This is a genomic window from Rhodococcus opacus (genome assembly GCF_012396235.1).
Taxonomy (GTDB): Bacteria; Actinomycetota; Actinomycetes; order Mycobacteriales; family Mycobacteriaceae; genus Rhodococcus_F; species Rhodococcus_F opacus.
Window position 1 is genome coordinate 1 of record NZ_JAAXPA010000018.1, and the last position, 57671, is coordinate 57671.

General features: G+C 68.6%; 50 protein-coding genes and 1 pseudogene. 12 read left to right on the forward strand and 39 right to left on the reverse strand.

Going from position 1 to position 57671, the window contains the following annotated elements; translation table 11 throughout:
• The 4 genes from HGB39_RS22815 to HGB39_RS22830 all read right to left on the reverse strand — a co-directional run.
• Positions 1–560, reverse strand: a 560-nt coding sequence (locus HGB39_RS22815) for a succinate dehydrogenase/fumarate reductase iron-sulfur subunit (RefSeq protein ID WP_168442945.1), incomplete at its 3' end; no start/stop codon positions are given.
• A gap of 1 nt (position 561) precedes the next feature.
• A complete protein-coding gene (locus HGB39_RS22820) occupies positions 562–2496 on the reverse strand; it encodes a fumarate reductase/succinate dehydrogenase flavoprotein subunit (RefSeq protein ID WP_120660706.1) in 1935 nt (644 codons plus the stop codon).
• Positions 2497–2517: 21 nt separating this feature from the next.
• On the reverse strand, positions 2518–3342 hold the full coding sequence (gene sdhC / locus HGB39_RS22825) for a succinate dehydrogenase subunit SdhC (protein WP_005260277.1): 825 nt from the start codon (positions 3340–3342) through the stop codon (positions 2518–2520).
• The gene (locus tag HGB39_RS22830; RefSeq protein ID WP_005247567.1) at positions 3339–3623 is read right to left on the reverse strand and encodes an Rv0250c family protein; all 285 of its coding nucleotides are present in this window, start codon (positions 3621–3623) and stop codon (positions 3339–3341) included. Before HGB39_RS22830 ends, sdhC begins: the two co-directional genes overlap by 4 nt.
• Before the next feature lie 173 nt (positions 3624–3796).
• On the opposite strand from HGB39_RS22830, the gene HGB39_RS22835 reads away from it, so the two are divergent.
• Complete coding sequence (locus HGB39_RS22835) at positions 3797–4183, forward strand: VOC family protein (RefSeq protein WP_005563012.1); 387 nt, start codon at positions 3797–3799, stop codon at positions 4181–4183.
• 25 nt (positions 4184–4208) lie between these two features.
• Positions 4209–4583 (forward strand): VOC family protein, encoded by a 375-nt coding sequence (locus HGB39_RS22840; RefSeq protein ID WP_005260275.1) that lies wholly within the window; start codon positions 4209–4211, stop codon positions 4581–4583.
• A gap of 10 nt (positions 4584–4593) precedes the next feature.
• On the opposite strand, the gene bioD is transcribed toward HGB39_RS22840, so the two are convergent.
• Together bioD and HGB39_RS22850 are read right to left on the reverse strand one after the other, a co-directional pair.
• A complete protein-coding gene (gene bioD / locus HGB39_RS22845; RefSeq protein ID WP_005563011.1) occupies positions 4594–5289 on the reverse strand; it encodes a dethiobiotin synthase in 696 nt (231 codons plus the stop codon).
• Complete coding sequence (locus HGB39_RS22850; RefSeq protein WP_005563010.1) at positions 5286–6428, reverse strand: 8-amino-7-oxononanoate synthase; 1143 nt, start codon at positions 6426–6428, stop codon at positions 5286–5288. Before HGB39_RS22850 ends, bioD begins: the two co-directional genes overlap by 4 nt.
• 77 nt (positions 6429–6505) lie before the next feature.
• On the opposite strand from HGB39_RS22850, the pseudogene HGB39_RS22855 reads away from it, so the two are divergent.
• From HGB39_RS22855 to HGB39_RS22870, 4 genes and pseudogenes are all read left to right on the forward strand, one after another.
• A pseudogene (locus tag HGB39_RS22855) lies at positions 6506–7800 on the forward strand (adenosylmethionine--8-amino-7-oxononanoate transaminase).
• 51 nt (positions 7801–7851) lie between these two features.
• On the forward strand, positions 7852–10107 hold the full coding sequence (gene glgX, locus HGB39_RS22860; RefSeq protein ID WP_005563008.1) for a glycogen debranching protein GlgX: 2256 nt from the start codon (positions 7852–7854) through the stop codon (positions 10105–10107).
• Positions 10108–10120: 13 nt separating this feature from the next.
• Positions 10121–12478, forward strand: coding sequence for a malto-oligosyltrehalose synthase (gene treY, locus HGB39_RS22865; protein WP_005563007.1), 2358 nt, complete (start codon positions 10121–10123; stop codon positions 12476–12478).
• Positions 12479–12532: 54 nt separating this feature from the next.
• The gene (locus HGB39_RS22870; RefSeq protein WP_005563006.1) at positions 12533–13474 is read left to right on the forward strand and encodes an NADP-dependent oxidoreductase; all 942 of its coding nucleotides are present in this window, start codon (positions 12533–12535) and stop codon (positions 13472–13474) included.
• A 10-nt stretch (positions 13475–13484) separates the two neighbouring features.
• On the opposite strand, the gene HGB39_RS22875 is transcribed toward HGB39_RS22870, so the two are convergent.
• The gene (locus HGB39_RS22875; RefSeq protein WP_005563005.1) at positions 13485–14111 is read right to left on the reverse strand and encodes a TetR/AcrR family transcriptional regulator; all 627 of its coding nucleotides are present in this window, start codon (positions 14109–14111) and stop codon (positions 13485–13487) included.
• Between the two features lie 91 nt (positions 14112–14202).
• The gene (locus HGB39_RS22880; RefSeq protein WP_005563004.1) at positions 14203–14391 is read right to left on the reverse strand and encodes a DUF1918 domain-containing protein; all 189 of its coding nucleotides are present in this window, start codon (positions 14389–14391) and stop codon (positions 14203–14205) included.
• Between the two features lie 109 nt (positions 14392–14500).
• On the opposite strand from HGB39_RS22880, the gene HGB39_RS22885 reads away from it, so the two are divergent.
• A complete protein-coding gene (locus HGB39_RS22885; RefSeq protein ID WP_005260252.1) occupies positions 14501–14650 on the forward strand; it encodes a hypothetical protein in 150 nt (49 codons plus the stop codon).
• Between the two features lie 40 nt (positions 14651–14690).
• Positions 14691–16424: a malto-oligosyltrehalose trehalohydrolase gene (gene treZ / locus HGB39_RS22890; protein WP_005563003.1), complete on the forward strand. Its 1734-nt coding sequence runs from the start codon at positions 14691–14693 to the stop codon at positions 16422–16424.
• Here the strand turns inward: treZ and HGB39_RS22895 are convergent.
• Positions 16391–17956 (reverse strand): MFS transporter, encoded by a 1566-nt coding sequence (locus tag HGB39_RS22895; RefSeq protein ID WP_005260249.1) that lies wholly within the window; start codon positions 17954–17956, stop codon positions 16391–16393. The genes treZ and HGB39_RS22895 overlap by 34 nt on opposite strands.
• A gap of 127 nt (positions 17957–18083) precedes the next feature.
• Here HGB39_RS22895 and HGB39_RS22900 point away from each other — a divergent pair, with 127 nt between their 5' ends.
• Positions 18084–18608, forward strand: coding sequence for a TetR/AcrR family transcriptional regulator (locus tag HGB39_RS22900; RefSeq protein WP_005260248.1), 525 nt, complete (start codon positions 18084–18086; stop codon positions 18606–18608).
• A gap of 4 nt (positions 18609–18612) precedes the next feature.
• On the opposite strand, the gene ilvA is transcribed toward HGB39_RS22900, so the two are convergent.
• From ilvA to HGB39_RS22915, 3 genes are read right to left on the reverse strand one after another with little or no spacing between them, the layout of a single operon-like run.
• A complete protein-coding gene (gene ilvA / locus HGB39_RS22905; protein WP_039951284.1) occupies positions 18613–19965 on the reverse strand; it encodes a threonine ammonia-lyase IlvA in 1353 nt (450 codons plus the stop codon).
• Between the two features lie 43 nt (positions 19966–20008).
• Positions 20009–21784 carry a pyruvate dehydrogenase gene (locus HGB39_RS22910; RefSeq protein ID WP_064080911.1) on the reverse strand — a complete coding sequence of 592 codons (1776 nt, stop codon included), beginning with the start codon at positions 21782–21784 and terminating at the stop codon, positions 20009–20011.
• Positions 21785–21838: 54 nt separating this feature from the next.
• Positions 21839–22273, reverse strand: coding sequence for a nitroreductase family deazaflavin-dependent oxidoreductase (locus tag HGB39_RS22915; protein ID WP_005260240.1), 435 nt, complete (start codon positions 22271–22273; stop codon positions 21839–21841).
• A gap of 171 nt (positions 22274–22444) precedes the next feature.
• Here HGB39_RS22915 and HGB39_RS22920 point away from each other — a divergent pair, with 171 nt between their 5' ends.
• Positions 22445–22681 (forward strand): hypothetical protein, encoded by a 237-nt coding sequence (locus HGB39_RS22920; RefSeq protein WP_005260239.1) that lies wholly within the window; start codon positions 22445–22447, stop codon positions 22679–22681.
• A 3-nt stretch (positions 22682–22684) separates the two neighbouring features.
• Here HGB39_RS22920 and dnaE read toward each other — a convergent pair whose 3' ends face one another.
• The 5 genes from dnaE to lspA all read right to left on the reverse strand — a co-directional run bounded on the left by dnaE (position 22685) and on the right by lspA (position 29432).
• Complete coding sequence (dnaE, locus tag HGB39_RS22925; RefSeq protein ID WP_005260238.1) at positions 22685–26221, reverse strand: DNA polymerase III subunit alpha; 3537 nt, start codon at positions 26219–26221, stop codon at positions 22685–22687.
• Between the two features lie 98 nt (positions 26222–26319).
• Positions 26320–27237 carry an EamA family transporter RarD gene (gene rarD, locus HGB39_RS22930; RefSeq protein ID WP_005574447.1) on the reverse strand — a complete coding sequence of 306 codons (918 nt, stop codon included), beginning with the start codon at positions 27235–27237 and terminating at the stop codon, positions 26320–26322.
• Positions 27234–27911 (reverse strand): hypothetical protein, encoded by a 678-nt coding sequence (locus HGB39_RS22935; protein WP_005574448.1) that lies wholly within the window; start codon positions 27909–27911, stop codon positions 27234–27236. Before HGB39_RS22935 ends, rarD begins: the two co-directional genes overlap by 4 nt.
• A gap of 1 nt (position 27912) precedes the next feature.
• Positions 27913–28839 (reverse strand): RluA family pseudouridine synthase, encoded by a 927-nt coding sequence (locus HGB39_RS22940; protein WP_005260233.1) that lies wholly within the window; start codon positions 28837–28839, stop codon positions 27913–27915.
• Positions 28836–29432, reverse strand: a complete 597-nt coding sequence (lspA, locus tag HGB39_RS22945; RefSeq protein WP_169694893.1) for a signal peptidase II — start codon at positions 29430–29432, stop codon at positions 28836–28838. Before lspA ends, HGB39_RS22940 begins: the two co-directional genes overlap by 4 nt.
• Positions 29433–29483: 51 nt before the next feature.
• Between lspA and HGB39_RS22950 the strand changes: the two genes are divergently transcribed.
• Together HGB39_RS22950 and HGB39_RS22955 are read left to right on the forward strand one after the other, a co-directional pair.
• Positions 29484–30437, forward strand: coding sequence for a hypothetical protein (locus HGB39_RS22950; RefSeq protein WP_005260231.1), 954 nt, complete (start codon positions 29484–29486; stop codon positions 30435–30437).
• On the forward strand, positions 30437–31189 hold the full coding sequence (locus HGB39_RS22955; protein WP_043793866.1) for a sensor domain-containing protein: 753 nt from the start codon (positions 30437–30439) through the stop codon (positions 31187–31189). The genes HGB39_RS22950 and HGB39_RS22955 overlap by 1 nt, the downstream gene beginning before the upstream one ends.
• A 101-nt stretch (positions 31190–31290) precedes the next feature.
• Here HGB39_RS22955 and HGB39_RS22960 read toward each other — a convergent pair whose 3' ends face one another.
• From HGB39_RS22960 to mraZ, 22 genes are all read right to left on the reverse strand, one after another.
• Complete coding sequence (locus tag HGB39_RS22960; protein WP_005247603.1) at positions 31291–31791, reverse strand: WKL family lipoprotein; 501 nt, start codon at positions 31789–31791, stop codon at positions 31291–31293.
• Positions 31792–31943: 152 nt separating this feature from the next.
• Positions 31944–33293: a DNA polymerase IV gene (locus tag HGB39_RS22965; protein ID WP_443218437.1), complete on the reverse strand. Its 1350-nt coding sequence runs from the start codon at positions 33291–33293 to the stop codon at positions 31944–31946.
• 31 nt (positions 33294–33324) lie between these two features.
• On the reverse strand, positions 33325–36459 hold the full coding sequence (gene ileS, locus HGB39_RS22970) for an isoleucine--tRNA ligase (RefSeq protein WP_005574454.1): 3135 nt from the start codon (positions 36457–36459) through the stop codon (positions 33325–33327).
• A gap of 261 nt (positions 36460–36720) precedes the next feature.
• Positions 36721–36972, reverse strand: a complete 252-nt coding sequence (locus tag HGB39_RS22975; RefSeq protein ID WP_005574455.1) for a hypothetical protein — start codon at positions 36970–36972, stop codon at positions 36721–36723.
• Positions 36973–37021: 49 nt separating this feature from the next.
• Positions 37022–37867: a DivIVA-like cell division protein Wag31 gene (gene wag31, locus HGB39_RS22980; protein WP_005260217.1), complete on the reverse strand. Its 846-nt coding sequence runs from the start codon at positions 37865–37867 to the stop codon at positions 37022–37024.
• A 102-nt stretch (positions 37868–37969) separates the two neighbouring features.
• Positions 37970–38272, reverse strand: coding sequence for a YggT family protein (locus HGB39_RS22985; RefSeq protein WP_005247609.1), 303 nt, complete (start codon positions 38270–38272; stop codon positions 37970–37972).
• Positions 38273–38405: 133 nt separating this feature from the next.
• On the reverse strand, positions 38406–39083 hold the full coding sequence (locus HGB39_RS22990; protein ID WP_005574458.1) for a cell division protein SepF: 678 nt from the start codon (positions 39081–39083) through the stop codon (positions 38406–38408).
• A gap of 85 nt (positions 39084–39168) precedes the next feature.
• Positions 39169–39903 (reverse strand): YggS family pyridoxal phosphate-dependent enzyme, encoded by a 735-nt coding sequence (locus tag HGB39_RS22995; protein WP_005574460.1) that lies wholly within the window; start codon positions 39901–39903, stop codon positions 39169–39171.
• A 37-nt stretch (positions 39904–39940) separates the two neighbouring features.
• Complete coding sequence (gene pgeF, locus HGB39_RS23000) at positions 39941–40684, reverse strand: peptidoglycan editing factor PgeF (protein ID WP_005574462.1); 744 nt, start codon at positions 40682–40684, stop codon at positions 39941–39943.
• Positions 40681–41880: a cell division protein FtsZ gene (gene ftsZ / locus HGB39_RS23005; protein WP_005247614.1), complete on the reverse strand. Its 1200-nt coding sequence runs from the start codon at positions 41878–41880 to the stop codon at positions 40681–40683. The genes pgeF and ftsZ overlap by 4 nt, the downstream gene beginning before the upstream one ends.
• Positions 41881–42093: 213 nt before the next feature.
• Positions 42094–42981: a cell division protein FtsQ/DivIB gene (locus HGB39_RS23010; protein ID WP_240960505.1), complete on the reverse strand. Its 888-nt coding sequence runs from the start codon at positions 42979–42981 to the stop codon at positions 42094–42096.
• Complete coding sequence (gene murC, locus HGB39_RS23015) at positions 42978–44489, reverse strand: UDP-N-acetylmuramate--L-alanine ligase (protein WP_064080878.1); 1512 nt, start codon at positions 44487–44489, stop codon at positions 42978–42980. Before murC ends, HGB39_RS23010 begins: the two co-directional genes overlap by 4 nt.
• On the reverse strand, positions 44486–45634 hold the full coding sequence (gene murG, locus HGB39_RS23020; RefSeq protein WP_005247177.1) for an undecaprenyldiphospho-muramoylpentapeptide beta-N-acetylglucosaminyltransferase: 1149 nt from the start codon (positions 45632–45634) through the stop codon (positions 44486–44488). Before murG ends, murC begins: the two co-directional genes overlap by 4 nt.
• Entirely contained in the window at positions 45631–47166 is a 1536-nt protein-coding gene (ftsW, locus tag HGB39_RS23025; RefSeq protein WP_064080879.1) for a putative lipid II flippase FtsW, read from the reverse strand. The genes murG and ftsW overlap by 4 nt, the downstream gene beginning before the upstream one ends.
• On the reverse strand, positions 47163–48662 hold the full coding sequence (gene murD / locus HGB39_RS23030; RefSeq protein WP_120660697.1) for a UDP-N-acetylmuramoyl-L-alanine--D-glutamate ligase: 1500 nt from the start codon (positions 48660–48662) through the stop codon (positions 47163–47165). The genes ftsW and murD overlap by 4 nt, the downstream gene beginning before the upstream one ends.
• A 4-nt stretch (positions 48663–48666) precedes the next feature.
• Positions 48667–49746 (reverse strand): phospho-N-acetylmuramoyl-pentapeptide-transferase, encoded by a 1080-nt coding sequence (gene mraY / locus HGB39_RS23035; RefSeq protein WP_005247625.1) that lies wholly within the window; start codon positions 49744–49746, stop codon positions 48667–48669.
• Positions 49743–51257, reverse strand: coding sequence for a UDP-N-acetylmuramoyl-tripeptide--D-alanyl-D-alanine ligase (locus HGB39_RS23040; protein WP_054248934.1), 1515 nt, complete (start codon positions 51255–51257; stop codon positions 49743–49745). The genes mraY and HGB39_RS23040 overlap by 4 nt, the downstream gene beginning before the upstream one ends.
• The gene (locus tag HGB39_RS23045; protein WP_043793274.1) at positions 51254–52867 is read right to left on the reverse strand and encodes a UDP-N-acetylmuramoyl-L-alanyl-D-glutamate--2,6-diaminopimelate ligase; all 1614 of its coding nucleotides are present in this window, start codon (positions 52865–52867) and stop codon (positions 51254–51256) included. Before HGB39_RS23045 ends, HGB39_RS23040 begins: the two co-directional genes overlap by 4 nt.
• Before the next feature lie 169 nt (positions 52868–53036).
• Positions 53037–54887, reverse strand: a complete 1851-nt coding sequence (locus HGB39_RS23050) for a peptidoglycan D,D-transpeptidase FtsI family protein (RefSeq protein WP_037204871.1) — start codon at positions 54885–54887, stop codon at positions 53037–53039.
• Complete coding sequence (ftsL, locus tag HGB39_RS23055; RefSeq protein ID WP_005260195.1) at positions 54884–55558, reverse strand: cell division protein FtsL; 675 nt, start codon at positions 55556–55558, stop codon at positions 54884–54886. The genes HGB39_RS23050 and ftsL overlap by 4 nt, the downstream gene beginning before the upstream one ends.
• The gene (rsmH, locus tag HGB39_RS23060; protein ID WP_005260190.1) at positions 55555–56571 is read right to left on the reverse strand and encodes a 16S rRNA (cytosine(1402)-N(4))-methyltransferase RsmH; all 1017 of its coding nucleotides are present in this window, start codon (positions 56569–56571) and stop codon (positions 55555–55557) included. The genes ftsL and rsmH overlap by 4 nt, the downstream gene beginning before the upstream one ends.
• A 196-nt stretch (positions 56572–56767) precedes the next feature.
• A complete protein-coding gene (gene mraZ / locus HGB39_RS23065) occupies positions 56768–57199 on the reverse strand; it encodes a division/cell wall cluster transcriptional repressor MraZ (RefSeq protein ID WP_005247637.1) in 432 nt (143 codons plus the stop codon).
• Between the last annotated feature and the right edge of the window lie 472 nt (positions 57200–57671).

Below are 57671 nucleotides of genomic sequence, written 5' to 3' on the forward strand. Positions count from 1 at the left end.
GCCGTGTCGAGTGGATGCATCTCCAGTTCGGCGACGCGGATGAAGAAGCGGGGCCCGGAGAACGCCGGCTTGTTGTCGTCGTGATCACGGATGACGTGACAGGTGTTCTGGCAGAGGAAGCACTCGATGCACTTGCGGAATTCCTGCGACCGTTCGACGTCGATCTGCTGCATCCGGTACTCGCCCGGCCCGAGCCCCGGCGGCGGGGTGAACGACGGGATCTCCCGCGCCTTCGCGTAGTTGAACGACACGTCGGTGACGAGATCCCGGATGACCGGGAACGCCCGCAGCGGTGTGACCGTCACCACCTCGTCTTCCGTGAACGTCGACATCCGCGTCATGCACAACAGCCGTGGCTGGCCGTTGATCTCCGCGGAACACGAGCCGCACTTGCCCGCCTTGCAGTTCCATCGCACCGCCAGGTCCGGGGTTTGCGTCGCCTGCAACCGGTGGATGATGTCGAGCACCACCTCACCTTCATTGACGGGAATGGAGTAGTCCTGGAGTGCGCCGCCGTCGGCGTCGCCGCGCCAGACCCGGAACTGCGCGTCGTAACCCATCTCAGGCCTTCCTTCCCGGGTGTTCCGCGAGTTCGGCGTCGGTGTAGTACTTGGCCAGTTCGTCGATGTCGAAGAGCTCCAACAGCTCTGCGCGCATCGGGAGCTGGGGCTCGCGGGTGACGGTGACGTCCGGCACCACCGAATCGGGATGCGCGGACATGTCGCCGACCACGCTGCACACCAGCAGAGTGTTGCGCCACTCGGCCTCCATGCTCGGGTGGTCGTCGCGGGTGTGCCCACCGCGACTTTCCGTGCGCAGCAGAGCCGCCTGCGCGACGCATTCGCTGACCAGCACCATGTTCCGCAGGTCGACGGCGAGGTGCCATCCCGGGTTGAACTGGCGGTGCCCCTCGACCTCCACGCCCCCGATGCGGCCCTTGATCTCCGTGAGTTTCTCCAGGGCACGGACGATCTCGTCTTCCTTCCGGATGATGCCGACGAGGTCGTTCATGGTCTGCTGCAGTTCGGTGTGGAGCGTGTACGGGTTCTCGGTGGTGCCGCCATCCCCGACCGCGGGATCGAACGGCGACAACAACATCCGCGCCGCCGCATCGACGGCGTCCGCGGAGACGACCGGCCGTTCCTGCAGCGACTTCACGTACTCCGCCGCCCCCAGTCCGGCGCGACGCCCGAACACGAGGAGGTCGGACAGCGAGTTGCCGCCGAGCCGGTTGGAGCCGTGCATCCCGCCCGAGCACTCCCCCGCGGCGAACAGACCCGCGACGCTGGAGGACCCGCTGTCGGGGTCGACCTCGATGCCCCCCATCACGTAATGGCAGGTGGGCCCGACCTCCATCTGCTCCTTGGTGATGTCGACGTCCGCGAGTTCCTTGAACTGGTGGTACATCGAGGGCAGCCGCCGGACGATCTCGTCGGCGGGCATGCGCGAGGCGATGTCGAGGTACACGCCGCCGTGCGGGGTCTGCCGCCCGGCCTTGACCTCGGAGTTGATGGCGCGGGCCACCTCGTCGCGGGGCAGCAGATCCGGTGTGCGGCGGTTGTTGTCGGAATCCTTGTACCAGCCGTCGGCCTCTTCCTCGGTCTCCGCGTACTGCCCTTTGAAGACCGGCGGGATGTACGAGAACATGAACCGCTCACCCTCGGAGTTCTTCAGGACCCCGCCGTCGCCGCGGACGCCTTCCGTCACGAGGATGCCCTTGACGCTGGGCGGCCACACCATGCCGGTGGGGTGGAACTGCACGAACTCCATGTTGATGAGGTTGGCGCCTGCGCGCAGGGCGAGGGCGTGACCGTCGCCGGTGTACTCCCACGAGTTCGACGTCACCTTGAACGACTTGCCGATCCCGCCGGTGGCCATCACGACGGCCGGTGCCTCGAACAGAACGAACCGTCCACTCTCGCGCCAGTATCCGAACGCACCCGAGATCCGGTCGCCGTCCTTGGTCAGCTCGGAGATGGTGCACTCGGCGAAGATCTTGATCCGGGCCTCGTAGTCGCCGGTGGCGGCGAAATCTTCCTGTTGCAGCGACACGATCTTCTGCTGCATGGTGCGGATCAGTTCGAGTCCGGTGCGGTCACCGACGTGGGCGAGCCGCGGATACGTGTGACCGCCGAAGTTGCGCTGGCTGATCCGGCCGTCGGGGGTCCGGTCGAACAGGGCGCCGTACGTTTCGAGTTCCCATACCCGGTCGGGAGCCTCGCGGGCGTGCAGTTCGGCCATTCGCCAATTGTTGAGGAACTTGCCGCCCCGCATCGTGTCCTGGAAATGGGTCTGCCACGTGTCCTTCTCGTTGGCGTTTCCCATCGCGGCGGCGCAGCCACCCTCCGCCATGACCGTGTGCGCCTTGCCGAACAGCGACTTGCAGACGACGGCGACGGACAGGCCCTGTTCCCGGGCCTCGATGACCGCTCGCAGTCCGGCGCCGCCGGCACCGATGACCACGACGTCGTACTGGTGCCGTTCGACTTCCGTCATTCCACTCCCTCTTCGGTGAAGTCAGTTGATCAGGCGCAGGTCGGAGATGGTCCCGCTGGCCACGAGCATCACGTAGAAGTCGGTGACGATCAGTGTGGCGAGGGTGGTCCAGGCGAGCTGCATGTGCCGGGTGTTCAGTGTGCTGACCCAGGTCCAGAGCCGGTATCGGATCGGGTGCTTGGAGAAGTGGGTGAGCCTGCCGCCGGTGACATGCCTACAGGAATGGCACGAGACGGTGTACGCCCAGAGCAGGATCACGTTGCAGACCATGATGAGTGTGCCGAGCCCGATTCCGAATCCGCCGTCGGCGCCGTGGAACGCGCGGATCGCGTCGTACGTGTTGATCAGCGAGACGACGAGTGCGACGTAGAAGAAGTAGCGGTGTGCGTTCTGGACGATCAGCGGCAGGCGCGTCTCACCGGTGTAGGTTCGATGGGGCTCCGCGACCGCGCACGCGGGCGGCGAGAACCATACCGACCGGTAATAGGCCTTGCGGTAGTAGTAGCAGGTGAGCCGGAAGCCGAGCAGGAACGGCAGCACCAGGAACCCGAGCGGGATGATCATCGGCAACTCGCCGATGGGTGTCCCGAAGTCGCTCGAACCGGGCACACACGAATCGCTCAGGCACGGCGAGTAGAACGGCGTCAGGTAGTGATAGTCCTCGACGAAGTACGCGGTGCGGACCCACGACCGGACCGATGCGTACACCACGAAGACGGACAGGCCGAGCACCGTCAGCAGCGGGGCGAGCCACCACCGGTCGGTGCGGAGCGTGCGTTCCGCGATCCGGGCACGCGTCGGCGCCCCCACACCGGCACTTTCGGGATTCTTCGGCGGCGCGCTCATCCGCGCTCGTAGTGGAGCCCGCCCAGCCCCTCGTCGTCGACACCGAGCCACATCGACGCGTCGTACGGGGTGTCCGACACCTTGATTCGCTCCACCGGTTCCCGGTGGACGACGTTCGGTGGCGAGGAGTCGAGGTCCCGCGCGTCGATCTCGAGCCGCTCCAGATCGTTGCTCAGTCGCCGCACGGATGCGGCGTCGCCGTACATCGATCGCAACGAACCGACAGCGCGCCGAAGGCGGTCGATGGTGCGATTCAATTCGAGCATTTCGGAGGTCGACATGTGACCCCTCCCAACCCAGCCGGATGTAGCCGTGACACGAATCACACTACCGACATTCGGAGGGGACGGTGCAGCTTTCGGAACCTCGGAAACTCCGTGGCGATGAATTTCGCGGGGCGGCCGAGTCCATATCTGCAGGACCACCGACAACGCACACCCACCGGGAGGACATCATGGCCGACGCCACGATCGGAAGCATCCTGCTCGCCAGCACTCAGCCCGACCGACTACGGGACTGGTACACCGCCGCGTTCTCGCCGAAGGTCGAACGCACCCCCGGCGAGCCGGGCTACGACGTCCTCGACTTCGACGGCTTCTACATCATGCTCGACCGGCGTGACGACGTCGGCGACACGAATCCCGAACCCGGACGCGTACTCCTCAACGTCGAGGTCACCGACGCCCGCGCCGCAGCAGACCGGATCGACGAACTCGGCGCGACGTGGCTGTCCCCGCTCGAGGATCGTGACGGCAGCTGGTTCGGCACCGCCGTGGACCCCGACGGCAACTACGTCCAGATCATCCAGCTCAGCGCGCAGGCGCGGGCCGAGATGTCCTGATCGACAGCACGGAAAGAGAACAGCCATGTTGAGCAATGCGAGAGCATTCAGCGGATTCGCCGTCGACGACATCGCCGCGGCCAAGTCCTTCTACACCGACGCCCTGGGCCTCGAGGTCACCGAAGAGGAGATGGGCCTGCTGGGCCTGCACCTCCCCCAGGGGCCAGTGGTGCTGATCTATCCCAAACCCGACCACACGCCGGCGACGTTCACCATCCTGAACTTCGCCGTCGACGACGTCGAGAAGGCCGTCGACGCGCTCACCGAGCGCGGGATCCGGTTCCTGCGGTACGACGGTTTCGATCAGGACGACAAGGGAATCATGCGCGGCAACGGTCCCGACATCGCCTGGTTCACCGACCCCGCCGGCAACGTGCTGTCGGTGCTCGCCGAATCCTGACCGCCCCAGCTCAGAGCCCCGTGAGCGTCGCCTTCAGCCAGGTGCCGTCGAACCACGTGGACGCGGCCGCGCCGAACGACGCGGAGCCGAGGCGTCCGCTGCCCGCGGGCACCGAGCCGACGACGTCGACCCCGGTCACGGCGGGCAGGTCGTCGAGATTGCACCGCTCGGCGAGCCCGGGCTCGTCCGGCCACGACCCGATCACCGTTCCGGCGCAGGCGAGACCGGCCGACGACAGTGCCCGGATCGTGAGCTCGGTGTGGTTGAGCGTGCCGAGCCCGGCCGCGGCGACCACGACAGCCGGTGCGTCGAGGGCGCGCGCGAGATCGACGAGCGTGAAGCCCTCGGCGCCCAATCGCACCAGCAGGCCGCCCGCACCCTCGACGAGCACCAGATCGTGCCGGTCGTCGAGTGCGCGGACCGTCTCGACGACGTCGGCGCACCGCAGCATCGGCTGCCCGCTGCGCCGGGCCGCGGTGTCGGGGGCGAGTGGTTCGGGGTAGCGGGCCAGCTCCACCACCGCCGTCACGCCGGACAGTCGGGTCACCTCGGCCAGATCGCCCGGTTCTCCCGGGGCGACGCCGGTCTGCGCGGGCTTGCACACCGCCACGGACAGGCCGGCCTCGCGTGCAGCCGCCGCAAGCGCCGCCGTGACCACCGTCTTACCGATATCCGTCGACGTGCCGGTGACCACCAGGATGCTCACGCCGACGCTCCCGCCAGGACGTCGGTCAGCACGGCTTCGATCCGCGCCAGTTCGTCCGCGTCGAGCGTCGCGCGCGCCGTGAGCCGCAGACGCGACGTGCCCTCCGGCACCGACGGGGGCCGGAAGCAGCCGACGTGCAGTCCCTGTTCGCGGCAGGCGGCTGCGGCGTCGACGGCGCGTTGCGGGTCGCCGAGGATCACGGAGACGACGGCGGACTCGGGTGCCCCTGCTCCGGTGAACCGCGCGAGATCCCGCGCACGGTCCAGGACGGACTCGGCGCGGTGCGGTTCCCGCCGCAGAACGGCGAGTGCCGCCCGCGCCGCGCCGACGGCCGCGGGGGCCAGTCCGGTGTCGAAGATGAACGTGCGCGCGGCGTCGACGAGATGCGCACGCACCTTCTCCGACGCCAGCACCGCACCGCCCTGACTGGCCAGCGACTTCGACAGCGTGGCCGTGACGACGATGTCGGGTTCGCCGGCGAGCCCCACCTCGTGCACGAGTCCGCGGCCCCCTGCGCCGCGGACTCCGACGCCGTGCGCCTCGTCCACGACGAGGAACGCCCCGTGGTCGCGGCACACCCGGTGGAGGTCGACGAGGGGTGCGAGATCACCGTCCGCGCTGAACACCGAATCGGTGACGACCAGCGCCCGCTCCTCCGTCCGGGTGGCCAGTGCGCTGCGGACGAAGTCGAGATCGGCGTGCGGTGCGACGGCCACGCGGGCCCGGGACAGGCGGCACGCGTCGACCAGCGACGCGTGGCTGCCCGCGTCGGAGACGATCAGCGATCCGGCGCCGGACAGTGCGGTGACGGCACCGAGATTCGCGGTGTAACCGGAGGAGAACACCAGCCCGGCCTCGGCGCCGACGAACTCGGCGAGTTCCGTCTCGAGCAGTTCGTGTTCGGTGGTCGATCCCGTGACCAGACGCGAGCCGGTGGCCCCCGCACCCCAGCGGCGCAGCGCGGTCATCGCGCCGTGCAGCACCTCCGGGTGCCGTACGAGTCCGAGGTAGTCGTTGGATGCCAGATCGATGAGCGCGTTGCCCGGCGCGCGTGGACGCAACTCGCGGCGCAGTCCCGCGGCGCGCCGCTGGTCCTCGACGTCGTCGAGCCAGGTGGTGAAGGTGCGGTCGGTACTCACCCCCGGCACGATACGCGACTTGAACGGTGTTCAACCCGGGTGGGCCCGGTTTTCTTCGGGTGGCTAGGGTCGAGACCGTGACCTCCCCGAGCCTGTCCGTCGACGACATCACGTCCCTCGATGCCTCGCTGCTCTGGCATCCGTACGGCGCCTTCCCCGCCTCGACCACCCCGCTCGTGGTGGCCGAGGCGAGCGGGACGCGCCTCACTCTCGCCGACGGACGTGAACTCGTCGACGGCATGAGTTCGTGGTGGGCCGCGGTCCACGGCTACCGGCATCCCGTCCTCGACGCGGCGGCGACGGCGCAGCTCGGGCGGATGAGCCACGTGATGTTCGGCGGGCTCACCCACGAACCGGCCGCGCGACTGGCCCAGCTGCTCGTGGAGATCACCCCGGACGGACTCGACAAGGTGTTCCTCGCCGATTCCGGTTCGGTGTCCGTAGAGGTCGCCGTCAAGATGTGCCTGCAGTACTGGCGCAGTCGCGGCAGGCCGGAGCGACACCGGCTGCTCACCTGGCGCGGCGGGTATCACGGCGACACGTCGCCCCGATGAGCGTCTGCGACCCGGACGGCGGCATGCACTCCCTGTGGACGGACGTCCTGGCACGGCAGGTCTTCGCCGGACCCCCGCCCCGCGAGTTCGACCCGCGGTACGTCGCAGAGTTCGAGCGTCTGGTGGCCTCCCACTCCGACGAACTGGCGGCCGTCATCGTGGAACCGGTGGTGCAGGGCGCCGGTGGCATGCGCTTCCACGACCCCCGGTACCTGTCGGAGCTGCGGCGGATCTGCGACGAGCACGGGCTCCTGCTGGTGTTCGACGAGATCGCGACCGGTTTCGGCCGCACCGGCGAGCTGTTCGCCGCGGACCACGCCGGCGCCCGACCCGACATCATGTGCGTCGGCAAGGCCCTCACCGGCGGGTACATGACCCTCGCGGCGACGCTCTGTTCCACCGACGTCGCCGAGACGATCAGCGCCGGGGACGCCGGCGGGCTGATGCACGGTCCCACGTTCATGGCCAACCCGCTCGCCTGTGCCGTCGCGGTGGCGTCGATCGAACTCCTGCTGTCGCGCGACTGGCGAGGCGAGGTCGAGGCCGTGCGCCGCGAACTCGAATCGGGACTCGCACCGGCCCGGGAACTCCCCGGCGTCCGGGACGTCCGGGTGCTCGGCGCGATCGGCGTGATCGAACTCGCCGAACCCGTCGACATGCGTGCCGCCACCGACGCCGCGGTGGCCGCCGGGGTCTGGTTGCGGCCGTTCCGGAACCTGATCTACGCGATGCCGCCGTACGTGTGCACCAGCGAGGACGTGCGGAAGATCACAACCGGAATGCTTGCTGCCGCACGGAGCTCCACCCCGGGCCGATAGCCCGCTCTCGTCGAGCTGAGAGCGACGCGAACGCGGGCTAGTGTTCTCGGTATGGAAGCAAGCGAGTCGACCGGCACCACGCCCATTCCCGTGTGGCCCGGCAGCGCCTACCCCCTGGGCGCCACCTACGACGGGGCCGGGACGAACTTCTCCTTGTTCTCCGAGGTCGCCGAGGCGGTCGACCTGTGCCTGATCGCGAAGGACGGCACGGAGACGCGCGTACGCCTCGACGAGGTCGACGGCTACGTGTGGCACGCGTACCTGCCGACCGTCGTTCCCGGTCAGCGGTACGGGTACCGGATCCACGGTCCCTGGGATCCCGCGGCCGGGCACCGCTGCGACCCCAGCAAGCTCCTCCTCGACCCCTACGGCAAGGCATTCGACGGCGAGTTCGACGGAGACCGGTCCCTGTTCTCCTACGACATCGACGCGCCCGCCGAGCCCGCCCCGGAGGAATCGGAGGATGCCGTCGAGGCCGTCGACTCGGACGACGACATCGAGGCCGAGGACGCCGCCGAGCTCGCAGCGGAGCCCGAGGACATCTCGACGCCGGGACTGCCCGGACACGACTCGCTCGGCCACACGATGACGACGGTGGTGATCAACCCGTTCTTCGACTGGGCTGCCGACCGCGCACCGAAACACCCGTACCACGACACCGTGATCTACGAGGCCCACGTCAAGGGCATGACGGCGACGCATCCCGGTGTGCCTGAAGAGCTTCGCGGCACGTATGCGGGCCTCGCGCATCCGGTGATCATCGACCACCTCGTCGACCTCGGTGTCACCGCGATCGAACTGATGCCGGTGCACCAGTTCATGCACGATCAGACGCTGCTCGACAAGGGGCTGCGGAACTACTGGGGCTACAACACCTTCGGCTTCCTCGCCCCGCACACCGGGTATTCGTCGGCGGAGAAGCCGGGCGCCGCGGTGTCGGAGTTCAAGGCGATGGTCCGCTCGTTCCACGAGGCGGGCATCGAGGTCATCCTCGACGTCGTCTACAACCACACCGCCGAGGGCAACCACCTCGGTCCGACCATCTCGTTCCGCGGCATCGACAACGCCGCCTACTACCGGCTCGTCGACGGCGACGCCGAGCACTACATGGACTACACGGGCACCGGGAACAGTCTCAACGCCCGGCACCCGCACACGCTGCAACTGATCATGGACTCGCTGCGGTACTGGGTCACCGAGATGCACGTCGACGGATTCCGGTTCGACCTCGCGTCCACGCTCGCCCGTGAACTGCACGACGTCGACCGGCTCTCCGCGTTCTTCGACCTCGTCCAGCAGGATCCGATCGTCAGCCAGGTCAAGCTCATCGCCGAACCGTGGGACATCGGCGAGGGCGGGTACCAGGTGGGCAACTTCCCGGGCCTGTGGACGGAGTGGAACGGCAAGTACCGGGACACGGTCCGCGACTACTGGCGCGGCGAACCCGCGACGCTCGGCGAATTCGCGTCCCGGCTCACCGGCTCGTCCGACCTCTACGAGGCGACCGGGCGCCGCCCCGGCGCGAGCATCAACTTCGTCATCGCCCACGACGGGTTCACCCTGCGCGACCTGGTGTCGTACAACGAGAAGCACAACGAGGCCAACGGCGAGGGCAACAACGACGGCGAGAGCCACAACCGGTCCTGGAACTGCGGCGTCGAGGGACCGACGGACGATCCGGAGATCCTCGATCTGCGCGGGCGGCAGAGCCGCAACATCCTGGCCACCCTGCTGCTGAGCCAGGGGACGCCGATGCTGGCGCACGGCGACGAGATGGGCCGCACCCAGCGGGGCAACAACAACGTGTACTGCCAGGACTCGGAACTGTCGTGGATGGACTGGTCGCTGGCGGACTCCAACGCCGACCTGGTCGAGTTCACCAAACGGGTGATCGCACTGCGCATGAAGAATCCGGTGTTCCGTCGTCGCCGGTTCTTCGAGGGCACACCCATCCGCAGCGGTGACCAGACCCGCGACATCGCGTGGCTCACCCCAGCCGGTGAGGAGATGACCCCAGAGGACTGGGACAGCGGTTTCGGGAAGTCGCTGGCGGTATTCCTCAACGGCGAGGGCATTCCCGAACCCAACCACCGCGGCGAGCGCGTGGTCGGCGACTCGTTCCTGCTGTGTTTCAACGCGCACGACGAAGAGATCGAGTTCTCCACGCCGAACTCCGACTACGCCGACGAATGGGCGGTCGTGCTCGACACCGCCGTCCCGACGGGGGCGAAGGAAGCGGTGATCAAGGCCGGGAATTCGCTGCAGGTCGAGGCCCGGTCGCTGGTCGTGCTGCGCCGGACCGCCTGAGCCGGGGACGACGATGTCGATCACGGCCACGTACCGACTGCAACTGCGCGGGGACTGCTTCACCCTGGCGGACGCCGCCGCCGTCGCCGACTACCTGGACGACCTCGGGATCTCCCACGTCTATCTGTCGCCGATCCTGACGGCCACGACCGGATCGACCCACGGTTACGACGTCACCGACGTGACCCGCGTGTCCCCGGCGCTCGGCGGGCGGGAGGCGCTGGCCGCGCTGGCCCAGGAGTTGCGGGGCCGCGGCATGGGCATCGTCGTCGACCTCGTCCCCAACCATGTGGGTGTCGCGAATCCGCGTGAGAACGCGTGGTGGTGGGACGTCCTCACGCACGGTCGCCGCTCCGAGTTCGCCGACTTCTTCGACATCGACTGGAGCGACGACAACGGCGCGGGCGGGCGACTCGCGCTGCCCGTCCTCGGATCGGACGCCGATCTCGAGTCCCTCACCGTCGACCGCTCGGGACCCGAGCCCCTGCTCGCGTTCTACGAGCTCCGGTTCCCGATCGCCCCCGGCACCGACGCGGCCGAACCGGCGTCGGTGCACGACGCGCAGTCCTACCGCCTGGTCCCGTGGGACTCCGGGCTCATCGGGTACCGCCGATTCTTCGCGGTCAGTGAACTGGCCGGTATCCGCCAGGAAGACCCGCGCGTGTTCGAGGCCGCGCACCGCGAACTGCGGAACTGGGTGGCGGACGAGTTGATCGACGGAGTGCGCATCGACCATCCCGACGGGTTGTCCGATCCGGCCGAGTATCTCGACCGGCTGCGCGGGCTGATCGGCGCGGACCGGTGGCTCGTGATCGAGAAGATCCTCGGCCACACCGAACCACTGGACGACCACCTTCCGATCGCGGGCACCACCGGCTACGACGCACTGGCCGAACTCGGCGGCATCTTCGTCGACACGTCAGGAGCTCCCGCGCTCACTGCCCTGTCGGCGTCCCGCACGGGTGACCGGGGTGACGCGACGTGGATTCACGAGCACGAAACCGCGATCAAACGTGACGTCGCCGGAACCATCCTCGACCCCGAGGTCCGGCGCCTCGTCCGTGCGATCCGCGCGGAGACCGGCACCGACTGCGGCGATGCGGACCTGCGTGACGCCGTCGCGGACGTCGTCGCGGCCATGCCCGTGTACCGGTCCGACTACAGTCCGCTGGCCGGGCTGGCGAAGCGCGTGATCGGTGACGTCCTGCGGCGTGAACCGCAACGGTCCGACGCGCTGTCCGCCCTCGCCGCCGCCCTGATCGCCGGCGGTGAGGCGGCCACCCGATTCCAGCAGGTGTGCGGTGCGGTGATGGCGAAGTCCGTGGAGGACTGCCTGTTCTACCGCACCGCCCGGCTGGTGTCACTGCAGGAGGTGGGTGGCAATCCGGCGAACGTCGGCGTCTCCCCCGCCGAATTCCACCTGGCCGCAGCCGAGCGAGCCACCCGGTGGCCGCGGGCGATGACGACGCTCTCGACGCACGACACCAAGCGCGGGGAGGACGTCCGGGCCCGGATCGGCATCCTGTCGCAGGTGCCGGACCTGTGGGCCGAATGCGTCGATCAGTGGGAACGCATCGCACCCAGCCCGGATCCCGTCACCGGACTGTTCCTGTGGCAGAACCTGTTCGGGGTGTGGCCGGTCGACGGCCGCGCTGCGGGCGACGTGCCCGACTTCCGCGACCGCGTCCACGCCTACGCGGAGAAAGCGGTCCGTGAGGCCGGAACCCGGACGTCGTGGCACGACGTGAACGAGGACTTCGAGAGCGACCTCCACCGCTGGCTGGACACGGTGATCGACGGCACGGTCGGGAAGGCGCTCGGTTCACTGTGCACCCAGCTGGCCCCGCACGCCTGGTCGGACTCGCTCGGCCAGAAGCTCCTGCAGCTGTGCGGACCGGGGATCCCGGACGTGTACCAGGGAACCGAGCTGTGGGAGGACTCGCTCGTCGACCCGGACAATCGCCGTCCCGTCGACTACGACGTGCGACGGAGCGTGCTCGCGGGACTCGGCACTCCTCCGCTCGATGCGACGGGCGCGGCGAAGATGCACGTCGTCCGCACGGCTCTGCGCCTGCGCCGGGAACGTCCGGACAGCTTCGTCGGCGGGACCTATGCGCCGGTCTTCGCGTCGGGGACCGCGGCGCAGCATCTGATCGGTTTCGCCCGCGGCCCCCAGGGGTCGTCCGCGGACGTCGTGGCGCTGGCCACCCGGCACACCGTCGGCCTGGAGCAACGCGGCTGGGGCGACACCACCGTTTCCCTCCCGGACGGCACCTGGACCGACCTGCTCACGTCCGCGACGTACACCGGCGGCCGAGTCGACACGTCGACACTGTTCTCCCGCTATCCCGTTGCGCTTCTGGCCCTGTGAGTACTTGTTAACCGCCCGCGGTTAACAAGTACTCACAGGGGTACTGGCTCTTGTATGTCGCGCCGTGTGGTTGCCCGGGCGTACGGAGGGCCGGAGGTCCTCGCGCTCGTCGACGCCGAGGCAGTGAATCCCGCCCCCGGCGAGGTGGTGATCGAGGTTCGCGCCATCGGGGTCAACCCGATCGACTACAAGCTCTACAGCGGCGCGTTCGGCGCCGACCCGGACGCCCTGCCCTTGCGGCTGGGCAGCGAGGCCGCGGGCGTCGTCGCCGAGGTGGGTGACGCCGCGGCGGGACCGGTGGGCCCGATCTCGGTGGGCGACGAGGTGATCGTGTATCCGGTGTCCGAGTCGTACGCGGATCGACTTGTCGTGTCCGGTGATTCGGTGATCCCGAAACCGGCGTCGTTGCCGTGGAACGAGGCTGCCGGACTTCTCGCGGTGGGTGCCACCGCGGTCGACACCCTCGACACGGCGCACGTCGGCGCCGGCGACCTGCTGCTCGTGCACGGAGCGGCCGGTGGCGTGGGGTCGTTCGTCGTGCAGTTGGCGCGTGCCCGCGGCGCCACGATCATCGGCACGGCGCGCCCCGAGCACCACGACTACGTCCGGTCGCTCGGCGCCGCCCCCGTGTCCTACGGCGCCGGTCTGGGCGATCGGGTCCGCGTCCTGGCGCCCGACGGAGTGGACGCCGTCATCCACACCGCGGGCAGTGACGAGTCGATCGACGTCTCCGTGGAACTGGTGCGGGACCGGTCGCGGTTGGTGACGACCGTCCCCGGGCCCCGGCCTGCCGAAGCGGGCTTCCGGATCGTCGGCGCGCGGGGGCCGGACGGGATGGAACCGCGTAAGCGGGCCCGCGTCTTCCTCGTCGACCTCGCGGGCAACGGCGACGTGCGGGTGCGCGTCGCGCGCACGTACGCGCTGTCCGAGGCGGCGCGCGCGCACGCCGATCTTCGGAAGCCGCACGCGGCGGGCAAATTCATCCTGCTGCCGTAGGCGCGCCCCATCAGTGGAGCAGACTCGCCCGGATCGTCGCTTTCACCCAGTTCCGGTACTCGTCGACGTCCCACCCGCACTGCCGGCGCAGCATCGAGTACACCTGCGGCGACACGACCGTGAACAGCACGTCGGCGGCCCGCTGGACGGAGATCTCGGGACGCAGCAGTTCGTGCGCGGCGAGTCCCTCGGCGAGCGTCATCGCATTCTCGGCCGAGGCCCGCGCCCCCTCGTCGGCGAACCGCCGCATGTCGTCGTCCGCTCCCGAGGATTCGATCGACGTCGTCATCAGGGTCCCGGCCCGCTCCATGACGTCGGTGCTGAATCCCACCATCTGGTCGAGGATCCGTTCGACGGGGTCGCCGTCCCGGGGCACGGGCGTGTGGGCCGCGGCGGTATCACCCTCGATGGCGGCGTGAAGTACCTCGTGGAACAGTTCCGCCTTGCCACCGGGGAACGCGGTGAACACCGTGCGGGTCGACACCCCGGCGGCCTCGGCCACGTTCCGCACCGTCGTGCTGACGTATCCGCGGTCGATGAACAGCCGGGCCGCGGCGTCCCGGACGAGGAGACGGGTCCGGCGCGCCGATTCCGCTCGCAGCGGCGAACTGTAGGGCCTCTTGGCCGTTTCGGGCATGGGCTCACGATAGACGCATTCGATACATCAATCGTGCAACCAATGTGGCACAGCGATTCGCCGCGCATCGACCAGGCGAAACGCCCGATACCTACGACTTCGGGTGTTCCACCCAGGCATCGGATCCGGGAAACACGAGCGCCTCGTGGCCGTCGTCGTACCGGACGAGATAGGGCGGTGCGCCGTTCTCTCCGTGTACCTCCACGACCTCGGCGGTCGTCTCGTGCACTCCGACCACCCTGCCCTGAACGTGCAACCGGTCTCCCACTGCTACGTGCATGTCTGCTCCTCGCGACGTTCGAGTCCGTACTCCCAGCTTGCTACTTCCGGAACCGGGGCGAAAGGGCCGACTCGCCGCCATCTCTGCCGGCGTGTGCCATCGTGGGGACATGGCTACGTATCGATACCTCGACAAGGACCGTAACGTACTCGAGGAGCAGGACTTCGGCACCGTGCAGGACGCCGAGGAACACCGGTTGTCCGTTCTCGGCGCCGAGATCATCGAGGAGGTCGAGGACTCCGGCACGCCCGAAAGCTGACTGTCCTGCGCGGCCCGCCGCGTCGAGGCATGCTGATCGGGTGCACACATTCGAGGTATGGGCCCCGATTCCGGAATCCGTTTCTGTGGAGGTCGACGGCCGACGCCACGACATGACCCCGTCACCGGACGGATGGTGGCGAGCCGACGTCGACGCGTCGCCGGATTCCCGGTACGCGTTCGTCCTCGACGACAGCGACACCCCGCTTCCCGATCCCCGGTCACCGCGCCAGCCCGACGGAGTCCACAGTCCGTCGCAGCTCCACACGCTCGACGAGAGCCTCTGGACCGACTCGCGGTGGACCGGGCGGCAGCTCGCCGGCTCCGTCGTCTACGAATTGCACGTCGGCACGTTCACCCCGGAGGGCACGTTCGCGGCTGCCGTCGCCAAGCTCGACCATCTCGTCGCCCTCGGCGTCGATTTCGTGGAACTGATGCCCGTCAACGGGTTCAACGGGACCCACAACTGGGGATACGACGGGGTTCTCTGGTACACGGTGCACGAGGGTTACGGCGGACCGGACGGTCTGCAGACCCTCGTCGACGCGTGCCACGCCCGCGGTCTCGGCGTGGTCCTCGACGCCGTGTACAACCACCTCGGACCGTCGGGAAACTACCTGGACCGGTACGGGCCGTACCTGGCGCAGGGCGCCAACACGTGGGGCCGGAGCATCAATCTGGACGGACCGGACAGCGGCGAGGTCCGCCGCTACATCATCGACAACGCGCTGCGGTGGTTCCGCGAGTTCCACATCGACGCGCTGCGCCTCGACGCGGTCCACGCGCTCGTCGACCACACCGCCACCCACCTTCTCGAGGACCTGGCCATCGAGACCCGCAGGCTGTCCGCGCACCTGAGGCGGCCGCTGACGCTCATCGCCGAGAGCGACCTCAACGATCCGCGCCTGATCACGTCGCGGTCGGCAGGCGGCTGCGGCCTCGACGCCCAGTGGGACGACGACGTGCATCACGCCATCCACGCCGCCGTCTCGGGCGAGAGACAGGGCTACTACGGAGATTTCGGTTCGATGGCCTGCCTCGCCGACACCCTGCGCCAGGGGTGGTTCCACGCGGGCACGTTCTCGACGTTCCGCGGTCGCACCCATGGCAGGCCGCTGGACACCCGCCGGACCCCGGCCAGTTCGCTGGTCACGTACACGTGCACGCACGATCAGATCGGCAACCGGGCGGTCGGCGACCGTCCCGGCACGTATCTCGATTCCGGGCAGCTCGCCGTGAAGGCCGCGCTCGTGCTGTGCTCGCCGTTCACGCCGATGCTGTTCATGGGTGAGGAGTGGGGGGCGAGCACCCCGTTCCAGTTCTTCACCTCCCACCCCGAACCGGAACTCGCGCGGGCGACGGCGGAGGGGCGTAAGGCCGAGTTCGCCGAGCACGGCTGGAGCACGGACGATGTTCCCGACCCGCAGGACCCGGAGACGTTCGAGCGGTCGAAGCTCGACTGGGACGAACTGGTCCGCGAACCGCATGCCCGGCTGCTCGACTGCTATCGCTCGTTGCTGCACCTCCGTCGGGACCGCGCCGAGCTGACGGATCCGTGGCTCGAGAACCTGTCCGTCGACTACGACGAGGCGGAGCAGTGGATCGTGGTGCACCGCGGTGCGCTTCGTCTCGCGTGCAACTTGGGCGCCGAACCGGTGAGCGTCCCGGTCGGCGGCTCCCCCGTGCTGTGGTGGGAGCCGCCGACTCAGGACGAGACTGCGTCGGCGACGGTGCTACCGGGTCACTCGTTCGTGGTGCTCGACAGCTCACCCTGACGGTCGCGCAGCATCCGCAGGACGAGGATGGCGGTCGCGAACAGGATCACGGCCGTCGCGCCGGCGGCGACGTGCATGCCGTCGACGAACGCCGACTGCGCGGACTCCAGGAACACCGACCGGGCCGCCTCGGGCAGGTGCTGGGCCTCCGCGACGGCGGCGCCGAGCGTGCCCTGGGCGGGCTCGACCTGTTCCGGCGGCAGCATCGACGTGTCGAGGCCGTTCCGGAAGATCGCCATGACGACGCTGCCGAGCACCGCGACGCCGAGTGCGATGCCGAGTTCGTATGCGGTCTCGGACACCGCGGAGGCGGCGCCGGCCCGTTCGGGCTCGACGGCGCTGACCACGAGGTCGGACGTCAGGGTCAGTGCGATACCGACACCGGCGCCTGCGAGGCCGAAGCCGATCACGAACATCGTCGGGGCGCCGTCCACACCGAGCGTGAGCATCAGTGCCGCACCCACAGCCGCGATCGCGAGACCGCCGCCGAGCACGTGCGAGGTGGCCCACCGGCGCACCATCCAGGCCGCCGCGAGTGCGGTAATCGCGCTCATCAGCATGCCGGGCAACATCAGCACACCGGATTCGAATGCGCTGTTGCCCAGCACCAACTGCAGGTACTGCGAGCCGAAGAACAGCACACCGGCCAGCGCGAAGATGGACAGCAGATTGGTGAGGACGGCGGTCGAGAACGCCGGCTTGGCGAACAGGCCGATGTCGATCATCGGGTCCTTCATCGCCTTCTGCCTGCGTACGAACACCACACCGGACACGACGCCGACGAGTCCGACGACGAGGAGCACCGGGTCGACACCGTGCACCACGGTCTCCTTGACCGCGTACACCAACGGCAGCATCGTCGTCATCGACAGCGCCGCGCTGAGCAGGTCGAAGCGTCCCGGGGCGGGGTCCTTCGACTCGGGGATCACGAGCGGTCCCACGGCGATCAGAACCAGCATCACGGGGATGTTGATCAGGAACACCGAGCCCCACCAGAAGTGCTCGAGCAGCCAGCCGCCGATCAGCGGGCCCGCCGCGGTGCCGCCACCGGCCATCGCACCCCACACGCCGATGGCGAGGGTCCGCTGGCGCGGGTCGACGAAGATCGTGCGGATCAGACCGAGTGTCGCGGGCATCAGCGTCGCACCCGAGATTCCCTGCAGAACGCGGGCCGCGATCAGCATCTCGGGTGTCGGCGACCACGCCGCGATCAGCGAGGCGATGCCGAATCCGGCGGCGCCGAGGAGCAGCAGGCGACGCCGCCCGATCCGGTCGCCGAGCGTGCCCATCGTGATGAGCAGGCCGGCGAGGACGAACGAGTAGACGTCGATGATCCACAGCAGCTGCGTGCTGCTGGGTTCGAGGTCGGCGCTGATGAACGGCAGTGCGAGGTCGAGCACGGTGCCGTCGACGGCGATCAGGAGGACGGCGAAGGCCAGGACGACCAATCCGAGCCAGTCTCGGCGTGATGCGGAGGACTGACCTGGCGCGCCGTAGGCGTCGTTGATCCCGCGATCCGTGGAGACAGACATTTATCTTCCTGCGACTTTCCGATTCGAGAGACTGACACGGTGATGAACCGTCCAGCCGGTACAGTTCCGTTAAATTACCGTGAACCGTCCGGACGGTAAAGTTATTTCCCGGGTACAGTCCCTCTTCATGGCTGCCGGTACGCGCGATCGAATACTCGACGCCCTCGAGAAGCTGCTGCTCGACGTGGGGATAGCCCAGGTGACCCTCGAAGCGGTCGCTACGGAGGCCGGGGTGTCCAAAGGCGGACTGCTCTACCACTTCCCCAGCAAGGAAGCGCTGCTCGCCGCCATGGTGCGCCGGCTCGGCGAACGGGCGGACGCCCAGCTCGCCGACGCCGTCTCCGGCGGCACCTCGCTGTCCGAGTGGTATCTGCAGGTTCCCGACGCGAGCACCACCGAGGAACTCGCCCTCTATCGTTCGACCATCGCCGCGCTACGGAGCGTCGACGGTCAGCACGACGAGATCCAGAAAGCCGTCACCGAGGTGATGCGCGGCTGGGACGAAGGTCTCCAGAGCGAGATCGACGACCCCGTGCAGGCCGAGATCGTGCGGCTCGTCGGCGACGGGATCTACCTGTCCGCACTGCTCGGGCTCCCCATGCCCGAGCCCGAGCTGTACAACAAGGTGGTCGCGCGGCTGCTGCAGAAGTAGCGGCTCAGGTGAGGTAGCGGTACGCGGGGCTCCCCGGCTCCAGGCGTTCCACCTGCATCCGGGACTGCTCCATCCGCTCGAGCAGGTCGCCGAGCCCCTCGGCCTTCCCCAGCTCGATACCCACCAGGGCGGCACCGGTCTCCCGGTTGTTGCGCTTCACGTACTCGAACAAGGTGATGTCGTCCTCGGGCCCGAGCACCTCGTCCAGGAAGCGGCGCAGCGCGCCCGGCTCCTGCGGGAAATCGACGAGGAAATAGTGCTTCAGGCCGAGATTCACCAGCGAGCGTTCCAGGATCTCGCCGTACCGCGAGACGTCGTTGTTGCCCCCGGAGATCAGGCACACCACCGTGGAACCCGGCTCGAACGTGATGTTGCCGAGGGCAGCCACCGACAGGGCGCCCGCGGGCTCCGCGATGATGCCCTCGTTCTGATACAGCTCGAGCATCGTGGTGCACAACGCACCTTCGTCGAGGTTGGCCATCACGAAGCTCTCGGGATCGAGCCGGATCGTGGTCGACCGGTCGGACTGGCCCAGCGACGTGTGCGTCGCGACCTCGGCGCCGAGGGCGGACACCACGGCGTAGGGAAGGTCGCCGACCCGCTTCACCGACGCGCCGTCGACGAACGGGTCGATCTCCGTCAACGTCACGGGCCCACCGGCCACCAGGGCCGCCGTCATCGACGCCGCCCCCGTCGGCTCCACCCCCACGATGGCCGCATTGGGTGCGTGCGCACGCAGATACGTGGCGATGCCGGCGATGCATCCGCCGCCACCGACCGGGACCAGCACGGAATCGGGGGCCGCACCGAGCTGCGCGAGGATCTCGGCGGCGATGGTGCCCTGTCCGGCCGCGGTACGGGCGTCGTCGAACGGCGCCACCATAGTCGCGCCCGTCCGCCGCACATCGGCCGCGGCCGCAGCGGCAGCGGCGTCGTACGTCTCCCCCGTCAGGATCAGCTCGACGAACTCGCCGCCGTGCGCGCGGATGCGGTCACGCTTCTGCTTGGGGGTGTTCGACGGAACGTAGATGCGGCCCGTGATTTCCATTGTCCGGCAGGCGAATGCGACGCCCTGCGCATGGTTGCCCGCGCTGGCCGTCACCACTCCGGCCGCACGCTCGCCGGCATCGAGCTGGGCCATGAGGTTGTAGGCGCCGCGCAGCTTGTAGGAGCGGACGACCTGCAGGTCTTCGCGCTTGAGGTAGACGTTCGCGCCGGTCAGCGACGACAGGCGCTCGCTCCGCTGCAGCGGGGTCGCGTCGATCACGTGGGAAATTCGCTCGATGGCAGCGTCGATGTCGCCCACTGTCAGGGGCGAGGTGATGTTCTGGGCTGCGGTATCGGGCGATGTGGACACCCGGATATGTTCCCACTCTCCAGCCATGGGATACCAGTCGGGTTCAGCCGCGCGGATCGAACTGGGACGGTCGCGGCACGTTGCGGACATTCGACTTCGCCATCTTCACGGCCTCGCCGACACCGCCGTTCATCACCATCTTCGACAGCGCCAACGCGAAACCGGTGACCTGCCCGCCCGTGATGGTCGGCGGCAGCGACAACGCCAGCGGGTCGGTGACCAGATCGACGAGCGCCGGTCCGTCGTGATCGAACGCCTGCCGCAGACCCGATTCGATGTCGGCCGGATCCTCGATCCGGCGGGCGAAGATGCCCAGTGCCGACGCCACCGCCGAGTAGTCGACGGGCGCGACGTCCACCCCGAAATCCGGCAGCCCGTCCACCAGCATTTCCAGCTTGACCATGCCCAGAGTGGAATTGTTGAACACCACGATCTTGACCGGGAGCCGGTACATCGCGACCGTCACCAGTTCTCCCAGCAGCATCGACAGCCCGCCGTCGCCCGACACGGAGACCACCTGCCTGCCCGGCGCGCACACCTGGGCGCCGATCGCGTGCGGCAGGGCGTTCGCCATCGATCCGTGCAGGGCCGAGGACAGGAAACGCCGCGACCCGTTCGGCGTCAGGTAGCGCGCCGTCCAGACGTTCGACATTCCCGTGTCGGTGGTGAAGATCGCGTCCTCGGCGGCGAGGTCGTCGAGGATCGACGCCGCATATTCCGGGTGGATCGGGATGCGCTGCTTCGCGGGTTTCGTGTACGCACCGACCACTTTGTTCATCAGCGTCCGGTGCTTCTCGAGCATGTCGTCGAGGAATCGGCGATCGTCCTTCCGCCGGATCAACGGGGCTAGGGCACGCAGCGTGCTCGCCACGTCGCCGTGCACGGCCAGGTCGACGTTCGTTCTCCGGCCGATTCGCTGTGCGGCCCAGTCGATCTGCGCGGTGCGGACTCCGTCGGGCAGGAACTGGTTGTACGGGAAGTCGGTTCCGACGAGCAGCAGGAGGTCGGCGCCGTGCATGCCGTCGTGGGCCGCCCCGTATCCCAGCAGTCCCGTCATACCGACGTCGAAGGGGTTGTCGTACTGAATCCATTCCTTCCCGCGGAGCGTGTGGCCGATCGGCGCACCGATCGCGTCGGCCAGGCTCAGCAGCTCCTCGCGAGCCTCCCGCACGCCCTCGCCGGCGAAGATCGCGACCTTTCCCGCCCCGTTCACGGCGTCGGCGAGCGCCTGCACGTCGGCCTGGTCGGGCACGATCGCCGGTACGCCGGTGTGCGGCACCGACGGCGCCTTCCCCTCGGCGGGGCGGTCCGCGATGTCGCCCGGAAGGGTGATCACCGCGACACCGGACAGCGCGGTCGCGTGCGCGATGGCGGACGCCGTCACGCGCGGCGCCTGGGCGGGACTGCCGATCAGCTCCGCGTACCGGGAGCATTCGACGAACAGGCGGTCCGGGTGGGTCTCCTGGAAGAAGCCGAGACCGATCTGCTCGCTCGGGATCTGCGCCGCGATCGCAAGTACGGGCGCCCCCGAGCGGTCCGCGTCGTAGAGACCGTTGATCAGGTGCAGATTTCCCGGACCGCACGAGCCGGCGCACACCGCCAGTTTGCCGGTGACCTGCGCCTCCGCTGCCGCGGCGAACGCGGCGGCCTCCTCGTGACGCACGTGGATCCAGTCGATTCCACCCTTCGCCGCGCCACCCGACCGCCGGACCGCGTCGACGACGGGATTGAGACTGTCGCCCACGATTCCGTAGATCCGCTGGACGCCGGCGTCCTGTAATTGACGTACCAGCTGATCGGCAACGGTTTTCGCTCTCATCGGGCCTCCGGTCGGGGGACGGTCGAACGGCGAAGGACAGCGGCAGTGCGGGCGTCAGGCGGGTTCGAGCACGAACACCGGGATCTCCCGATCGGTATTCTTCTGATACTCGGCGTAGTCCGGGAACGCGGCGACGGCGCGGTCCCACCAAGCGGTCTTCTCCTCGCCCGTCACCTCACGGGCCACCATGTCCTGTGTGGTCGAGCCGTCGCGGAGTTCGACGTGCGGCTCGGCCTTCACGTTGTAGTACCAGACCGGGTTCTTGGGTGCGCCGCCGAGCGAGGCGACGATCGCGTACGTCCCGTCGTGTTCGACACGCATCAACGGCGTCTTGCGGAGTTTGCCGGATTTCGCGCCGCGCGTGGTCAGCAGGACGACGGGCCTGCCGCCCAGCGTCGTGCCCTCGGCTCCATCGGTGGATTCCATCAACTCGGCCTGATCTGCTGCCCACTTGGACGGACTGGGCTCGTATTCACCTGTGAGTGGCATGCGTCCAGTCAACACCTGATCCGCGACAACGCGCCACCGATTCCACCGAACGAGCGCACATGCGAAGAACCGCATCCGATTGTTCGTTGCGCCGAACTCCGGGTTCCGAGTACCCTGATCCCACGCGGGGGACGTCCGCTCCCCCGACCCGCGCCAGTGAGGTGACCTGCGATGACGACACACGACGCATGGGTGCGCCGCGAGGTTCGCCGCCGCGGCCCCGCCCGGACCGTCGACATCGCCGGCGCCGAATGGCCCCTCTACAAGCTCGAAGCGCTGGCCGTCGCTCTGCTGGTCTTCGTCACGATCCTCGTCGTCACCCAGACGCTGCAGGCGGCCGTACTCACCGCCGCCGCGGTGGCCGTCGTGGTGTGGTGGGCGCGGCGCCTCTTCCCGCCGCGCCCCTAGCCGTCACACGGACAGGCAGCTCGGTCCGAGCAGCGCCTTGAGATCGCCCATCAACGCCGACGACGGTTCCACCCGGAGCACGTCGTCGACCTTCCACAACGTGACCTCGGTGCCGCCGATCAACCGCACGTGGACGTCCGACGTGCCCGGATGGCGCGTGAGCACCTGACGCAACGCGCCGATCTTGTCCTTGGTGCACTGACGCAGCGGCAGACTGACCGCCAGCGGCTTCGCGACCCCCACTGCCGAGAGATCCGGCACCGCAAGGTCGTTGGCGATGAGTGAGATCCGATCGTCACGAATCGACACTCGCGCCTTGACGAGCACGACGGAGTCCTCCGTGACATCCATCCCGTAGACCGAGTAGGCCTGCGGGAAGAACAGCACCTCGATACCACCGGTCAGATCCTCGAGCTGCGCGGACGCCCAGGTGAGACCGTTCTTGTTGATCCTCCGGTTCACCGACGCGAGGATCCCGCCGACGGTGACCTGGGTGCCGTCCTTGATGTCGCCTTCGAGGATGGTCGGGATCGCGGTGTCGGACTGCGCCGACAGCACGTGTTCGACGCCGTTGAGCGGGTGCCCGGACACGTACAGTCCCAGCATTTCCCGTTCCAGCGCCAACCGGTGCTTCGAGTCCCACTCTTCCTCGGGGATCTTCACGTTGAACACCGAGGAGATCGACTCGTCGGCGTCGTCGCCGCCGAAGAGGTCGAACTGTCCGATCGCCTCCGCCTTCTTGGTGCCCATCACCGCGTCGATGGCGTCGGCGTGGACGAGCATGAGTCCCTTGCGCGGATGACCCAGCGAGTCGAACCCGCCTGCCTTGATCAGCGATTCGGTGACCTTCTTGGAGCAGGCGGCGGCGTCGATCTTGTTGAGGTAGTCGGAGAAGTCGACGAACTTGGACTTCTCCTTGCGCGCCTTGATGATCGAGCCCACGACGTTGGCGCCGACGTTGCGGACGGCGCCCATGCCGAACCGGATGTCCTCACCGACGGAGGCGAAGTTGACCTCCGATTCGTTGACGTCCGGCGGCAGCACGGTGATACCCATCTTGCGGCAGTCCGCGAGGTAGATGGCGGCCTTGTCCTTGTCGTCACCGACCGAGGTGAGCAGACCGGCCATGTACTCGGCCGGATAGTTGGCCTTGAGGTACCCGGTCCAGAACGACACCAGGCCGTACCCGGCCGCGTGCGACTTGTTGAACGCGTACCCGGCGAACGGGAGGATGGTGTCCCACAGCGCCTTGATGGCGGGCTCGGAGAATTCGTTGGCGAGCATGCCCTCGCGGAAGCCGGCATACGCCTCCTCCAGCACCGAGAGCTTCTTCTTACCCATGGCTCGGCGGAGAATGTCGGCCTGTCCGAGCGAATACCCGGCCACCTTCTGAGCGATCTGCATGATCTGCTCCTGGTAGACGATCAGGCCGTACGTGTCGGCCAGGATCTCCTTCAGGGGCTCCTCGAGCTCCGGGTGGATGGGTTTGACCTCTTGCCGCCCGTTCTTGCGGTCGGCGTAGTCGTTGTGCGCGTTCATGCCCATCGGACCGGGCCGGTACAGAGCGAGCACCGCGACGATGTCTTCGAAGCCGGTGGGCTGCATGCGGCGCAGCAGGTCGCGCATCGCGCTCCCGTCGAGCTGGAACACGCCGAGAGTGTCTCCGCGGGAGAGCAGTTCGTACGTGGCCGGGTCGTCGAGCGCGAGGGTGTCGAGATCGAGGTCGATCCCCCGGTTCGCCTTGATGTTGTCGATGGCGTCACCGATGACGGTGAGGTTCCGCAGTCCGAGGAAGTCCATCTTCAGCAGGCCGATGGCCTCGCACGACGGGTAGTCCCAGCCGGTGATGATGGCACCGTCCTGGGCGCGCTTCCACACGGGAATCGCGTCCATCAGCGGTTCGGACGACATGATCACCGCGCAGGCGTGAACGCCGGCGTTACGGATCAGGCCCTCGAGCCCCTTGGCCGTCTGGTAGATCTTCGCGACGTCCGGGTTGGAGTCGATGAGGGCGCGAACCTCCACCGCTTCCTTGTAGCGCTCGTGGTTCGGGTCGGTGATGCCGGAAACCGAGATGTCCTTGGCCATGATCGGCGGCGGCAGCGCCTTCGTGATCTGGTCGGCGATCGCGAAACCGGGCTGGCCGAACTGGACTCGGGCGGAGTCCTTGATGGCCGCCTTCGTCTTGATGGTGCCGAACGTGATGACCTGGGCGACGCGGTCGCTGCCCCACTTGTCCGTCGCGTAGCGCACCATCTCGCCGCGACGGCGATCGTCGAAGTCGATATCGATATCGGGCATGGAGACGCGTTCGGGGTTCAAAAACCGCTCGAACAGCAGGCCGTGCGGGATGGGGTCGATGTTGGTGATGCCCATCGCGTAGGCGACGAGCGAACCGGCCGCCGAGCCTCGGCCGGGGCCGACGCGGATGCCGACCTCCCGCGCGTGGTTGATGAGGTCGCCGACGACGAGGAAGTAGGCGGGGAAACCCATTTCGAGGATGACGCCGATCTCGTAGTCGGCGCGGGCGAGGTACTCCTCGGGCGGTCCGTCGGGGAACCGGCGGTCCAGTCCGCGCATGACCTCCTTGCGCAGCCAGGTGCCCTGCGTCTCGCCCTCGGGGACCGGGAAGATCGGCATCCGGTCGTGGTGCGCCCACACGTCGTCGTACGACTGGACCCGCTCGGCGATCAGCAGTGTGTTGTCGCACGCGCCGGGCACTTGGTCGTCCCACAGCGCGCGCATCTCCGCGGCCGGCTTCAGGTAGTAGCCGTCGCCGTCGAACTTGAACCGGGTGGGGTCGGACAACGTCTTACCGGTCTGGATGCAGAGGAGCGCCTCGTGGTTCTCCGCGGCTTCCTTGGTGACGTAGTGGCAGTCGTTGGTGGCGAGCGGCGGAATCTCGAGCTTCTTGCTGATCTCGAGCAGGCCCTCACGCACTCGTCGCTCGATCGACAGTCCGTGGTCCATCAGCTCGAGGAAGAAATTGTCCTTGCCCCAGATCTCCTGCCACTTGGCGGCGGCCTCGAGCGCCTCGCGGTCGTGGCCGAGTCGCAGCCGGGTCTGGATCTCACCGGACGGGCAGCCCGTGGTCGCGATGATGCCCTCGTGGTGGGTGGCGATGAGCTCTTCGTCCATCCGCGCCCACTTGCCGAGCTGGCCCTCGATCGACGCGAGCGAGGACAGCTTGAACAGGTTCCGCAGACCGGTCGCGTTCTCCGCGACCATCGTCATGTGGGTGTACGCGCCGCTACCGGAGACGTCGTCGGACTTCTGGCTGCGGTCGCCCCACAGCACGCGCTTGGTGTTGAAGCGGGACTCGGGCGCGATGTACGCCTCGATGCCGATGATCGGCTTGATGCCCTGCTTCTTCGCCACGTTGTAGAACTCGCTGGCGCCGTACATGTTGCCGTGGTCGGTCATGCCGACCGCCGACATCCCCAGTCGCTCGGCCTCTTCGAACAGGGGGCCGACCTTGGCCGCACCGTCGAGCATCGAGTACTCGGTGTGATTGTGCAGATGTACGAACGAGTCAGCCACGTGCGCCTCTCTGAAGGTCTGGGAGCCTCACGAGTGTAGGCCCTCGGACCGACAGCACCGGTCGCCGACGGCGGATGTCGGAGAAGTCGTGACGCGAGTTACTGGACGGGCGCCTGGGACGGTTCGGTATTTCGCCGCTCGCGCCGGACCCGTACCAGCGCATCGGTACTGAAGATCGCGAGTGCCACCCAGATCAGCGCGAAACCGATCCACCGCGACGCGGGCATGTCCTCGTGGAGAACGGCGACGCCCCACGCCATCTGCAGCGCAGGCGTCAGGTACTGCAGCATGCCGAGTGTGCGCAACGGCACCCGTTGCGCGGCCGCGCCGAACAGCAACAGCGGCAGCGCGGTCACCGGTCCCGCGGCCAGCAGCAGCAGGGTGTGACCGATCCCGAACCCGAGGAACGTGCCTGCCCCGGTGAGGGCGAGGAACACGAGGTAACCGATCGCGACGGGCGCGGCCACGATTCCCTCGGCGGTCAGGCTCGTCCGCGGGTCGAGCGGCATCACCTTCTTGCACAGCCCGTACAGGGCGAACGACGCGGCCAGGGTCAGCGCGATGTACGGCGGATGCCCGTAGTCGACGGTGATCACGATCACCGCGGTTGCGGCGAGCGCGAGCGCGACGATCTGGGCGGGGACGAGCCGTTCCCGGAAGATCACGACCCCGAGTAGCACGCTCACCAACGGGTTGATGAAGTAGCCGAGCGCGGTCTCGACCACCCGGTCCGAGGTGACCCCGTAGATATAGGTGCCCCAGTTCACCGCGATGGCCGTCGACGCGGCCGAGACCAGGAGCCAGGTGCGCACACTCAGCCCGCGCAGCGACCGGAGCCGGCCCGAGACCGCGAGGACGACGAACATGAGCGCGAGCGTCCACACCACCCGGTGCGCGAGGATCTCCACCGACCCGGCCGGGCCGAGCAATCCGAAGAACGCCGGGAACGCGCCCCACAGCACGTAGGCGCCGACTCCGCAGGCGGCGCCCACGGTTTCCGCCTTCCTCGCCTTCACGAACCGCTCCCCGGGACGATGCCGTCGTCGGGGCCGGGCGCGACGATCTCGACCTGCTCCGGCAGCAGCGGGCGCACGGCGAACCGCCCGGCGACGGCGTCGGCTCCGAGTGCCTCGACCGCCCGGACGTCCGGGGCGGACCGCAGCGCGGTGAGGGCTTCGTGATCACCGCGGACGACGACACCGATCACGCACGCGCAGTTCCCGGCGAGTTCCTCCGACGACACCGCCGCGATCTGCGCCTGCCGCTCCGTTTCGCCCGTCATCGCCTGGGCGCGTCCGGCGGCCAGGACGCTCGCCCGTGCGAGCGCCGCATCGCCTGCCGCGACGGACACGGGAACGAGGGGGGTCTGCACCCGGTCCAGGGGCACACGGAAGAGAACCTGCGACACCCGGGTGCCGGACGCGGCGTCCCGGACGACCTCCGTCGTCACCGGACGCGTGAACGAGACCAGCGCCCAGTGCTCGCGGCGCGCGTCCGGCGCGTCGAGCGACCGGTCCGCCCGGGCCAGGTAGTCGGCCACCACTTCCCCGTTGTCCGGGCCCAGCGTGTCCGTCGACACGGGCGCCCGGCGGACAGGGTGCAGTACTCCGAGCACGACCGTCACCGCGATCAGGGCGACGGCGGTGAGCACTGCCGGCACCGCGGTACCGCCCGGGTACGGGCGCCTCACCTCAGCTCGCCCGCAGAACCCCGAGAGCGTCCTCGAGATCCTTCGGGTACTTGGACGTGATCTCGACCCACCGCCCGTCCGCGGGATGCGCGAAACCGAGCGACCGGGCGTGCAGCCACTGCCGCTCCAGCCCGAGACGTTCCGCCAGCCGCGGATCGGCCCCGTATGTGAGGTCGCCGCAGCACGGGTGCCGCAGTGCGGCGAAATGGACGCGGATCTGATGGGTCCGGCCCGTCTCGAGGTGGATGTCCAGCAGGCTCGCCGCCTGGAACGCCTCGACCGTGTCGTAGTGGGTGATGCTGGGCTTGCCGTCCGCGGTGACGGCGAACTTCCAGTCGTTGCTGCGGTGCCTGCCGATCGGCGCGTCGATGGTTCCGCTGCTCGGATCCGGGTGACCCTGCACCAGCGCGTGGTACCGCTTGTCGATGGTCCGCTGCTTGAATGCGCGCTTGAGGAGGGTGTAGGCGCGTTCCGACGTGGCCACCACCATCACCCCGGACGTGCCGACGTCCAGCCGGTGCACAATGCCCTGGCGTTCGTGCGCACCGGACGTCGAGATCCGGAAGCCCGCGGCGGCGAGACCGCCGATCACCGTCGGACCGGTCCAGCCCACGCTGGCGTGGGCGGCCACACCCACCGGTTTGTCGACGGCGACCACGTCGTCGTCGGCGTACAAGATTTCCATGCCCTCGACGGGTTCCGCCTCGATGGTCAGCGGCCGCGGCGGTTCCGGCAGTTCCACCTCGAGCCAGGTGCCTGCGGACAGACGATCGGACTTGCCGACGGGTGCGCCGTCGACGAGCACCGAACCCTCTTCGGTGAGCTGAGCCACCGCGGTGCGCGACAGACCGAGCAGTCGAGCGAGGCCGGCGTCGACCCTCATCGCTTCGAGCCCGTCCGGGACCGGCATCGACCGTGTCTCCCTCACTTCTCTACCCCCTTACGTGTTCCGTCCGGTTCCAGCCCTATCAGTGTGAGCACGACGAGCAGGATCGCACCGCACACGATGCCGGAATCCGCCACGTTGAACACCGGCCACCAGCCGACGGACACGAAATCGACGACGTGACCCTGCATCACTCCCGGCGCCCGGAAGAACCGGTCGACGAGGTTGCCGAGGGCGCCTCCGAGTACCAGCCCCAGACCGAGCGCCCACCACGGCGACCGCAGCGTGCGGCCGATACGGACGACGCCGATCACCACACCCACGGCGACGAGCGTGAGCAGCCACGTCATGCCGGTGGCCATGGAGAACGCCGCACCCGGGTTGCGCACGAGCCGCAGCGAGACGATGTCCCCGATCAGCCAGACCGGCCGGCCGGGCTCGATGTTGGCGACGGCGAGGATCTTCGTCAACAGGTCCGCGGCCAGGACGGCACCGGCGATCACGAACAGCAGCAGCCTGCGCTGATGCTTCACCGGCCGGGGCGCTGCGGTGCCGGACGTGTCACCGTCGTTTCGGTCTTCTGCGTCGGTCTCGTTCTCTGCCGTGGGGTCTTGACTCACCCGTTCATCATCCACTACGGAGGCAAGCCTCCGTTCACGCGCTCCCGCGCGCACTAACCTGGGGGCGTGCCACTGTTCTCGAAAGCTCTGCGACCCGGATTCTGCCTACTCGCCGCAACCCTCTCCCTGGTCGCTCTGACCGCCGGGTGCGGAGGTGACGGCGACTCCTCGGAGTCGAACCCCGCAGGGTCCACGTCCACTCCCGCCGAAGTGACCGTCCCGATCTCCGCCACCACCGTCGAACTGATCCAGCCCGGCGAGGAGCCGCGCGAGGTGATCCAACGCAGACCGCCGGCGGGGGTCACGCAGCAGGTGCAGTTGACCACCGGCGCGCAGGTGTTCCAGCAGATCGACGACCAGCCCGCCCAGGACTTCTCCTCACCCGAGATCACACTCCCCCTCACCGCCGCCGTCGGGCAGGCCACCGACGACACGGATGGCGGCACCACCGTCGACCTCACGCTCGGTGACGTCACCAGCCCCGACGACCGCCTCGGCAGCGCGCTCGAAGCCAGCGCCGGTTCGGGCGCCGGCTTCACGGTCGACCCCACCGGTGCGATCACCGCGCTGCGACTGCGTCCGGACGCCGAAGCCCAGGACATCGCGCGCTCCGCGATCGAGCAGGCGTTCTACCAGGCCGTGTATCGCACGGTCCCGTTTCCGGCGGAGCCCGTCGGAGTGGGCGCCCAGTGGACGATCCGTCAGCAGGTGATGAGCGGCATCGCCCTCGACCAGACCACCGTGGCCACCCTGACCGCCCGGGACGGCAACCGCCTCACCGTCGACTACACGATCGACCAGAAGCCGAAGTCCCCCGTCTGGGAGCTGCCCGGGGAGGCAGGCACGCTGAACGTCGACCAGTACGTGATGCACGGTTCGGGCACCATGACCGTCGACCTCGGCCTGCCGCTGCCCGTCGCCGGGACGGTGACCGTGGGCGGCGACCAGGAGTACAGCGACCCCGACGGCGCCACCCGCCTGCACCAGACCACGTCGAACTCGGTCCGGTGGGGTTCCTGATGCGCCGCGGACCCGTCGCCGCCTCGTGCTCCCTGTTCGCCGTGCTCGCGCTGTCGGCGTGCTCGTCGAACGCGTCCGGCGACGCCGGCGGCACCGCCTCACTTGTGCCGCTCGGACCGGTGGTGACCGCAGCACCGGACGCGGCGGGCACACCGTTCGCCGATCCGGCCGCACTGAAGGCGGCCCTCCTCGACGTCGGCGACCTTCCTGTCGGATTCACCCCCGTGCCCGACCCCGAGGACGATCTGGGGCTGCCTCCGGCGTCGGAGTCGGCGGACTCCGACAAGTCGAGCACGGATCCCGCGGAATGCGGCGCGGTGCTGTCGCCCGTCGCGGATCAGCGTGCGGGCGCGGTGGCGTCGGCGTCCGGCTGGTTCACCGGCCCGGACTTCGCCACCATCGACCAGGACGCGGCGAGCTACGGCACCGGCGCCGACGCATCCCAGGCCTTCGCGGTGGTGCAGGACCGGCTGGCGGGATGCACCGAGTACGCCGGCACGGACGCCGACGGCGTGCAGGTGCAGTACCGGGTCGGCGGCCGCGAGCAGCAGCCCGCCGGTGACGCGTCGGTGGCGTTCCGGCTCGTCACCACCAGCGAGGGCGTCAGTCTGGTCTCGGACGTGGTGGTGGTCGTCGTCGGGAGCACCGTCACCCAACTGGTCGCGACGGGCCAGGACCCGATCGACGCCGGCGTCTTCGGCGACCTGACGAGCACCGCCGTATCGAAGCTCGCGCCCGCACCTGCCGGCTGAACCGACCGGCCACGAACGACCGATGCCGGTGTCCCCGAGGGGACACCGGCATCGGTGCGGGAACGCGGCGATCCGTCAGGACCGCACGGTTCGGCCTGGAATCAGGCAGGGCATGCAGGCGAGGTCAGCTGCGCGAGCGACACGATCTGGCATGCGGTGATCTTCGACAGCTTCCACGTTCCGTTCTCGCCGGGAACGAAGATGGCCGGAACGCCACCCTGCTGGACCTGGCCGTTGACGGTCAGCTGCAGCTGGCCGCTGGCGGTGCCGTCACCATTGTCGATGACCGGGTCGAGAACGGTGACCTCGGCGTTGTTGGCCTTCGCGGCGGCGGCGACCTGGTTGATGAGCTCCGGATCCTGCTCCGAACCCTCGACCATGGCGGACTTGACCTCGAGCGGCGTGGCCGGATCGAGGCCCTGCACCAGAAGCGCGTTGAGATCGGCCGCGGTGGGCACCTCGATGGCTTCCGAGGTCTCGGCAGCTGCGGAAGTCGTCGTCGTGGTCTTGGTCGCCGTGTCGCTCTCGTCGGAGCCACACGCGGACATCGTGAGGGCTGCGGCGATTGCTACTCCGGCAACCGTGATCTTACGAAGCTTCAACTCAATAACCTCTTCATTCTCGGTGTTCGTTCTCGGACGATCTGAGCATCTATCGCTACCCGGGCCAACGTTACCCAAGGGTAAGCATCAGCGCCCGAGGCTACCTTCTCGTGGAGCCGGTCTCCACTCCGTCGTCCGGGCGGTGGGTCCGGTCACTCGAGCGAGCCTTCCACATCGGCCCGTTCGAGTTGCACGTCGTCCTCCTTGAAGGTCCGCGCCTTCCCCGGACCCGTTGTGCGCGTTTCGAATCGGACGGTCACGACACCGTGGCCGGCCCCCTGCACCCAGCCGTGACCGAAGTCCGGGTGCGTCACGTCCAGACCGGGATGCCACCGCGTGTCGATCGCCCGGGCGGGTGCGGGAGTGGGCGCGGAGAGGCCGTCGTCGGGGCCCGCCTCCGTGATCTTCGACTCCTGATAGCCCGGGACGTCCAGGTCCAGTTCGGGGAACAGCGAACCCTGGCGGACCGTCGACAGTCCGGCGAATCCCACCCCGACCAGACGCACCGGCCCGAGTTCGAGCGGATCGATCACCTGCCGCTGCGCCGCCGCGACGAGGATCTGACGGTCGAGGGTCGCGTAGGGCAGCGTGACCGAGCGCGTCACGATGCTCATGTCCGCCTTCTTCAGCTTCAGCACCACCGTCCGCGCGGCCCGGCCGTCCTTCTGCAGGCGCCCGAACGCGGACGCCGCGCTCGACTCGACGGCACCCCGCAACTCGGCCATCGTGACGATGTCGGTGGCGAAAGTCGTCTCCGCACTGACCTGTTTGGACTCGGCGCGTTCGGCGACCGGCCGATTGTCGATGCCCTGCGCCAGCCGGTGCAGGCCCGGTCCGACCGTGGTGCCCAGAATGGACGCCACCTCCGATTCCGGGGTCCGCGCGAAACCGCCGATGGTCTCGATGCCGAGCCGCTTGAGCTTCTCCTCCGCGACCGGGCCGATGCCCCACAGTTTCCGCACCGGAAGCTCGTCCAGCACGGCATGCTGCTCGTCCGGCGGGATCACCGTGATCCCGTCGGGTTTGGCCAGACCGGACGCGATCTTGGCCACCTGCTTGCCCGACCCGGCGCCGATGGACGCGACCAGTCCCGTCTCCTCGAGCACGAGGGCGCGCAGTCCCTCGCAATAGCGTTGCACCGTGGCCGCATCCGCCCCGGCCAGCTCGGTCGGTTCGCCGAACGCCTCGTCCATCGACAGTTGCTCGAGCACCGGCATCGGGCCGCGGAGAGCGTCGAACACGGACTTGCTCAACATGCCGTAGAGGCGGCCCCGCGGCGGCAGCACCACCGCGCCCGGACCCACCAGCCTGCGGGCCTGATGCATCGGCATGGCCGAACGCGCGCCGAAGACCCTCGCCTCGTAGCTGGCCCCGGCGACGACACCGCGTCCGCCGAGACCACCGACGAGAACCGGGCGGCCGCGGAGCGTCGGCCGGGTGAGCTGCTCGACCGACGCGAAGAACGCGTCCATGTCGAGGTGCAACACCCACCGACGACTCACCTGGTGCAAAATACCCGCCCGGTCCGACAGGTCATGCCTTGGCGATCGCCGCCCGCACACCCTCACCGAGTTCGACGGCGTCGCCCGGCGCCTCGGCCAGTTCCAGCTCGACGGCGAGGATCTCGCCCGCGATCAGCTCCCGGTGCGCGAGCGCCCAGTCCCGCCGTTCCGCGGGCACGTCGAGGACGACGGTGATCCGGTCGGACACCTCGAGCCCGGCGGCGCGCCGCGCGTCCTGCAACTCGCGGATACGGTCCTTCGCCCACCCCTCGGCTTCCAGTTCTTCGGTGACCGCCGAGTCCAGGACGACCAAACCGGCCCCATCGGGCAGGGCTGCCGTCGACTCCGGTTCGGCGGCGACCAGCCGCTGCGTGTACTCCTCCGGCAGCAACTCGATCCCCGCCGCGACGACGACGCCGTCCGAGTTCTCCGACCAGTCACCGGCCTTGACGGCCTTGATGACGGTCTGCACGTCCTTGCCCAGGCGCGGCCCCGCGGCGCGCGCGTTGACGACGAGCTCGAACCGGCCGTGCACGTCCACGTCGGTGGTGAGGTCGACCTTCTTGACGTTGACCTCGTCGGCGATGAGACCCAGATACGGGCGCAGGCGCTCCGCGTCGTCGGACGCGACCGTCACCTCGGGCAGCGGCAGCCGCACCCGGAGGTTCTGCGCCTTGCGCAGGCCCAGCACCGTCGAGCACACCGACCGCACCTCGTCCATCGCCGACACCAACTCCGCATCAGCCGGCAGCTCACCCTGGGCAGGCCAGTCCGCGAGATGCACGGACCGTCCGCCGGTCAGTCCCCGCCAGATCACCTCACTGACCAGCGGCAGCAACGGAGCGGCGAGCCGGGTGACCACCTCGAGCACCGTGTGGAGGGTGTCGACGGCGTCCTTGTCCTCGTCCCAGAAGCGCGAACGCGACCGCCGCACATACCAGTTCGTCAGCGCGTCGCAGAACGTGCGCAGTTCGTCGCACGCCCCGGCGATGTCGTTCGTCTCGAGCGCGCCGGTGATGGCGTCCCGGGTTCCGGCCAGCTTCGCGAGGATGTACCGGTCCAGGACATTCGTCGAATCCGTGCGCCATTCACCGGACGTCGGCGCGTACAGCTGCAGGAAGCTCCACGCGTTCCACAGCGGCAGCAGCGCCTGCCGGACACCCTCGCGGATGCCCTGTTCGGTGACGACGAGGTTCCCCCCGCGCAGGATCGGCGAGGACATGAGGAACCAGCGCATGGCGTCCGAGCCGTCGCGCTCGAACACCTCCTTCACGTCCGGGTAGTTGCCCTTGGACTTGCTCATCTTCAGTCCGTCTTCGCCCAGGACGATGCCGTGGGCCGCAACGGTCTTGAAGGCGGGACGATCGAACAGCGCCGTCGCCAGCACGTGCAGCGTGTAGAACCAGCCGCGGGTCTGGCCGTTGTACTCCACGATGAAATCGCCCGGGAAGTGGCTGTCGAACCATTCGCGGTTCTCGAACGGGTAGTGCACCTGCGCGTACGGCATCGACCCGGACTCGAACCAACAGTCGAGGACCTCGGGCACGCGCCGCATCATCGACTTCCCGCTGGGGTCGTCGGGGTTCGGACGCACCAGGTCGTCGATCATCGGCCGGTGCAGATCCGTCGGGCGCACCCCGAAGTCGCGCTCGAGTTCGTCGAGCGAGCCGTACACGTCCGTGCGCGGGTACGCCGGGTCGTCGGACACCCACACCGGAATCGGGCTGCCCCAGTATCGGTTGCGGCTGATGTTCCAGTCGCGCGCGCCCTCGAGCCACTTGCCGAACTGTCCGTCGCGGATGTGCTCGGGGACCCACGTGATGTCCTGGTTCAGCTCGACCATGCGGTCGCGGAACTTGGTGACCGCGACGAACCACGACGGGACCGCCATGTAGATCAGCGGCTGCCCGCTGCGCCAGCTGTGCGGGTACGAGTGCTCGATCGTCTCGTGCCGCAGCAACTTTCCAGCAGCCTTGAGGTCCTTGATGATCACGGGGTTCGCGTCGAACACCTGGAGACCCTCGTAGGGCGGCACCATCGCCGTGAACTTGCCGCCCGGGTCGAGCGGCTGCACGATCTCGATTCCGTTCGCCGTGCAGTACTCCATGTCCTCTTCACCGAAAGCCGGTGCGAGGTGGACGATTCCGGTACCGGACTCGGTGGTGACATAGTCGGCGGAGATGACGCGGTGCGCGTTCTCGTGTCCGACGAAGAAGTCGAACGGCGGGTCGTAGCGGAGCCCGACGAGGTCCGAACCCTTGTGCTCCGACAGCACCTCGGGTGCCTCGCCGAGTTCGCGGGCATAGTGACCCAGCCGATCCTTGGCGAGCACGTAGCGCTTGCCGTCGGCGCCCGTCACCTGGACGTAGTCGATGTCCGGGTGCACCGCGACAGCGAGGTTGGACGGCAGCGTCCACGGCGTGGTGGTCCAGATGATCGCGTTGGCGCCGTCGAGCGGGCCCTCACCGTGCAGCGGCATGTCGACCGTGACGGCGGGATCCTGGCGCATCTTGTACGCGTCGTCGAGCCGGGTCTCCTGGTTCGACAGCGGCGTCTGCTCGTACCAGCTGTACGGCAGCACACGGAAGCCCTGGTAGATCAGGCCCTTGTCGAACAGTTCCTTGAACGCCCACATGACCGACTCCATGAAGTCGAGGTCCAGGGTCTTGTAATCGTTGTCGAAGTCGACCCACCGGGCCTGCCGGGTGACGTAGTCGCGCCACTCGTCCGTGTACCGCAGCACGGAGGATTTGCAGTACTCGTTGAACTTCTCGAGACCCATGACGTCGATCTCGGACTTGTCCTTGATCCCGAGTTGCTTCTCCGCCTCGAGTTCGGCGGGCAGTCCGTGGCAGTCCCAGCCGAATCGGCGCTCGACCTTGTTGCCGCGCATGGTCTGGAACCGCGGGATCAGGTCCTTGACGTACCCCGTCAGGAGGTGGCCGTAGTGCGGGAGACCGTTCGCGAACGGCGGACCGTCGTAGAACACGAATTCGGGGGCGTCGTCGCGCTGGGCGACCGATGCCCGGAAGGTGTCGTCCTCGTCCCAGCCGGCCAGCACACGCTGCTCGATCTGGGGGAACCGGACACCCGCATCCTGGGAGACGCCGTAGTCGACCTTGGGGTAGGACTCGTTGCTGCTGGTCACGTTGCTGGTGTCGGTCACCGCGATCTCCTCGTGCCTGACGTACTCGGCACGGGGACGACGGAGACGCCTCCTGCGTCACCACCGCGGTACCACCCCGCTTGCACCCCGGAGGGCGCCTCTCGGTGCCAGGCTGTGACGGGCCCACCCGTTCGGTTCTACTGAGCCGGCGTACCGGCCGTTCTTCCGAAGGCTCCCCGGTGATGGCCGGATCGTCGCCGCGAAACTCGGTTACTGAATTATTCGCTGAATGCAGTCTAGCCGCCACCGGCGTGCGGCAGCTCAGTCGCCCTCGTCGGAACCGGGCGTCGTGTCCGCGTCCCGAGCGGGACCGCGTTCACCGGGAACACCGCTCGCGGGTTGCCCCGGCACGGTCGCCGCCTTCTTGCCCGCGAGGGCGCTGACGAGCAGCAGGACCGCTCCGGCGACGCACACTACGATGCATCCCCAGGCCCACACGACCGAACCGGTCATCAGAGCCACCACCAGGAGAGCGAACCCCACCGCTGCAAGAGCGAGTGTCACGACCAGCACGGCTCAACCTCTATCCGGGCCGCTGGCTGGGCAACTACCGCGCGCTCAGTCAGCTATTGCCCTTGGCGTAGGACTGGCTGTAATTGGACTGCGATCCACCCTGCGCGAACGAATCCTGACCGCCGTCCACCGGAACCGCGGATCCCCGCTGCTCCAGTTCCTCGAGCTGCGACTCCAGGTACGACTTCAGGCGCACACGGTATTCGCGCTCGAATGTCTTGAGCTGCTCGATACGACCCTCCAGCACGGAACGCTGCTGGTTGATCGTCGCCATGATCTCGGTGTGCTTCTTCTCCGCGTCCGCCTGCAGCGCGTCGGCCTTCTCCTTGGCCTGGCGCAGCTGGGTCTCGGACCGGGTCTGAGCGTCGGTAATCAGCGCTTCCGACTTCTGGCGGGCGTCCGCGATCATCGTCTCGGAACGGGTCCGTGCATCGCTGACCAGCTGCTCCGAGTTGGTGCGCGCGTTGCCGAGCAGCTGCTCGGACTCCGTCTTCGCGTCACTCGTGAGGCGGTCCGCCATCTCCTGGGCGAGACCCAGAACCTTGGCGGCCTGCATGTGTGCGTCGGCGCCCTGTGCAGGAGCGGCCGCAGCCGCAGCGGCGGGAGCCGGTGCCGGCGCGGGAGCCTTGGGCTGCTCGACGACACGAGCCGGCTCCGCCTTGGGGGCGGGAGTCTGTGCTGCGGACGCGGAGCGTGGAGCCTTCTTCGCATCGGCGAGCTCCTTGTCGAGCTCCCCTACTCGCTGCCGAAGGTCGGCGTTCTCCTCGATCAGGCGCGACAACTCTTGCTCGACGAGGTCGAGAAACGCATCGACTTCGTCTTCGTTGTAGCCCCGCTTACCGATCGGTGGCTTGCTGAACGCGACATTGTGCACATCAGCGGGAGTCAGCGGCATGGAAGGATCCCTTCACGCGTCATTTGGCGGTCTAGCAAGCATTCAGTTACAGCGCAGTCTACGTAACGGTGAAACAAGACTGGATCAATGGGGTCCATTCTGTCACACCAGACCCGTAGCACGCGCTTGTCCCTGAACGATCGACATCAGGATGAAGACGATGAACAGCAAGACCATGATGGATAGATCCAACCGCACCCCCCCGAGATTGATCGGGGGGATCAACCGCCGGAGCAGTTTGACCGGAGGATCGGTGACCGTAAAAATCGCTTCGAGGATGACGACCACGACGCCGGTTGGCCGCCAGTCTCGTGCGAAGGTCCGTACGAACTCGACAATGATTCTGCCGATGAGTAGCAGCCAAAAGACAAACAGTATCAAGTAGATCACCGAGAACAAGGCCACACCTTCACTCTGCCTGAGAATGTCCGGCCGATCAAAACGAGCCGCGTGGCCAGGGCTTTCTCCGCCACAGCCGCCGCGGCCCGCGTCGTTTCGGACGTTCGGATCCCGATGGTCGTTTCCCCCGCTCCCCGGTTTACTTCTGGCTGTAGAAGCCGGTTTCCGCGATGCGGCGACGCTCCTCGGCGGAGACGTCGATGTCTGCGGGTGAGAGCAAGAACACCTTCGTGGCCACCTTGTCGAAGGACCCGCGCAGCGCGAATGCCAGTCCGGCGGCGAAATCGACGAGGCGCTTGGCGTCGGCGTTGCTCATCTCGACGAGGTCCATGATGACGGGGGTGCCGTCACGGAACCGCTCGCCGATGGTCCGGGCCTCCCCGTAGTCGCGGGGACGCAGCGTGGTGATCTTGGACAGCGGGCCCCCTTCGTCGAAGAGGGGTCCGCGACGACTCTCCACCCGCTCGGACCGCGTGTCGACCGCCAGCGCGCCGCGGGTGCTGCCGCGCACAGCACCGCTCGCACTGGGACGGGCCGACCGGACGGCCACCGGTTCGACCCGGGACGAGTGCCGCGGGCCGTCGTACCGGTCGAAGTCGTCGTCGAGGTCGTCCCGGCGGCCGGGAGCATAGGCGGCCTTGCTGAAGGCCGGCTCCGCGAAGTCACGGTCGTCGCGGTCGAGGTACGGATCACGTCCACTGTCACGCGCCGGGCGAGCGGGCCTGCGCGCAGGTTCCGGCTCGTCCAGGTACTCGTCCTCGTAGTCGTCGAGGGGAACCATGCCGAAGTAAGCCTTGAACTTGTGCAGACTGCTCATTGATCGACCTTCCTTGGCGCGGCGGACAGGATCCAACTGCGACCGGTCGCAGCGGTGTGGACGGGTTGGCGATCACCTGGGCGATCTATTTCGAGGTTATAGGCCTCGAACCCAACAGCGCGGTTCCGACACGCACGCACGTCGACCCGTGTCGGACAGCGTGCTCGAGATCATTCGTCATGCCTGCTGAGAGGTCCGTCGCATCCGGATGGTCGCGCCTGAGCCGCGCGTGTATCTTCTCCAGTTCCTCGAACGCCGCGTCCGGGTCGGCGTCGATCGGCGGAACCGCCATCAGCCCGCGGTATTCGAGTCCCGGCGACGACTGCACCTCCGCCGCAAGGTGTTCGAGGTCGGCGATCGCGGCACCGCCGCGCTGCGGATCGCCGTCCAGACTGACCTGCAGCAGCACCCGCAGCGGCTCGGGCCGCTCCCCCGCCTCGAGAGCCGCGGTCGCCGCGCGGCCGAGGGCGCCGACGAGTCGTTCGCTGTCCACCGAGTGGATGGCGTACGCCCAGTGCGCGACGGCCTTCGCCTTGTTGCGCTGGAGGTGTCCGATCATGTGCCACCGCACCGACGGATCCGTCACCGCGGTCCGGAACTCCGCGATCTTGGCCGTGGCCTCCTGCTCACGTGACTCCCCGAACTCGCGGCACCCGAGGTCGTACAGGATCCGCGCGTCGGATTCGGGGAAGAACTTGGTGACGGGCAGCAGCGACACCTCCGCGGGGTCGCGGCCGGCGTCCCGGCACGCCGCGTCGAGCCGTGCGCGCACGGCGCCCAGCGCAGCCTCGATCTCCCCGACCCTGCCCACGTTGTCCACTCCCACACCGAATCCTCGCCGCCGCCGGCGGCCATCGTCACACGCTGTCTTGCCCAGTATCCATCCAGATCACCGCCGCGAGGCGACCGGTCGGGGCCTGCCGGCGATGACTGAACAGTGTCTGGTCCTCGATGGTGCAGCGCGGATCCTCCGCCACCCCCGAGACACCCGCGTCGAGCAGTTGCTTCCGCAGGCCGGCCCGCAGGTCGAGGCCGGGGGTCCCCTTGACGGTGCGGGTGGCGCTGCCGGGAAGGAATTTCTCGACGTCCGCCTGCATCGCCGCGGGAACCTCGTACTGTCGGCCGCTCGCCGCCGGACCCAGGAACGCGCCGATCCGGTCGACCCGCGCCCCCTGCTCGACCATGACGTCGAGCACCCGCGGAACGATGCCGATGCGGGCGCCGATCCGGCCGGCGTGGACGGCGGCGATCACCCCGGCCTCGTCGTCGGACAGCAGCACCGGGACGCAGTCGGCGCTGAGGGTCGCGAGTGCGAGCCCCGGCACCGTCGTCACCAGCGCGTCCGTGGCGGGCACCGGCACGTCGGTGGGCCCGTCGACCACGGTCACGTTGCGACTGTGGATCTGCTCCATCCAGACCAAGTGGTCGAAGGCCACGCCGATGTTGTCGGCCAGCCGACGCCGGTTCGCCTCCACCGCGGCCGGATCGTCGCCGACGTGATCACCGAGGTTGAACGTGTCGTACGGTGCGACGGACTGCCCGCCGGCACGGGTGGTGACGACCCGGCGAACCCTGAAATCGGGGGCTGACGACGAACTCAACGACGCATGAAGGAGGGCACGTCGACTTCGTCTTCACCCTCCTCGTCGGACACCGGCACCGCACGGGACTGACCGTTTCCCGGAAGCGGCGGCAGACTGCTCGGGCTCTGGTGGGAGCTGATCGTCTCTCGGGTCACCGACATCGGCTCGCTGTGCTGCTGCTCGGCCTGCTGTCCGACCTCGCCCGCCCGCCCGGCACCGATGGCACTGCGACCGGCGGCGCCCGACTCGACCGGCCGACGGGCGGGGGCGCCGCCGTCGAACCCGGCGGCGATGACGGTGACCCGCACCTCGTCGCCGAGCGAATCATCGATGACGGTGCCGAAGATGATGTTCGCGTCGATATGGGCAGCTTCCTGCACCAGCGACGCCGCCTCGTTGATCTCGAACAGGCCGAGGTCGCTGCCACCGGCGATCGAGAGCAGCACGCCGCGCGCACCCTCCATCGACGCCTCGAGCAGCGGAGAGTTGATCGCCGATTCCGCGGCCTTGATGGCCCGGCCCTCGCCGCGCGAGGATCCGATGCCCATCAGCGCGCTACCCGCGCCGGACATGACGCCCTTGACGTCGGCGAAGTCGACGTTGATCAGACCGGGGGTGGTGATGAGGTCGGTGATGCCCTGGACACCGTTGAGCAGGACCTCGTCGGCGCTGCGGAACGCGTCCATGAGGCTGACTGCGGCGTCACCGAGCTGCAGGAGGCGGTCGTTCGGGATCACGATGAGGGTGTCGCACGATTCACGCAGCGACTGGATGCCGGTGTCGGCCTGGCCACCGCGGCGCTTGCCCTCGAAGGAGAAGGGGCGGGTGACGACACCGACGGTGAGGGCCCCGAGCTTGCGCGCGATACTCGCCACGACCGGTGCGCCGCCGGTACCCGTGCCGCCGCCCTCGCCTGCGGTCACGAACACCATGTCGGCGCCCTTGAGGACTTCCTCGATCTCGTCCTTGTGGTCTTCTGCGGCCTTGCGGCCGACTTCGGGATCCGCGCCGGCTCCGAGCCCGCGGGTGAGCTCCCGGCCGACGTCGAGCTTGACGTCGGCGTCACTCATCAGCAGCGCTTGCGCGTCGGTGTTGACGGCAATGAACTCGACTCCCTTGAGTCCCTGCTCGATCATCCGGTTGACTGCGTTCACGCCGCCGCCGCCGATGCCGACGACCTTTATTACGGCGAGGTAGTTGTGCGGGGGCGTCATCGGCTCTCGCCTTCCATGAGTGTGTATCACGCTTTCGTACAGATCAGTCCAGAACCCTCAACCTCAACCATAGGGTTACGGTTATGTCAAGTGCTGCCCGACTAGAGCGAAACGCTATGCACCGCCATACGGATACGCCATTAGGCGCGCCGAGACGCGCCGAGTTATTTGACGAACTCGCCCGCAACTCTTTCGCATCCGGGTCACGACCCCTCACCGCACCGTCGGCAGGTCGGGACTCGACACGTCGTACGTCTGCCCGGGCTGGGTGAGCAGCGGCAGGGTGACCGCAGCCTTGCGCTCGGACTTCTCCGTGCCGCCCCACACCACGGTCCGGCCGTCGAGCAACGTCACCGCGATATCCGAAATCGACTTCGCCACAATCTGTCCCACCTGACCGCGGAGCTGAGGCGGCATCGACTCCAGCACCTCGATCGCAGCCTCCGTCGACGGGTCGCCCCACCCCGGCGTCTCCGTCACCAGACGCGGCACCCCCGGCGGCGGCGGTGCGATCTCGTAGTCCACGGCCTCCGCGTCGAGAAGATGGGTACCGCCAGGGTTGTCGACGAACACGACGGGCACCCGCTCGGTTACCGTGACCCGAATGGTGGACGGGTACACCCGCTGGACGCGCGCGGACGCCACCTTCGGGATCGCGGCGACCCGCTGAGCCGCGCCCTCCGTGTCGACACGCAGCAACGGCTGCCCCTGCGGCACCGCCAGCACCTGGCGAATCTGCTCCTCGGAGACGGACGTCGCCCCCGCGACGTCCGTCTCCCGCACCGACAGCAGCGGCGTGAACCAGGCGACGAGGCCGAGCGCCACGACCACGACGACACCGACGACGCCCATCACCGCGGGCCGCCGGTACCACGGTCGCTGCGACGTCTCCGCCGCCGCGGGCTTCCGTGCCGCCGAAGCCGATTCGCGGGTGCGCCGCGTTCCGGGGTCGGTGACCGTCGAGGTGCGCCGACGCGAGGACGTCCGATCGCTCGCCGTCGCGCGGGCACCGGCCTCACGCCCCGGCCTCGGACTGCGCTGGACGTCGCGGCGGACAGGGCGGTCCGGCCGCTCCGACCGGCCCCGACGCTCCCGCGTCATCGCGACGGGTGGTGGTGCGGAGCCGCACGCAGAGCGTCGAGGATCTGGTTGCCGAGCATCGTCACGTCACCGGCACCCATGGTGATCACCACGTCCCCGGGGGTCGCGAGGGCCGCGACCTGCCGCGGCGCCTGCGACAGGTCGGGCTGGTAGTGCACCGGCTTCGACACCGACAGCGCGACCAGGGCGCCACTGACACCCGGGAGCGGTTCTTCCCGCGCGCCGTACACGTCGAGGACCACGACCTCGTCGGCGAGGTCGAGCGCGTGCCCGAATTCTTCCGCGAATGTTGCTGTGCGGGAGTACAGGTGGGGCTGGAACACCACGATGACCTTGCCGCTGCGCACCGAGTCCTCGGATTCGCGACGGTCGGCCTCGTGGGGCTGGCGCACCAGATCGGCGGCGGCGCCGAGCACGGCACGCACCTCCGTGGGGTGATGCGCGTAGTCGTCGAACACGCGGACCCCGTGCTCGCGGCCGGTGAACTGGAACCGGCGGTGCACTCCCCCGAATCCGGCAATGCCTTCGAGGATCTCGTCCACGTCGGCACCGGCTTCCCGGGCGGCGAGGAGAGCGGCCAGAGCGTTGAGCGCCATGTGCCTGCCGGGCACACCCATCCGGACCGTCCTCGGCGACTGTTCGCCGGCCAGCTGGAACTGCAGCACTCCGCCGACGTCCCGGGCCTCGAAACTCAGCAACCGCGCGCCGACCTCGACGCCGTCGACGGGTGCGAAGGCCCCGTCGGTGTTCTCGGCGCTGCCGTATCCCAGCACCCGCACACCGGGCAGTCCCCGCGCCGCCACCCGCTGCGCGAGCGCCGCGGACCCCGGATCGTCGAGACAGGCGACGAGCAGACCGCCGGGCGACAGACGTGCCGCGAAATCGTCGAACACCTGGATGTACGCCTCGGTGCTGCCGAAGTAGTCGAGGTGGTCGGCTTCGACGTTGGTGACGACGACGACGTCCGGTTCGTACTGGAGCAGCGAACCGTCGCTCTCGTCGGCCTCCGCGACGAACACGTCGCCGCTGCCGTGGTGGGCGTTGGTTCCGGCCTCGTTGAGTTCGCCGCCAACTGCGAACGACGGATCGAAACCACAGTGTTGCAGCGCCACCACCAGCATCGACGTGGTCGACGTCTTACCGTGGGTGCCCGACACCAGCAGGGTACGGTGCCCCTGCATCAGCGAGGCCAGCACCGCGGGTCGCAGGATCACCGGTATGCCGCGCCGGGCAGCCTCCACGAGTTCCGGGTTGTCCTTCGGGATGGCGGCGTGCGTGGTGACCACGACGGTCGGGCCGCCGGGCAGCAGGTCGAGCGCGCCGGCGTCGTGACCGATCCGCACGTGCGCGCCGCGGGCACGCAGCGCGAGGACGCCGCGGCTCTCCTTGGCGTCCGATCCGGACACCTGCCCACCCCTGGCCAGCAGGATCCGCGCGATTCCGGACATTCCGGCGCCGCCGATCCCGACCATGTGGACACGTTCCAACTCCGCGGGCAGGTCGGTCATCGGGTTCCCCTTGTCAGCGCGGCCACGTCGAGCACGATGCGCGCAACCTCGGTGGCTGCGCTGCGGTGACCCGCGCCGGCCGCGCGTCGCCCCATGTCCTCGAGCTGTGCGGGATCACGCAGCAGAGGGATCACGGTCTCCGCGACGAATCCGGCGGACAGGTCTCCGTCGGCCACAATCATTCCACCTCCGGCGGCGACCACCGGTCGCGCGTTCAGTTCCTGCTCCCCGTTGCCGTGTGGCAGCGGCACGTACACCGCAGGAAGCCCCACCGCCGACACCTCCGCCACCGTCATCGCACCCGACCGGCAGATCACCGCGTCCGCGGCCGAATAGGCGAGGTCCATCCGCGACAGGTAGGGAACGGCCACGTACGGCGGGCCGCCCGGTGTCGCGGGAACGTCGAGGGTGTTCTTCGGTCCGTGCGCGTGCAGGACGGCCACACCGGCCGCTGCCAGCGACTCGGCCGCGCCCGACACGGCCTCGTTGAGCGACCGCGCGCCCTGCGAACCACCGAAGACGAGCAGTACGGGACCGTCGGCGGGGAGCCCGAAATGTGCGCGCGCCTCCGCCCGCAGGGCCGCCCGGTCGAGACCGGTGATCGACGCCCGGACCGGGATCCCGAGGATCTCCGCGTCCGAGCGACCGCGTGCGGAGACTCCGGAACCGGCGACCGCGGCCAGGACCCGGGCGGCCCGGCGGGCACCGATCTTGTTCGCTATCCCGGCACTGGCGTTCGCCTCGTGCACCACGATCGGAATGCGGCGCCGACGGCGCAGCAGTCCGGGGCCGGCCGCCAGATATGCCGGCAGCGCGACGTACCCGCCGAATCCGACGACGACGTCGGCACCGGTCGCATCGAGCACCTCGCGGGTGCGGCGCACCGACGCGCGCACCCGACCGGGAAGTCGCAGCAGGTCGAGGGTGGGTTTACGGGGCAGCGGCACCGGCGGTATGAGCTCGAGCGGGTAGCCCCGCTCGGGAACCAGGGTGGTTTCGAGGCCACGCGCCGTACCGAGAGCGGTCACCACCGCGGTGTCGTCGATCGCCTTGATCGCATCGGCCACTGCCAGAGCCGGTTCGATGTGCCCGGCGGTACCACCACCGGCCACGATCACCGACAGGGTGGACTTGTCGCCGTTCACCTACGAAATCCTCGCTCTCCTGCTCGGCCACCCGAGCTTCGCTGTTGACGTGCACCTCGTTCGGGGGTGCGGCCCTTGCCGCGTTCGGGGCGGCCCTTCTCGTATGTGACGCTGCGGGTCCGTGGGGCCATCTCCCGACCGGCCCGCCGGCGGGCCTCGGCGCGGCGCACCGCCTCGGCGCGTGCCGCGTCGGCCCGCACCGGCGAATACGCCTCCGGCTTGCGGAGCCGCAGGAGACGACCGAACGGGCCGTCCTGTCCGGAGTGCAGCGCCGCGACCGCCTCCGGTTCGTGCCGCGCCGCGTTGGCGACGAGGCCGAACATGAACAGTGTGGTGGCCGTCGACGTTCCGCCGGCGGACACCAGCGGCAACTGCAGGCCGGTGACGGGCAGCAGCCCGATCACGTATCCGACATTGATGAATGCCTGTCCGGTGATCCACACCGTCGCAGTTCCGGTGAGCAGGCGTAGGAAGGGGTCGGCGGATCGGGCCGCGATGCGCAGGCCCGTGTACACGAACAGTCCGAACAAGCCGAGGACGGCGGCGCCGCCCAGATATCCGAGCTCCTCGCCGATGATCGCGAAGATGAAGTCGTTGTGGGCGTTCGGCAGGTAGCTCCACTTCGCGCGGCTCTGCCCCAGCCCTCGCCCCAGGATGCCGCCGTCGGCGAGCGAATACATCGCCTGCCGCGACTGGTACCCGATGCCCTGCGGGTCGGAACCGGGATTGAGGAACTCGCGCACGCGAGCGGAGCGGTAGCCGGCGGTGAGCGCGAGGATCACGATTCCTCCGAAGCCGGTCCCGAGGATCGCGATGAACAGCTTCAGCGGCAGGCCCGCGAACCACAGCAGGGCCATCAGGATGATGGCCAGCGAGACCGTCGTTCCGAGGTCGGGCTGCAGGATGATCAGGACGAACGCGACGAGCGCGGCCGGCACCAGCGGAACGAGCATGTCCCGGATACTGGAGATGTCGCTGCGCCGCGACGCCAGGATGTGCGCACCCCACACTGCCAGCGCGATCTTGGTGAGCTCGGCGGGCTGCAACGAGAATCCCGCCACGACGAACCAACCCCGGGTGCCCTGGGACACGGTGCCGATGCCGGGTATGAGGACCAGGACCAGCAGGATGATCGTGACCGCGAAGGCCGGGAACGACAGGGCGCGCATCACCCGGACCGGGATCTGCAGCGCCGCGTAGAACAGGCCGAGCCCGAGAGCCGCGAACAGCGCCTGCCGGGTGAAGAGGGTGTATGCCGAACCGTCGGAGGCGTAGGCCTCGACGCTCGAGGACGACAGCACCATCACCAGGCCGAGGACCGTCAGCAGAAACGCGATGGTGACCACGAGGTGGAACGACGCCAGAGGCCGCGACAGCCAGGCCCCGATCCGGGTGCGCGGGCCACGCGGAGGTGCCGTGCGCGTGCGGGGACTCGACGGTGCACGCTTCGCCACCCCGGGGGCGGCCGCCGTGCGGGGCGGGGACCGCCGTCCTTCGGGGACGCGGCGGGTGCGGGCTCCGGCGGAGGTCATCGCAGCGTCCTGGAGATGTCCGACTCGTCGAGCCTGCCGACGGCGTCCGCGAAGCTGCGCCCCCGGTGGCCGTAACTGTCGAACATGTCGAGCGAGGCCGCCGCGGGCGCCAGGACGACGGAATCCCCCGCCGTTGCCAGCGCAGCCGCTTCGCGCACGACGACACTCATCACGGCGTCGCTGTCGGTGTCCGCCGGCAGCACCAGCCGGTGCGTCGCGGTCTGCGGGACTGCACTCACACCTGCATCGTCTCCCGTTTCGACAGTGACCACGGGAACCTCGGGGGCGTGTCGCGCAAGGGACTCTGCGATCTGCCTCGCATCGCGGCCGAGCAGGACGGCGCCGGCGAGGCGACCCGCCACCTCGCGGACGAGGTCGTCGACCCGCGCACCCTTCAGCAGACCACCGGCGATCCACACCACCCGCTCGTGGGCGAGGATCGACGGGCGGGCGGCGTGCGGGTTGGTGGCCTTGGAGTCGTCGACGAATGTCACTCCCCCGACGTCGGCGACGTGTGCCGCGCGGTGCGGGCCCACGACGTGGGCGGCCAGACCTGCAGCGACGGCGTCCGGCGGAACTCCGATCGCCCGGGCCAGAGCCGCCGCGGCCAGGGCATCCATCTGTCCGGCAGGCCCGGGCGGGGTGATCCCCTCGGCCGGGGCAAGCCGCTCGCCGTCGGCGAACGCGCGGTCGACGAGATACCCGTCCTCGACACCCAGTTCGCCTGACGCCGGCACACCGAGCCGGAAACCCAGGGTCCGGTCTGCGAGGGACGAGGAGAAGAGAGAGGACGCGACTTCGTCGTCGAGCCCCAGCAACGCGACCTCACCGGTCAGGGCGCGGGCCTTCGCATCGATGTACGGCTGCATCCCGCCGTGCCAGTCCAGATGATCTTCGGCGATGTTGAGGATCGCGCCTGCGGTCGGCCGGACCGACGGCGCCCAGTGCAGCTGGAACGATGAGAGTTCGACGGCCAGCACCTCTGCCCGGGGTTCGGTCTGCCGCAGGGCGTCGAGTACCGGAAGCCCGATGTTGCCGCAGGCCAGACTCGGCAGCTCGGCCGCCTCGAGGATGGACTGCAGCATGGAGGTCGTCGTGGTCTTGCCGTTGGTTCCGGTGACCACCAGCCACCGCCGGGGCGGGCCGTAGAGCCCGGCCCGGTCGACGTGCCAGGAGAACTCGATGTCGCCCCAGATCGGCACCCCGTCCCCGGCGGCGAGCGAGAGCAGCGGCGCGTCCGGACGGAACCCCGGGCTCGTCACGACCAGCGCGAACTCGGCGACGCGGTCCCGCTCGGTGAGCAGATCGTCGATCGGGACGGTCGCGGCGCCGAGACGCGCGCACTCGGCGAGGGCGTCGACGTTCGCGTCGGTGACGGTGACGAGCGCACCGAGGTCACGAAGCGGTTCGATGGTGGCCCGGCCGGAGACTCCCGCACCGGCGACGAGGACGCTGCGACCCCGCAACCAGTCGAGCCCGCCGTGTTCCTCTGCCACGTCGTCAGCCCCCGATCGCTGCCAGGTACTCGCTGTAGAACAGCGCGAGCCCGATCGCGGAAGCGATGGCGGCCAGCAACCAGAACCGGATGATCACCGTGGTTTCCGCCCACCCGGCGAGTTCGAAGTGGTGGTGGAACGGAGCCATCCGGAACACTCGTCTTCGGCTCGACCGGAACACCGCGACCTGGATCACGACCGATGCCGCCTCGGCGACGAACAGCGCGCCGATCACGACCATCAGCAGTTCGGTGCGCGTCGTGATCGACAGTCCGGCGAGCATGCCGCCGAGTGCCAGCGAACCGGTGTCGCCCATGAAGATCTTGGCGGGCGCCGCGTTCCACCACAGGAATCCGATGCACGCACCGGCACCGGCCGCGCAGATCAGGGCCAGGTCGAGCGGATCGCGGACGTCGTAGCAGCCCTTGCCGGGACTCGTCTCGCACGCGTTGCGGTACTGCCAGAACGTGATGATCACGTACGCGCCGAGCACCAGGCTCATGGAACCGGCAGCGAGACCGTCCAGTCCGTCGGTGAGATTGACCGCGTTCGACCAGGCGCTCACCAGGAGGTAGCAGAACGCGACGAACACGACGGAGCCCATCGTGACCGTCGCGATGTCACGCACGTACGACAGGTGTTCACTGCCCGGCGTGAGGTCGTTGGCGCCCCGGAACTGCAGCGCGAGAATGCCGAACGCCACTGCCGCGATGAGCTGGCCGACCAGCTTCGCTGTCTTGTTCAGACCGAGGTTGCGCTGCTTGCGGATCTTGATGAAGTCGTCGAGGAATCCGACCCCGCCGAGCGCCGTCGTGAGACCGAGAACCAGCAGTCCCGATGCCGACGGCCCGTCCGCGTTGTAGCCGATGCCGATCAGGTGCGAACCCCAGTAGCCGGCCCACAGTCCGGCGAGGATGGCGACGCCACCCATCGTCGGGGTGCCGCGCTTCGACTGGTGGCTCGCCGGACCTTCGACACGGATCTCCTGGCCGAATCCCTGACGGGAGAAGGCTTTGATGAGAACGGGGGTCAGCAGAATCGAGACGGCGAGCGCGATGCCCGCCGCGAAGAGGATCTGTCTCACCGCGTAGCCTCCGAACCCTTCTGTCCCGTGCTTCCCGCCAACACCGTGTCCGCAACCTCCCACAATCCGATGGACTGCGACGCCTTGACCAGCACCAGATCACCCGGCGCCAGTTCCTGTTCGAGCAAGGCGACCGCACCGGCGATGTCGGGGACGAGCATCGACTCCTCGCCCCACGAACCCTCCATGACCGCACCCTGGTGCATGGCGCGGGCGGGCCTGCCGGTTCCGACGATGATCAGCCTGCTCACGTCCAGCCGGACGGCGAATCTGCCGATGGCGTCGTGTTCGACCACTGATTCTGGACCCAGCTCGGCCATTTCTCCGAGCACCGCCCAACTCCGGCGCGCCGCACCCCGGCCCGTCCTGGCCATCGACACCAGCGCCTTCAGGGCCGCCCGCATCGAGTCGGGGTTCGCGTTGTACGAATCGTTGACGACGGTCACACCGTCCGGCCGGTCGCGGACGTCCATCCGGCGCGCCGAGACGGCGGCGGCACCGGAGAGGGCCTGCGCGATCTGCTGGAGGTCCGCCCCGCATTCGAGCGCCACCGCCGCTGCGGCGAGCGCGTTGCCGACCTGGTGTTCGCCGTGCACGGCGAGCTCGACGGGCACACTGCCCGCTGGCGCCGTGAGAGTGAAACGCGCCCTTGCCTTCTCGTCGAGCACGATGTCGGTGGCCCGCACGTGCGCGGACTCCGACTGGCCGACGAGGACCACCCGGGCCGACGTGCGCGGGGCCATGGCTGCCACCAGCGGATCGTCTGCGTTGAGGATCGCGACGCCACCGTCGTCCGCCGAGGGCAGCGACTCCGCGAGTTCGCCCTTGGCGGCGGCGATCGCATCACGCGAACCGAATTCGCCGAGGTGCGCCGTACCCACGTTGAGGACGACCCCGATCTTCGGGGGTGCGATTGTCGCGAGGGAGGCGATGTGGCCGCGGCCGCGGGCCGACATCTCCAGAACCAGGTATCCCGTGTCCGCGTCCGCGCGGAGGGCGGTCCACGGGTGGCCGAGTTCGTTGTTGAACGATCCGGGCGGCGCGACGACGGGGCCGAGGGGGCGCAGGACGGCGGCGAGCAGATCCTTCGTCGACGTCTTTCCCGCCGATCCGGTGACGCCGACGACGGTGAGCCCCTTCGCGGTGAGGTCGTCGACGGATGCGCGCGCGAGCTTCGCGAGGGCCGAGAGCACGGCGGCGCCCGATCCGTCGGTGTCGTGCTCGAGTGCCATCGCCTTGCTCGGGATGTCGCTCGGTGTCGGGGTGACGACGACCGCGGGGACGCCGACCGGGCGCGCCGCCAGGACCGCGACCGCACCGGCCTCGACCGCCGAGGCCGCGTGATCGTGGCCGTCCACTCGGGCGCCGGGCAGGGCGAGGAACAGACCCCCGTCGGTGACCTTCCGCGAGTCGAACTCGACCGTTCCCGTCACCTCGGCCGACGGATCGGCGACGTCGTGCAGTTCGCCGCCCACGATCTCGGCGACGCGAGCGAGTGTCATCGGGATCATCGCGCTCCTCCGACCTGTCGCTCGATCGCGTCGCCCAGTACGTCGCGGTCGTCAAATGGGTACTTCACCCCGTGTATCTCCTGACCGATCTCGTGTCCCTTGCCTGCGACCAGAACCACGTCGCCTGCCTGCGCCCAGCCGACGGCGTCGGCGATCGCCTTCGCTCGGTCCGCTACTTCCCAGACCTGTCCCCGCTCGGATTCGGGCACTCCGAGAGCGCCCTCGCGGACCGCGGCCCTGATCTTCGCCGGATCCTCGGTGCGGGGGTTGTCGTCCGTGATGATCAGCAGGTCGGCTCCGCGCGCGGCCGCGGCGCCCATCAGCGGCCGCTTGCCTGCGTCGCGATCGCCTCCCGCACCCACGACGACGGCGACGCGGCCGTGCACCTGCTCGCGCAGCGTCGCGATCACGGCCTCGACCGCTGCGGGCTTGTGCGCGTAGTCGACGACGGCGAGGAAGTCCTGCCCTCGGTCGATCCGCTGCACCCGGCCCGGCACGTCGACCCCGGCGATGCCCGCGACGGCGTCGCGCGGATCGACACCCAGCGCCGCGCACAGCGCGACGGCAAGGGAAGCGTTGGCGACGTTGTACTGCCCCGGCAGACGGAGCTCCACGTCGAGTGTGGTGCCCTCGGCCGTGGTGAGCGCGAAGGTCTGCGAGCCCGAGGACGACACCGTCGCCGGGCCCGCCGTCCACACCGCGCCCTCACTCTCCGGCGTGGTGCCCACCGTCGTCACCATCGAGTGCGCGCCGCGCGCGACGTCGGCCATCCGCTGGCCCCACACGTCGTCGACACAGATGACGGCGTGCTGTGCATGGACGGACGAATCGGCTGCGAAGAGCCGCGCCTTGGCGGCGAAGTAGTCCTCGAAGTCGCGGTGGAAGTCCAGGTGGTCCTGGGAGAGGTTCGTGAACGCGCCCACGTCGAAGCGGACTCCGTCGACGCGGCCGAGCGACAGCGCGTGGCTGGACACCTCCATGACCACCGTGTCGACGCCCTGCTCGAGCATCACCGCGAACAGGGCGTGGAGCTGCGGCGCCTCGGGCGTCGTCAGTGCGCTCGGCACCCGGCGGCCACTCATCCGGGTCTCGATGGTGCCCACGAGACCGGTCGTCCGCCCCGCGGCGGTGAGCGCGGCCTCGACGAGATACGAGGTCGTGGTCTTCCCCGACGTCCCGGTGATACCGATGACCTGCATCTTCTCCGAGGGCCGGCCGTAGATGGTGGCCGACAGCTCGCCGAGAACACCCCGTGGGTCGTCGTGGACGAGCACCGGCATGTCGGAGCCCAGTGCGGACACCAACTCGAATCCGGCCTCGTCGGTGAGGATCGCGGTCGCGCCGCGGGCGAGAGCGTCGGCGGCGAATTCCGCGCCGTGCGCGCGGGCCCCGGGAAGGGCCGCGAACAGATCACCCTCGATGATCCCCTGGGCGCGGAGATCCACCCCGGTGACGATCACGTGCTCGGCGGTTCCGGTGGGTGCCTCGACCCTCGCTCCGGCGAGCGCTGCCAGAGCGCTCACCGTGGTACGGACCGGCTGGGCGGGGCGAAGGCTGTCTGTGACCTTCGCCTCCACTGACGCCGACTGCGGGCGGGACGGAACAGGCACCGGGCTCCTCTCGGATGTCGACTCTCACTGACAACGGCGTAGTGCACGGATCGATACAGCGTGCTACCTCGGCAGTTCCCTGCGTCCACGGAAAAGTCCGTGTCCACTGAACGGCCGACGTGTCAGATTACCGCGAGAGCTCTCGGAACCCGATTCGGCCGACCTTCGCTCAATCGGCCTGCAGCACCAGCCTGCGTCCGGGGTCCGGGGACATCGGCACGCTGTCGCGTTGCAGCATCCAGGACGCGATGTTGTGGAACAGCGGTGCGGCGGACTGCCCGCCGGAGCCGTCCGCGCTGCGTGTCGGCGCGTTGAGCATGATTCCGACGACGTACCGCGGGTTGTCGGCCGGGGCGATCCCCGCGAACGTAATCCAGTAGTTCGAGTTCGAGTAGCACTTGCAGGCGGGATCGACCTGCTGGGCGGTGCCCGTCTTGCCGCTGATCTGGTATCCGTCGACGGCGGCCTGCACCCCGGTACCCCGCTGGTTGCCCGTGTCGTCCTGGGTGACGGACCGGAACATGTCGCGAACGGTGGACGCGGTCTGGGGGCTGACGACCGTCACCTCCTCGGGCGTCTCGGTCTCGGTCCGGTTCCCGGACGCGTCGACCGTCGCCTTCACGATGCGCGGCGGGATGCGGACGCCGTCGTTGGCGATCGCCTGGTACATGCCGGTCATCTGCAGCAGTGTCATCGACAGGCCCTGGCCGATCGGCAGGTTCGCGAACGTGCCCCCCGACCACTGGTCGCGGCTGGGGACACTGCCGGCGCTCTCACCTGGGAGCCCGACGTCGGTGCGCTGGCCGAGACCGAACCTGGACAGCATGTCCGCGTAGCGGTCCTCCCCCACGCGCTGGGCGAGCATCAGAGTGCCCACGTTGGAGGACTTACCGAACACGCCTGTGGCCGTGTACGGGGCGACCCCGTGGTCCCAGGCGTCCTTCACCGACACACCCGACATCTGAATGTTGCCGGGGACCTCGAGAACTTCGTCCGGTGTGGTGAGCCCGTACTCGATCGCGGCCGCCGCGGTGACGATCTTGTTGACCGAGCCCGGTTCGAACGGCGTGCTCACCGGCAGGTTGCCCATCTCCACGGTCCGCGGATTGTTGCCCACCCCGATCGCCGGATTGAACGTGCTGTCGTTCGACATCGCGAGCACCTCACCGGTGTGGGAGTCGAGCACGACCGCCGACGCGTCCTTCGCACCGGACTTGTCCTTCGCCATCTGCACCTGCTGCTGGACGTAGTACTGCAGGTCGGAGTCGATGGTGAGCTCGACGCTCGACCCGTCCACCGCCGGTTGCTTGTCGCGCCAGCTGCCGGGAATCACCGCGCCGTCGGAACCTCGGTCGTAGGTCTGGGAGCCGTCGGTGCCGGCAAGAGTGGAGTCGAGCGAGTCCTCGAGGCCGAGCAGTCCGTGACCGTCCCAGCCGGTGGCGCCGACGAGGTTGGCGGCGAGGGATCCGCCGGGGTACTCGCGGATGTCCTGGCGTTCGAGTCCGACCTCCGGGAACTTGTCACTGATCTGCGCGGCGATGTTGGGGTCGACGCTGCGCGCCAGATAGACGAACGTGTCGTCGCCGTGCAGTTTCTCCTTCAGATCCTTCTCGGGTGCGGCGTCGCCGAGCCGGTCGTGGATCTCCTTCGCGATAGCGTCGAGACGGGAGTCGACGTCGGGGGCGGTGTCGCTCTTGGCCTTCGCCTCCTCGAGTTCCTTCCGCACCCGTGCGGGCTGGAACGTCAGGGCCTTCGCTTCCATCGTGAATGCGATGGGGTTGGAGTTGCGGTCGGTGATCGACCCGCGCAGCGCCGGATCCACCTCGGTGGTGGTGCGCTGGTTCGCCGCCTCCGCGGACAGTTGTGGTGCGTCGATAACCTGGATCCACAGAAGTTGCACTGCGGCGAGGCCGAGCGCCAAGAACATCACCAGGCGTCCGTACCGTTGTCTGAACGGAAAGGACGCCGAACCGGCGCCCTTGGGGCGCCGGGGACGACTTCTCGGTGCGCTTCGACTCACCGGCGACCGCCGGACGGTGGAGCAGTCGTCGGAGCGGTGGTCGAGGGGATCACGGGAACCAATTGTTCACCCTGCGCTTGGATCTCGGTGCCATTGCCGGGCTGCGGCGTGGCGCGCGGCGACTGCGTCGTCGTCCCGCGGTTGGGGGCGGTCGCGACGGCGTTGCCACGCTGGGTGGGCGGGGCGACGTCCAGCGGCGGCACGGGTGCACCCGACGCCGGGGCCGGCTTTCCGACGACCTCGACGCTGCCGTCGGGGTGGACGACGAGGCGAGCGGGATCGTTGGCGGGCACCATGCCGAGCTTGGCTGCTTCCTCCGCCAGTTTCGGGGCGGAGTTGGCGGTCTCGACGTCACGCTCGAGTGCCGCCTTCTCCTCCGCGAGCGACTGGTTGTGAGCGCGGGCGGCGCTCAGCTGGTACGAGTCCTCCGCGGACCGGGTGGTCAGCAGCAATGTCATGGCCAGGCCCATCGCGAGCAGAACGAGGATCGTTGCCACGAACGGGATGCGGGCGGTGAGCGTGCCGGTGCGGTTCTTACCGGAGACGGCGATCGCGGATCCACTGTGCACGGCCGCGCGCTGGGTGCGCTTTTTGTACGCCCGCTCAGCCGCGCCCGTCCGGGCGGCCGCCCGCGCGGGCCGCATCTCGGTGGAACTCACCTGAACCGTCATGCCGCCGACCTCCTGGCAATTCTTTCTGCAGCGCGCAAACGCACCGGGGCTGATCGTGGGTTCTCTTCGACTTCCTGCTCGGACGCCCGCTCCGCCCCCCGTGTGAGGATCCGGAACTCCGGTCCCATCCCCGGCAGTTCGACAGGAAGCCCCTCGGGGCTCTTCGACTTCGACCTGGGAGTGATTTCCTGCTTGACGACCCGGTCTTCCAGGGATTGGTACGACATGAACACGACGCGTCCCCCGACGGTCAACGCGTCGAGTGCTGCCGGGACCGCGGCGCGCAGTGAATCGAGCTCGCCGTTGACCTCCACTCGAAGGGCCTGGAACGTCCGTTTGGCCGGATGTCCCCCGGTACGGCGGGTCGCCGCAGGAATGGAGCGATACAGCAGTTCGACCAGCGCTGCGCTGGTGGTGAACGGCTCCTTCGCGCGCTGCCGGACGATCTCCGACGCGATCTTGCCTGCGAAGCGCTCCTCGCCGTACGTGCTGAGGATGCGAGCGAGGTCTCCGTGGCTGTACGTGTTGAGGACCTCGGCCGCGGTGATGCCGGTGGTCGGGTCCATCCGCATGTCGAGGGGAGCGTCGATCGAGTACGCGAATCCCCGATCCGATTCGTCGAGCTGCATCGAGGAGACACCGAGGTCGAAGAGGATCCCGTGCACCGACTCCTGCGCGGGGAGGCCCGCCTGGGCGAGCGCATCCTCGATGCCGTCGTAGCGGGTGTGCACGAACGTGATGCGATCGGCGAACGGAGCGAGCCGGCCACCGGCGATCTCGAGCGCGTGCGGATCACGGTCGAGGGCGATGAGCCTCAGCTGAGGGTAGGTCCGCAGGAAGTGCTCGGAATGACCACCGAGACCGAGGGTCGCGTCGATCATGACGGCTCCCCCGCCCTGCGGGTCGTTCACGGTGAGGGCGGGGCCCAGCAGTTCGTCTGCGCGGTGAAGCAGAACCGGGATGTGACCGAAACCATCGGCGGGCGAGGAATCTTCCCCCTCGTGATCCACCATGATCCCTCCGGCTCCTGCTCTGTGGTGCGGGTGAAGCGCCCGAAGCCGGGGTTCACTGCTCGAACTTCTCTTGTCGGCCAGTTGCCGTGGCGAATGCTTCGAGGTCCCTGCCCGAAATGAAAACCTGGCGCTGGGGAAGTGCGTCAGGGTTCCGTCGGACAGAGGCCTCGCGGCATTCGCGGGGACGCGGTCACGCTCAGACGATCTCGCCGAGCGCGACTCCTGTTGCCTGCGAGTAGTTCTCCTCGTTCGCCTCGACGTAGGTCTGCCAGGCTTGCGCATCCCAGATTTCGAGGAAATCGACCGAACCGATCACTACGCAGTCCTTGGAGAGACCCGCGTAACGACGGTGATCTGCCGAGAGGGTGATGCGCCCCTGGGCATCTGCGTGCTGCTCATCGGTACCTGCCGCCAGTCCGCGAACGAAGGCTCGCGCCTCCGGATCGCTTCTCGACGCGGCCGCGGCCTTGCGTGCGAGAGCGGTGAATTCTTCCCGGGGATACACCGCGAGGCTGTGATCCTGACCCTTGGTGACCATCAACCCTCCCGCCAGCGCATCCCGGAACTTTGCGGGCAACGTGAGCCGCCCCTTGTCGTCGAGCTTCGGCGTGTAGGTACCGAGAAACACTCGACACCTCCCACCACGTTCGTATCGAACGCCGTATGCCCGGGCGGTTCACCTTCGCTCCCCGCTGCGCACCACAGTACCCCACTTTCCCCCACTCACAAGGTGGATAACAGCGTGTTGTCGCCCAATTTGCCCAATACTTGCTGGTCAACGCTTATTGCAGAAGGTGGGGGAAAATTCCCGACGTGATCACCGACACGAGCCGAGCCGATCGGGCTCGGTCACACATCAGCCCAAAAAGCAGTAAAAGCCCAGGTGAAAGCACAACGCGAGGGGCCGACGCCCCCACCCCGCGGTTCATCGCGGGGCACAGGGGGGAAAGTGGGGAAACGGGGTGGGTGAGGGTGGGGATTCGTGGGCGGGAACGTTCACTGGCCCCACCGGATCGACCCCGACCTACCGCACCCAGGCGACCCTGCACCGCCCGGACACAGCAGTGGCGGCGTGGCATCACCTGCCACGCCGCCACTGT

What these genes read in the sequence shown, in the direction of transcription:
- HGB39_RS22955 (WP_043793866.1), top strand. Translation starts at nt 30,437, where the DNA reads ATGCGCCGCGGACCCGTCGCCGCCTCGTGCTCCCTGTTCGCCGTGCTC.
- HGB39_RS22885 (WP_005260252.1), top strand. Translation starts at nt 14,501, where the DNA reads ATGGCTACGTATCGATACCTCGACAAGGACCGTAACGTACTCGAGGAG.
- HGB39_RS22920 (WP_005260239.1), top strand. Translation starts at nt 22,445, where the DNA reads ATGACGACACACGACGCATGGGTGCGCCGCGAGGTTCGCCGCCGCGGC.
- sdhC (WP_005260277.1), bottom strand. Translation starts at nt 3,342, where the DNA reads ATGAGCGCGCCGCCGAAGAATCCCGAAAGTGCCGGTGTGGGGGCGCCG.
- ftsW (WP_064080879.1), bottom strand. Translation starts at nt 47,166, where the DNA reads ATGACCTCCGCCGGAGCCCGCACCCGCCGCGTCCCCGAAGGACGGCGG.
- HGB39_RS22910 (WP_064080911.1), bottom strand. Translation starts at nt 21,784, where the DNA reads ATGAGAGCGAAAACCGTTGCCGATCAGCTGGTACGTCAATTACAGGAC.
- treY (WP_005563007.1), top strand. Translation starts at nt 10,121, where the DNA reads ATGTCGATCACGGCCACGTACCGACTGCAACTGCGCGGGGACTGCTTC.
- HGB39_RS22895 (WP_005260249.1), bottom strand. Translation starts at nt 17,956, where the DNA reads ATGTCTGTCTCCACGGATCGCGGGATCAACGACGCCTACGGCGCGCCA.
- HGB39_RS23040 (WP_054248934.1), bottom strand. Translation starts at nt 51,257, where the DNA reads ATGATCCCGATGACACTCGCTCGCGTCGCCGAGATCGTGGGCGGCGAA.
- glgX (WP_005563008.1), top strand. Translation starts at nt 7,852, where the DNA reads ATGGAAGCAAGCGAGTCGACCGGCACCACGCCCATTCCCGTGTGGCCC.
- HGB39_RS22835 (WP_005563012.1), top strand. Translation starts at nt 3,797, where the DNA reads ATGGCCGACGCCACGATCGGAAGCATCCTGCTCGCCAGCACTCAGCCC.
- murC (WP_064080878.1), bottom strand. Translation starts at nt 44,489, where the DNA reads ATGACCGACCTGCCCGCGGAGTTGGAACGTGTCCACATGGTCGGGATC.
- wag31 (WP_005260217.1), bottom strand. Translation starts at nt 37,867, where the DNA reads ATGCCGCTGACTCCCGCTGATGTGCACAATGTCGCGTTCAGCAAGCCA.
- ftsL (WP_005260195.1), bottom strand. Translation starts at nt 55,558, where the DNA reads ATGACGGTTCAGGTGAGTTCCACCGAGATGCGGCCCGCGCGGGCGGCC.
- HGB39_RS22915 (WP_005260240.1), bottom strand. Translation starts at nt 22,273, where the DNA reads ATGCCACTCACAGGTGAATACGAGCCCAGTCCGTCCAAGTGGGCAGCA.
- HGB39_RS22820 (WP_120660706.1), bottom strand. Translation starts at nt 2,496, where the DNA reads ATGACGGAAGTCGAACGGCACCAGTACGACGTCGTGGTCATCGGTGCC.
- ftsZ (WP_005247614.1), bottom strand. Translation starts at nt 41,880, where the DNA reads ATGACGCCCCCGCACAACTACCTCGCCGTAATAAAGGTCGTCGGCATC.
- HGB39_RS22900 (WP_005260248.1), top strand. Translation starts at nt 18,084, where the DNA reads ATGGCTGCCGGTACGCGCGATCGAATACTCGACGCCCTCGAGAAGCTG.
- HGB39_RS22875 (WP_005563005.1), bottom strand. Translation starts at nt 14,111, where the DNA reads ATGCCCGAAACGGCCAAGAGGCCCTACAGTTCGCCGCTGCGAGCGGAA.
- HGB39_RS22990 (WP_005574458.1), bottom strand. Translation starts at nt 39,083, where the DNA reads ATGAGCAGTCTGCACAAGTTCAAGGCTTACTTCGGCATGGTTCCCCTC.
- HGB39_RS22840 (WP_005260275.1), top strand. Translation starts at nt 4,209, where the DNA reads ATGTTGAGCAATGCGAGAGCATTCAGCGGATTCGCCGTCGACGACATC.
- HGB39_RS22880 (WP_005563004.1), bottom strand. Translation starts at nt 14,391, where the DNA reads ATGCACGTAGCAGTGGGAGACCGGTTGCACGTTCAGGGCAGGGTGGTC.
- rsmH (WP_005260190.1), bottom strand. Translation starts at nt 56,571, where the DNA reads ATGGTGGATCACGAGGGGGAAGATTCCTCGCCCGCCGATGGTTTCGGT.
- HGB39_RS22830 (WP_005247567.1), bottom strand. Translation starts at nt 3,623, where the DNA reads ATGTCGACCTCCGAAATGCTCGAATTGAATCGCACCATCGACCGCCTT.
- HGB39_RS23010 (WP_240960505.1), bottom strand. Translation starts at nt 42,981, where the DNA reads ATGACGCGGGAGCGTCGGGGCCGGTCGGAGCGGCCGGACCGCCCTGTC.
- HGB39_RS22870 (WP_005563006.1), top strand. Translation starts at nt 12,533, where the DNA reads ATGTCGCGCCGTGTGGTTGCCCGGGCGTACGGAGGGCCGGAGGTCCTC.